The sequence below is a fragment of the Vibrio cincinnatiensis DSM 19608 genome (assembly GCF_900167345.1).
Classification (GTDB): domain Bacteria; phylum Pseudomonadota; class Gammaproteobacteria; order Enterobacterales; family Vibrionaceae; genus Vibrio; species Vibrio cincinnatiensis.
Genome location: NZ_FUXB01000005.1, coordinates 57672 through 115342, shown reverse-complemented (window position 1 = coordinate 115342; position 57671 = coordinate 57672). Strand labels below are relative to the sequence as shown.

The 57671-nt window shown below is 43.8% G+C and carries 50 protein-coding genes, 1 riboswitch and 1 other annotated feature (2 of these 52 cut by a window edge); of the genes, 19 read left to right on the top strand and 31 right to left on the bottom strand.

What is annotated here, in order from left to right; translation table 11 throughout:
* Both dapD and B5D54_RS06085 read left to right on the top strand, forming a co-directional pair.
* On the top strand, positions 1–455 hold the end of the coding sequence (gene dapD / locus B5D54_RS06090) for a 2,3,4,5-tetrahydropyridine-2,6-dicarboxylate N-succinyltransferase (protein ID WP_078925640.1). The gene continues 577 nt to the left of window position 1, outside the view; the window shows 455 of its 1032 coding nt (coding positions 578–1032); its start codon lies beyond the left edge, outside the window; its stop codon occupies positions 453–455.
* Between the two features lie 176 nt (positions 456–631).
* Positions 632–731, top strand: a riboswitch (purine riboswitch).
* Between the two features lie 75 nt (positions 732–806).
* Positions 807–1811, top strand: a complete 1005-nt coding sequence (locus tag B5D54_RS06085) for an adenosine deaminase (RefSeq protein ID WP_078925639.1) — start codon at positions 807–809, stop codon at positions 1809–1811.
* 54 nt (positions 1812–1865) lie between these two features.
* Here B5D54_RS06085 and B5D54_RS06080 read toward each other — a convergent pair whose 3' ends face one another.
* Positions 1866–3050: an NnrS family protein gene (locus B5D54_RS06080; RefSeq protein WP_078925638.1), complete on the bottom strand. Its 1185-nt coding sequence runs from the start codon at positions 3048–3050 to the stop codon at positions 1866–1868.
* A gap of 168 nt (positions 3051–3218) precedes the next feature.
* Positions 3219–4307 (bottom strand): GNAT family N-acetyltransferase/peptidase C39 family protein, encoded by a 1089-nt coding sequence (locus B5D54_RS06075; RefSeq protein WP_078925637.1) that lies wholly within the window; start codon positions 4305–4307, stop codon positions 3219–3221.
* Positions 4308–4388: 81 nt separating this feature from the next.
* On the opposite strand from B5D54_RS06075, the gene B5D54_RS06070 reads away from it, so the two are divergent.
* The 5 genes from B5D54_RS06070 to B5D54_RS06050 all read left to right on the top strand — a co-directional run bounded on the left by B5D54_RS06070 (position 4389) and on the right by B5D54_RS06050 (position 11210).
* Positions 4389–5840, top strand: a complete 1452-nt coding sequence (locus B5D54_RS06070) for a RimK family ATP-grasp domain-containing protein (protein ID WP_078925636.1) — start codon at positions 4389–4391, stop codon at positions 5838–5840.
* A 71-nt stretch (positions 5841–5911) separates the two neighbouring features.
* A complete protein-coding gene (locus B5D54_RS06065) occupies positions 5912–6850 on the top strand; it encodes a zinc transporter ZntB (RefSeq protein WP_078925635.1) in 939 nt (312 codons plus the stop codon).
* Between the two features lie 112 nt (positions 6851–6962).
* A complete protein-coding gene (chrA, locus tag B5D54_RS06060) occupies positions 6963–8108 on the top strand; it encodes a chromate efflux transporter (protein ID WP_078925634.1) in 1146 nt (381 codons plus the stop codon).
* Between the two features lie 125 nt (positions 8109–8233).
* Positions 8234–9382 (top strand): HD domain-containing phosphohydrolase, encoded by a 1149-nt coding sequence (locus B5D54_RS06055; protein ID WP_078925633.1) that lies wholly within the window; start codon positions 8234–8236, stop codon positions 9380–9382.
* A 142-nt stretch (positions 9383–9524) separates the two neighbouring features.
* Complete coding sequence (locus tag B5D54_RS06050; RefSeq protein ID WP_078925632.1) at positions 9525–11210, top strand: AMP-binding protein; 1686 nt, start codon at positions 9525–9527, stop codon at positions 11208–11210.
* Positions 11211–11354: 144 nt separating this feature from the next.
* Here the strand turns inward: B5D54_RS06050 and fusA are convergent, their stop codons facing one another.
* Positions 11355–13442, bottom strand: a complete 2088-nt coding sequence (fusA, locus tag B5D54_RS06045) for an elongation factor G (protein WP_078925631.1) — start codon at positions 13440–13442, stop codon at positions 11355–11357.
* Between the two features lie 219 nt (positions 13443–13661).
* On the bottom strand, positions 13662–15041 hold the full coding sequence (radA, locus tag B5D54_RS06040; protein WP_078925630.1) for a DNA repair protein RadA: 1380 nt from the start codon (positions 15039–15041) through the stop codon (positions 13662–13664).
* Positions 15042–15220: 179 nt separating this feature from the next.
* Here radA and B5D54_RS06035 point away from each other — a divergent pair, with 179 nt between their 5' ends.
* Positions 15221–17566 (top strand): PilZ domain-containing protein, encoded by a 2346-nt coding sequence (locus B5D54_RS06035; protein WP_078925629.1) that lies wholly within the window; start codon positions 15221–15223, stop codon positions 17564–17566.
* Between the two features lie 65 nt (positions 17567–17631).
* On the opposite strand, the gene serB is transcribed toward B5D54_RS06035, so the two are convergent.
* Positions 17632–18612, bottom strand: coding sequence for a phosphoserine phosphatase (gene serB, locus B5D54_RS06030; protein ID WP_078925628.1), 981 nt, complete (start codon positions 18610–18612; stop codon positions 17632–17634).
* 100 nt (positions 18613–18712) lie between these two features.
* Here serB and B5D54_RS06025 point away from each other — a divergent pair, with 100 nt between their 5' ends.
* On the top strand, positions 18713–19324 hold the full coding sequence (locus tag B5D54_RS06025; protein WP_078925627.1) for a YtjB family periplasmic protein: 612 nt from the start codon (positions 18713–18715) through the stop codon (positions 19322–19324).
* 43 nt (positions 19325–19367) lie between these two features.
* On the opposite strand, the gene deoD is transcribed toward B5D54_RS06025, so the two are convergent.
* The 9 genes from deoD to B5D54_RS05985 all read right to left on the bottom strand — a co-directional run bounded on the left by deoD (position 19368) and on the right by B5D54_RS05985 (position 28851).
* Positions 19368–20093 carry a purine-nucleoside phosphorylase gene (gene deoD, locus B5D54_RS06020; RefSeq protein ID WP_078925626.1) on the bottom strand — a complete coding sequence of 242 codons (726 nt, stop codon included), beginning with the start codon at positions 20091–20093 and terminating at the stop codon, positions 19368–19370.
* A gap of 142 nt (positions 20094–20235) precedes the next feature.
* On the bottom strand, positions 20236–21456 hold the full coding sequence (locus tag B5D54_RS06015) for a phosphopentomutase (protein WP_078925625.1): 1221 nt from the start codon (positions 21454–21456) through the stop codon (positions 20236–20238).
* 20 nt (positions 21457–21476) lie between these two features.
* Positions 21477–22820 (bottom strand): thymidine phosphorylase, encoded by a 1344-nt coding sequence (gene deoA, locus B5D54_RS06010; RefSeq protein WP_078925624.1) that lies wholly within the window; start codon positions 22818–22820, stop codon positions 21477–21479.
* 94 nt (positions 22821–22914) lie between these two features.
* Entirely contained in the window at positions 22915–23694 is a 780-nt protein-coding gene (deoC, locus tag B5D54_RS06005) for a deoxyribose-phosphate aldolase (protein ID WP_078925623.1), read from the bottom strand.
* A gap of 427 nt (positions 23695–24121) precedes the next feature.
* Positions 24122–25366, bottom strand: coding sequence for a NupC/NupG family nucleoside CNT transporter (locus B5D54_RS06000; protein ID WP_078925622.1), 1245 nt, complete (start codon positions 25364–25366; stop codon positions 24122–24124).
* 242 nt (positions 25367–25608) lie between these two features.
* Complete coding sequence (locus tag B5D54_RS05995) at positions 25609–26427, bottom strand: TatD family hydrolase (protein ID WP_242004474.1); 819 nt, start codon at positions 26425–26427, stop codon at positions 25609–25611.
* Positions 26396–26539 carry a DUF5363 family protein gene (locus B5D54_RS17210; RefSeq protein ID WP_497012651.1) on the bottom strand — a complete coding sequence of 48 codons (144 nt, stop codon included), beginning with the start codon at positions 26537–26539 and terminating at the stop codon, positions 26396–26398. The genes B5D54_RS05995 and B5D54_RS17210 overlap by 32 nt, the downstream gene beginning before the upstream one ends.
* Positions 26540–26548: 9 nt before the next feature.
* Positions 26549–27322, bottom strand: a complete 774-nt coding sequence (gene yaaA, locus B5D54_RS05990) for a peroxide stress protein YaaA (RefSeq protein ID WP_078925621.1) — start codon at positions 27320–27322, stop codon at positions 26549–26551.
* Between the two features lie 98 nt (positions 27323–27420).
* Positions 27421–28851: an alanine/glycine:cation symporter family protein gene (locus B5D54_RS05985; RefSeq protein ID WP_078925620.1), complete on the bottom strand. Its 1431-nt coding sequence runs from the start codon at positions 28849–28851 to the stop codon at positions 27421–27423.
* A gap of 686 nt (positions 28852–29537) precedes the next feature.
* Here B5D54_RS05985 and B5D54_RS05980 point away from each other — a divergent pair.
* Positions 29538–29717 (top strand): DUF3545 family protein, encoded by a 180-nt coding sequence (locus B5D54_RS05980; RefSeq protein ID WP_078925619.1) that lies wholly within the window; start codon positions 29538–29540, stop codon positions 29715–29717.
* Positions 29718–29775: 58 nt separating this feature from the next.
* Here B5D54_RS05980 and B5D54_RS05975 read toward each other — a convergent pair whose 3' ends face one another.
* The 4 genes from B5D54_RS05975 to nfo form a co-directional block, all read right to left on the bottom strand.
* The gene (locus B5D54_RS05975) at positions 29776–30327 is read right to left on the bottom strand and encodes a hemerythrin domain-containing protein (protein ID WP_078925618.1); all 552 of its coding nucleotides are present in this window, start codon (positions 30325–30327) and stop codon (positions 29776–29778) included.
* A gap of 103 nt (positions 30328–30430) precedes the next feature.
* Positions 30431–31108 (bottom strand): uracil-DNA glycosylase, encoded by a 678-nt coding sequence (gene ung, locus B5D54_RS05970; RefSeq protein ID WP_078925617.1) that lies wholly within the window; start codon positions 31106–31108, stop codon positions 30431–30433.
* A gap of 134 nt (positions 31109–31242) precedes the next feature.
* A complete protein-coding gene (locus B5D54_RS17430) occupies positions 31243–31374 on the bottom strand; it encodes a hypothetical protein (protein ID WP_267490086.1) in 132 nt (43 codons plus the stop codon).
* A gap of 64 nt (positions 31375–31438) precedes the next feature.
* Complete coding sequence (nfo, locus tag B5D54_RS05965) at positions 31439–32326, bottom strand: deoxyribonuclease IV (RefSeq protein ID WP_078925762.1); 888 nt, start codon at positions 32324–32326, stop codon at positions 31439–31441.
* A 324-nt stretch (positions 32327–32650) separates the two neighbouring features.
* Here nfo and grcA point away from each other — a divergent pair, with 324 nt between their 5' ends.
* Complete coding sequence (gene grcA / locus B5D54_RS05960; protein ID WP_078925616.1) at positions 32651–33028, top strand: autonomous glycyl radical cofactor GrcA; 378 nt, start codon at positions 32651–32653, stop codon at positions 33026–33028.
* A 104-nt stretch (positions 33029–33132) separates the two neighbouring features.
* Here grcA and thrC read toward each other — a convergent pair whose 3' ends face one another.
* The 4 genes from thrC to thrL all read right to left on the bottom strand — a co-directional run bounded on the left by thrC (position 33133) and on the right by thrL (position 38007).
* Positions 33133–34413 carry a threonine synthase gene (gene thrC / locus B5D54_RS05955; RefSeq protein ID WP_078925615.1) on the bottom strand — a complete coding sequence of 427 codons (1281 nt, stop codon included), beginning with the start codon at positions 34411–34413 and terminating at the stop codon, positions 33133–33135.
* Positions 34410–35366 (bottom strand): homoserine kinase, encoded by a 957-nt coding sequence (thrB, locus tag B5D54_RS05950; RefSeq protein WP_078925761.1) that lies wholly within the window; start codon positions 35364–35366, stop codon positions 34410–34412. Before thrB ends, thrC begins: the two co-directional genes overlap by 4 nt.
* A gap of 18 nt (positions 35367–35384) precedes the next feature.
* Positions 35385–37844: a bifunctional aspartate kinase/homoserine dehydrogenase I gene (gene thrA / locus B5D54_RS05945; RefSeq protein ID WP_078925760.1), complete on the bottom strand. Its 2460-nt coding sequence runs from the start codon at positions 37842–37844 to the stop codon at positions 35385–35387.
* Positions 37845–37874: 30 nt separating this feature from the next.
* Positions 37875–37995: a sequence feature (Thr leader region), on the bottom strand.
* Positions 37930–38007: a thr operon leader peptide gene (thrL, locus tag B5D54_RS05940; RefSeq protein ID WP_078925759.1), complete on the bottom strand. Its 78-nt coding sequence runs from the start codon at positions 38005–38007 to the stop codon at positions 37930–37932. It overlaps the preceding feature by 66 nt.
* 298 nt (positions 38008–38305) lie before the next feature.
* Here thrL and B5D54_RS05935 point away from each other — a divergent pair, with 298 nt between their 5' ends.
* Complete coding sequence (locus B5D54_RS05935) at positions 38306–38767, top strand: hypothetical protein (protein WP_078925614.1); 462 nt, start codon at positions 38306–38308, stop codon at positions 38765–38767.
* Here the strand turns inward: B5D54_RS05935 and B5D54_RS05930 are convergent.
* Both B5D54_RS05930 and B5D54_RS05925 read right to left on the bottom strand, forming a co-directional pair.
* Entirely contained in the window at positions 38764–39249 is a 486-nt protein-coding gene (locus B5D54_RS05930) for a putative 4-hydroxy-4-methyl-2-oxoglutarate aldolase (RefSeq protein ID WP_078925613.1), read from the bottom strand. The two genes, B5D54_RS05935 and B5D54_RS05930, sit on opposite strands and share 4 nt — an antisense overlap.
* 80 nt (positions 39250–39329) lie before the next feature.
* A complete protein-coding gene (locus B5D54_RS05925) occupies positions 39330–39713 on the bottom strand; it encodes a DUF3293 domain-containing protein (protein WP_078925612.1) in 384 nt (127 codons plus the stop codon).
* 314 nt (positions 39714–40027) lie between these two features.
* Between B5D54_RS05925 and arcA the strand changes: the two genes are divergently transcribed.
* Positions 40028–40744 carry a two-component system response regulator ArcA gene (arcA, locus tag B5D54_RS05920; RefSeq protein WP_078925611.1) on the top strand — a complete coding sequence of 239 codons (717 nt, stop codon included), beginning with the start codon at positions 40028–40030 and terminating at the stop codon, positions 40742–40744.
* A gap of 85 nt (positions 40745–40829) precedes the next feature.
* On the opposite strand, the gene B5D54_RS05915 is transcribed toward arcA, so the two are convergent.
* The 3 genes from B5D54_RS05915 to mnmL all read right to left on the bottom strand — a co-directional run bounded on the left by B5D54_RS05915 (position 40830) and on the right by mnmL (position 44745).
* Complete coding sequence (locus B5D54_RS05915) at positions 40830–41297, bottom strand: hypothetical protein (RefSeq protein ID WP_078925610.1); 468 nt, start codon at positions 41295–41297, stop codon at positions 40830–40832.
* Position 41298: 1 nt separating this feature from the next.
* Entirely contained in the window at positions 41299–43647 is a 2349-nt protein-coding gene (gene arcB, locus B5D54_RS05910) for an aerobic respiration two-component sensor histidine kinase ArcB (protein ID WP_078925609.1), read from the bottom strand.
* Positions 43648–43812: 165 nt separating this feature from the next.
* Positions 43813–44745: a tRNA modification radical SAM protein MnmL/YtqA gene (gene mnmL / locus B5D54_RS05905; RefSeq protein ID WP_078925608.1), complete on the bottom strand. Its 933-nt coding sequence runs from the start codon at positions 44743–44745 to the stop codon at positions 43813–43815.
* 527 nt (positions 44746–45272) lie between these two features.
* Here mnmL and gltB point away from each other — a divergent pair.
* The 6 genes from gltB (at position 45273) to B5D54_RS05875 (ending at position 54781) form a co-directional block, all read left to right on the top strand.
* Positions 45273–49811, top strand: a complete 4539-nt coding sequence (gene gltB, locus B5D54_RS05900; protein ID WP_078925607.1) for a glutamate synthase large subunit — start codon at positions 45273–45275, stop codon at positions 49809–49811.
* On the top strand, positions 49812–51281 hold the full coding sequence (locus B5D54_RS05895; protein WP_078925606.1) for a glutamate synthase subunit beta: 1470 nt from the start codon (positions 49812–49814) through the stop codon (positions 51279–51281).
* 313 nt (positions 51282–51594) lie between these two features.
* Positions 51595–52293: a 5'-methylthioadenosine/S-adenosylhomocysteine nucleosidase gene (gene mtnN / locus B5D54_RS05890; protein WP_078925605.1), complete on the top strand. Its 699-nt coding sequence runs from the start codon at positions 51595–51597 to the stop codon at positions 52291–52293.
* Between the two features lie 10 nt (positions 52294–52303).
* Positions 52304–53257 (top strand): cobalamin biosynthesis family protein, encoded by a 954-nt coding sequence (locus B5D54_RS05885; RefSeq protein WP_078925604.1) that lies wholly within the window; start codon positions 52304–52306, stop codon positions 53255–53257.
* Entirely contained in the window at positions 53258–54076 is an 819-nt protein-coding gene (gene btuF, locus B5D54_RS05880) for a vitamin B12 ABC transporter substrate-binding protein BtuF (RefSeq protein WP_078925603.1), read from the top strand.
* An 84-nt stretch (positions 54077–54160) separates the two neighbouring features.
* Positions 54161–54781: a TRIC cation channel family protein gene (locus B5D54_RS05875; RefSeq protein ID WP_078925602.1), complete on the top strand. Its 621-nt coding sequence runs from the start codon at positions 54161–54163 to the stop codon at positions 54779–54781.
* Between the two features lie 73 nt (positions 54782–54854).
* On the opposite strand, the gene B5D54_RS05870 is transcribed toward B5D54_RS05875, so the two are convergent.
* The 4 genes from B5D54_RS05870 to B5D54_RS05855 all read right to left on the bottom strand — a co-directional run.
* The gene (locus B5D54_RS05870) at positions 54855–55205 is read right to left on the bottom strand and encodes a hypothetical protein (RefSeq protein ID WP_078925601.1); all 351 of its coding nucleotides are present in this window, start codon (positions 55203–55205) and stop codon (positions 54855–54857) included.
* 263 nt (positions 55206–55468) lie between these two features.
* Entirely contained in the window at positions 55469–55822 is a 354-nt protein-coding gene (locus tag B5D54_RS05865; RefSeq protein WP_078925600.1) for a hypothetical protein, read from the bottom strand.
* On the bottom strand, positions 55822–56889 hold the full coding sequence (locus B5D54_RS05860) for a hypothetical protein (RefSeq protein ID WP_078925599.1): 1068 nt from the start codon (positions 56887–56889) through the stop codon (positions 55822–55824). Before B5D54_RS05860 ends, B5D54_RS05865 begins: the two co-directional genes overlap by 1 nt.
* Before the next feature lie 315 nt (positions 56890–57204).
* Positions 57205–57671 carry the 3' portion of a TSUP family transporter gene (locus B5D54_RS05855; protein ID WP_078925598.1) on the bottom strand. The gene runs 313 nt beyond the window's last position, so only the last 467 of its 780 coding nucleotides appear in the window; its start codon lies beyond the right edge, outside the window; its stop codon occupies positions 57205–57207.

Below are 57671 nucleotides of genomic sequence, written 5' to 3'. Positions count from 1 at the left end.
CTCATGTGGGCGAAGGAACAACCGTTATGCACGAAGGCTTTATCAACTTTAATGCCGGCACCACTGGGGTGAGTATGGTCGAAGGGCGCATTTCGGCTGGCGTGATGGTTGGCAATGGCTCAGATATCGGAGGAGGGGCTTCCATTATGGGTACCCTCTCTGGTGGGGGCAAAGTTGTGGTATCTATTGGTGAAAATTCATTGCTTGGTGCTAACGCTGGCCTAGGTTTCCCTCTGGGTGATCGCTGTACCGTTGAGTCCGGCCTTTATGTCACCGCTGGAACCAAAGTCCGTATGCTGGATAAAGAAGGCAACGAAGTAGAAATCATTAAAGCCCGTGAACTGGCTGGTGTTTCTGACTTACTCTTCCGCCGTAATTCACAAACAGGCCAAGTGGAGTGCTTAGCGAACAAATCTGCCGTGGAACTCAATAGCGAGTTACACAGCAATAACTAAGTTATTGCTTCATTTCATTACGACGATAGGCCAGCTTATGCTGGTTTATCGTCGGCGTTAACTCCCACCGCATGAACGCTAATTCCCCTTCCCATCACCCTGAATTATTTTTTGCACGGTAGACTTTTTTCAACTATTCGTTATTATGCGAGGCCATTTTCTGCTTTTGAATCTGAGCAGATAATGACTATTGGCTTCGTATAACCTCACTGATAGGGTGTGAGGGTCTCTACCAGAATCCGTAAAATTCTGATTACGAAGAGTAAAGTGATTGATCGCTTTTCTCTTTGTATGACCGTCATACCTCAGATGAATAGCGCTTAATCGCAACTTTTTGATTAAGAGTGAACCATGAAACCATTTATTCAGCAACTGCCTAAAGTCGAACTCCATCTGCATATCGAAGGCTCATTGGAGCCAGAATTGATGTTTGAACTGGCGCAACGTAACCAAATCGAAATACCTTTCCGATCCCCTCAGCAAGTGCGTGAGGCTTATCAGTTTTCAAACTTACAAGACTTTTTAGATATCTACTATCAAGGGGCGAATGTCTTAATCCACGAGCAAGATTTTTTTGACTTAACGTGGGCTTATCTATTGCGTTGCCAGCAAGACAATGTCATCCACACTGAAATTTTCTTCGATCCTCAAACGCATACCGCCCGAGGTATTGCCTTTGATACCATCATCAATGGCATCAGCCGAGCATTGGAACAAGCCAAACATCAGTTAGGCATTTCCAGCCAACTGATCCTGTGCTTTTTACGCCATCTCAGCGAAGAAGAGGCACTGCTAACTCTAGAACAAGCTTTACCATATCGAGATAAAATTATTGGTGTCGGGCTAGACTCGTCCGAGCAAGGTAACCCACCCGAAAAATTCATGCGCGTGTTTGCCAAAGCTCGTGAGGCGGGGTTTCTCACCGTAGCCCACGCAGGCGAAGAAGGGCCAGCACAAAATATTCGCCATGCGATGGCGTTATTACAGGTTCAACGAGTTGATCACGGAGTGCGCTGCGTCGAAGATGCCACATTAGTAGAACAATTAATTGAGACGCGAATGCCGCTGACCGTTTGTCCATTGTCCAATCTAAAACTCAACGTTTTTCAAGAAATGGCACAACATAATGTGGTGACGTTATTACGCCAAGGGCTCTGCGTGACCATTAATTCAGATGATCCCGCCTACTTTGGTGGCTACATGACAGATAACTTCCTTGCGGTAGCGGATGCCCACCCTATGACTCAAGCAGAATTAGCACAATTTACCCTCAACGCCATAGAAGCCAGCTTTATCAGTGATGAAGAAAAACAGCGTCTAACACAACAAGTGACAGACTTTATGGCTCAATATTAATGGGCTCGTGATTGAGAGATCTCCCCCATTCTGTGGGGGAGATTGTCTTTTCGATTATCCCGGATGACCATCGACGCGAGGCGTAAGTAACATCCCTGCGAATTTAATCACAAACAGAGCAAAAGCCCCCATCCATAAACCAGCGCTGATATTCATCCAGAGCATCATTTGTGCTGGCCAAATGGCAACCCCCAACGCACGTATCCCCGCCGACAACAACAGTGCAATAAAGGCCAATGACATACTAGGCCCTTGGTAAATGGCTCTCCCTGTATGTCCCATGGTGACCCGTGCAATCATCGTTAAAATTAATCCCGCTAGAGCCCCTATCGCAAATAAATGAATAAGGTTATGAGTAATAAATGCGTTATCCAATAAGCCGCGTAGAAGTAAACTTAAAGGAATACAGAAATAGAACAGATGCAACGACCAAACTAAAGGTTCTTGGTAAGTTCGCCATGGTTTCCAACGTAAACTACGTATCAACTGAGCCAAGCCGACAAACACCATAATCGGCTGCCCAAGCTGAGCCATACTCAGTGGAAAAAAACTGAGAATAAACAGTGCTAATAACGGTGCATTCGCCAAAAGATCCAGACATTGATTGGCTTCTGGTTTCGCAAATTGAAAACGACGAGCAGTAAAGAAAGGGATCACTCGCCCTCCCATGACGGAAAGCAAGAGCGTAAACCACCATAACATCGCCTGCCATACCGCAGAAGAAGAAAAAGGAGGCATTCCTTTAATCGTTGCATAGCTGGCAAAATTGGCAGCAATTGCCAGTAAAAAGAGAGGGATAAAGAAAAAATTACGCCATCCCTTCGCTTTTACCACTCGAAGCCCTATTTCATAGGCTGTTAAGGCAAGAAATATCGCCTCAATACTTGATATCAACCATAAAGGAGCAGGAGTCCAAAAGAGAATACGAACGGCGAGCCATAACGCCACCAGCAGAGCTAATCGATATCGCTTTGTTCCGGGAATCCCCGTCCAGTTTTGTACCGCAGTCAATAAAAAGCCCACAACAATGGCCATCCCAAAGCCAAAGAGCATTTCATGCACATGCCACCACAGAGCAGGAACCGCTAACCCTTCCGGCTGCCCCATTTGAAACATCCATACCCATACACCAATAGCAACGATGGCGTATAAGCTTCCTAGTAAAAAGAAAGGGCGAAACCCTAACCTAAGAACGGCAGGAATCTTTTCTTCGATACGTTTATCGACAATATTTAACACAGTGGCTCCTCATGACTCATTCACCGACACTCACAGGTGTCACACTACGCATAAATCACGCCAGCATTAAATACGATTAAAAACATAAGATTAAAATTATTCAATTTCAATAAAGAGTCAAAATGACTAATTAAAAATGTCGTTTTGACTCAATAATATTAAATAAACTCAAACACGACTAATCACCACGCAGGCGATTTGCTTTTGTTTACCAAAACCAATGATCTGCGATAGTGCTTTTTTCCCCACCGGAACATAAGCCGATGCCATGGCATGTTGCTCAGACTCAGCATGTGGATCGTGGAAGAAGAAAAATTTTTCACTCATACCGCTAAGAACAATCCAGTGCGGCTCTTTCTTCCCATCAAAACGATAAGTACTGATCAGCAATAACACACAAGCACCTTGATTTACCCAAGCTTCAAGTTGAAGCTGACTCGGTGGTGCATCAATGATATCAACCGCTTGCTCATTCAATTGCTGGCAAAAATCTTGGTGAACTAACTCAATCACCGTTTTTTTATTCGCATCACGAACACTGTCAATAAAGGGGATTCCTTGCGACTGATTCCATAATTCAACATGAAAGCCACGCTTAGCCGCCGCCAGAGCCAATCCTTGCCCACTGCATCCCCCATGCCCAGCTGCCATAAAAATGGTCGTGGCTTCACGCCACAATTGCAGCTCTTGAGTCCGGCTCGGCTCAAAGCGAGTATCCAAACAAGAAAAACTCATCAATAAGCAAGCCGCTCCGCAAGTAAAGGGCGTGGTTTGTACATAAAGCGGCATGGGCAATAACACTTTCGGCCCATGTGGAGTCAAACGTTTTTGCATTCGACGACCATCACATAAATCATCGTAATAATGGATCAAACACTTCAAGGTTCGATAGCCCATCCTTTCATACAATTTTATTGCTGCTATATTGTCTTCACGGACTTCTAGCCGTAATGTAGTAAAACCTTGATCAAGAGCGGCACGCTCGCATTGCTCAACCAATGTTTGAGCAATCCTCCGGCCTCTGAAATCAGGTTTAACGGCAATCGAATACAACCTTGAGAGCTGTGTACCTTGATGAAATAGTAGCAAAGCATAACCAGCCAGCTCGTCACCGGAGTCGGCAACAAAAATCACCGAATGGCTGGAATGTAAAAAACGCTTCATTTGACGCGGAGAGATTTTGTCTCCATCAAACAGCTGTTGTTCTAACGCATTAAGCGCAGCGAGATCAGCACTTTTCGCAAGACGAAAGTCCATACGACGTCCTTACTGGATGAAAAAGTGGTTGGTAAGATTGTGTTTCAATCATAGACCTATTGATTTAGGAAGAATATAGCGATGGCAAACCTTTTAATCGTGACAGATCAAGCCAGTGATTGGCAGCAATATTTCCCTTCAGAGCAAGTCATCAGTGTTGACCAATATCTAGATGCAGAATGGAAATCGACCCAGCGCAGCGTACAAGTGGTTAATCTCTGTCGTGATTATGATTATATGAGTACAGGTTATTACTGTTCTCTATTAGCTGAAGCTCGAGGGCATCGAGTGATCCCAAGAGTGATGGCAATTAATGATATCAACCAGCCTTTCTTGCTTTCATCAGGGTTGGTTAAACTCAATAAACTGTGTAAGAACATTGATGCGATTCACTGTAAAATCTATTTTGGGCGAACGCCTGAAGTAGGGTTGGAAAAACTGGCTCAGCGTTTATTTGAGCAATTTATGGTGCCCGTCATTGAACTGGAAATGAATAAAATTCACGACCAGTGGCAAATCCATAAGATTGCCCCTTTTCCTTTTCAAGACTTGCAAGATAGCGAACAGGATTTCTTCATTGAATCGCTGGAATTGTTCTCAAGCAAAATTTGGCGCAAGCCCAAACAAGAAAAAAAATACCGTTACGATATCGCCGTACTGGTCGATGACGAAGAGAAGATGCCGCCTTCTGATCCTTCCGCATTAAAGCGTTTTCGCCGAGCTGCCAACCGATTAGGCATGAACTTAGAACTCATCTCTCCGGATGATCTCTCACGCCTTGGTGAGTTTGACGGCTTGTTTATTCGCGCGACGACGAATATCAGCAATTACACCTATCGCTTTGCCAAAACAGCAGAAAAAATGGGGCTTATCGTGATGGATGATTCAGAGTCCATCATGAAATGCACCAACAAGGTTTTTTTAACCGAACTCTTGCAACGCAATAAAGTACCCGCGCCGAAAAGTGTCATTGTGCAAGGTTTTGATGAAAACTGGAAAAGCTACCTAATGGGGCAACTGGAGTTCCCCATGGTATTAAAAATTCCCGATGGAGCCTTCTCTCGGGGCGTCGTCAAAGTGCGCAATGAGCAAGAGTTGGAAAAAGAAGCGACCGTATTATTTAACAAGAGTGCGTTAATTTTAGCACAAGCCTTCATGCCCACCGATTTTGACTGGCGAATTGGTGTCATGAACCGTCAAGCCATCTATGCCTGTAAATACATGATGAGCCGTGGTCACTGGCAGATTTATCAACACCATAGCAGTGGTCGCGTCTCTTCCGGTGGCTTTGAAACGTTGGATTTAAAACAAGTGCCCAAATCGGTCGTGGATGTAGCGGTAAAGGCGGCGAACTTGATCGGCAGTGGCTTATATGGTGTGGATCTTAAAGAAATTGATGGACAAGTGTATGTCATTGAAGTCAACGACAACCCAAGTATCGATCACCACGTGGAAGATGCCTTTCTTGGTGACTTGCTGTATGACCGAATCATGACCGAATTTTTGCGTCGTATTCAGATGCGTGGCTTTTAAAACCGAGTTTGACTCCTACCCAAGTACTCCTTTATAAAAGTACTTGGGTTTCTTTTATCACAAGGGATTATATGGATTATCTTATTGATCACTGGGAATTTTCCGATCAACCCATTTCACACGCACTCGAAACCACCCAAAGAATTGAAGCACACCACTGGTATCATTGCCAACGAGACAAAACTGGCCTGCGAGAGTGGTTAATAGACAATACCATTCCATCTTCTATTGTCGATAGTTTACTAGCAGAAGACACTCGCCCATTATTTGAGCAATATGATGAACAAAATTTTCTGCTTATTTTGCGAGGAGTCAACCTTAATGAACATGCAGATCCTTCTGATATGCTCAGTGTTCGGATTCTCTATTATCAAGGAGCGTTAATCACCAGCAGAAAGATCCCATCAAAAACTATTACGGCAATACGAGACTTATTAACTCAAGACCAAGGCCCCAAAACTCTCTCGGATGTCGTCCTTTCTATTATTGATGGGCTCAATAAAAATATTGATGATTACCTGGATTCAGTAGAAGAGAAGATCACCTTATTTGATGATGAAACGGAACTCAGTGATCCCCTTATTCAAACTCATAAAGCTTTACTCAAAATCAAACGCTTTATCAAACCACAACAATACGCGATCGATGATTATCAATCCTCGGTTAATTTACTCGCGACAAGTAAACAACTGCGTTTACGCCACAGTGTCAATACCATTATTCGCATTAACGAAACGCTAGACTTTTTCTTAAGTGAGCTAGAAATCATTAAAGGAGAACTTCGCCAATATCACGCAGAAAAAATGAACCAAAATACCTATCTTTTTTCTGTCATTGCCGCCATTTTTTTACCAACCAGCTTTTTAACTGGCTTACTGGGCGTCAATGTTGGGGGGATTCCAGGAACTGAATCACCCATCGCTTTTGCTTTATTTTGCGCCAGCTTAGTGGCTATTTTTGCATTAGAATTTTGGATTTTACATCGATTACGCTTTCTGACTAATCAGTAACCGAGCACTGTGTTTTATGTCTATTTGGCGTTATGGAAGCCTTATCCAGCACCTTTTCCCGCCAAATGAGCCAAGCCACGCAGAGATTCTCCCAACACGAAAGGAATGACAGATGTGGGAAATATTTAAGACCTTTTTTATCTTAGGTTGGATTAGTTTTGGCGGCCCCGCTGCTCATATTGGCTATTTTCGCCAAACCTTTGTGGCTCAGCGCCACTGGTTAACCGATGAACAGTACGCTCAACTGGTCGCTCTAAGTCAATTTTTACCCGGCCCTGGATCCAGCCAAGTGGGTTTTGCCATTGGTTATCAGCGTGGTGGATTAACCGGAGCCTGTCTCGCTTTTCTTGGCTTTACGCTTCCCTCCATTCTCTTAATGGTATTATTAGGAACACTTAGCCACCAACTTCTTGGCCAACCCTTTTTTGAACACCTGATCCATGGCTTAAAACTACTCGCCGTATTAGTGGTAGCCGATGCCACTTGGGGAATGTATCAAACCTTTTGCCGAAACAAAGTCAGCCACACCCTTTGCTTATTTAGCGCAACCATCTTATTGCTTTTACCCGGCATGTTATCTCAGATTGGTGTTTTGATATTTGCCGCCATCATTGGTATGTATTGGTTAAAAAAAACGAGGGCCTCTTCCACAGAGATACCACTTCGCCCTGATTGGTGGCCTCTCCTACTCTTTATCGCACTTTTAGTTAGCCTACCTTGGTTAGCGGATGAACGCCCCGCTCTCATGTTATTTGAAACATTTTTCCACACAGGAAGTTTAGTTTTTGGTGGGGGGCATGTGGTGATGCCTTTATTACAAAGCCAACTAGCCGAACAACTCACTACCGATACCTTTTTAACTGGCTATGCGGCAGCTCAAGCCGTCCCCGGCCCTATGTTTACCCTTGCCACCTATTTAGGAATTCACCTTCTCCCAAGTACCCCGATTTTAGGGGCGATTTTGGCAACCACTGCCATTTTTTTACCCGGATTTTTACTCCTGCTGAGCATTTTAAGAAATTGGCAAATCTTAGCCAATATCCCAACCATATCAGGCGCACTCAATGGAGTGAATGCTGCTGTTGTCGGATTATTACTTGCCGCACTCTACCACCCCGTATTTACTAGCTCCGTTTTTACACCGTTAGATGTCGCTTTATTAGTCATTGGGGTTGGATTATTAAAGGTAATGCAGTGGCCAATTATTAGCGTAGTTCTATTCTATCTTCTCTGTGGATTAGGATTCGCATTCCTGTAGTAAAAAAGGCTATTTTATGCGTGATAACTCAGCTCATTTCCTCTTTGTCACCTAAACTAAAGAACGGAGGGCGATTGAGTCACATGAGATAAAAAGCATTAAGACGAAGGAAGAGGGAGGAGCACATGGATAAGAATCAAGAAGAGTACGGCTTATCTTCTATTGCTGGAACGTTAAACACTCAATTATCTCAAATTCATCAGCGAATTCTTGCCCATGATACCACGATAGACCGCCTCTCGTTTGCCTTATACGATCCGAAAAGCGATCAACTGAAAACGTATGCAGACAGTACAGTTCATGGCTTTGAGTTATCACATTACGCCTGTTCACTCGCTGAGTTACCCTCCCTTAAACCGTGCATCGAATCGGGAGAAGCTCGTTATATTGGCGATATCCCCAATGAATTAAGTTCAGACACCCCGCATACTCGCTGGCTAATAGCACAAGGCTTTCACTCCTCTTTAGCTTTGCCGGTCTATCACGCACAAACCTTTATCGGCTTTCTCTTCCTTAATTCTTGTCAAAAACAAGCTTTTACTCCTAAAAATTATTCCAAACTTAAACCTTTCATCGACCTCATTCGTTTTGTGGTAAGTTCAGAATATGATTTATTCCACTCCCTTCTCAATGCGGCAACGAATTTCAATGAAAAATCAACCGAGCATTGGGAGGAGTCAAAAGAACATAAGGAACGGATCAGCCGTTTTGCTCGAGTGATCGCCTTAGAAGTGGCGGCTATTTATCAATTAGATGATGAATTAATTGAGCAAATTAGCCAATTTTCTAGATGTCATGATATCGGAAAACTCTCCATTCCCTGCCACGTTCTGAATAAACCAAGCTCATTCGCTGATGAAGAAAAGGAACTTTTGAATCAGCATGTAGAGAAAGGTATAGAGATCATTAATCATATTATTGATGAGATAGGTTCCCCAAAAAATCCCAGTGTTTCCGTTCTTAAAGAGATAGTGGCTTACCACCATGAGTTTCTTGATGGCAGTGGTTACCCGTATGGATTAACAGAAGAATCTATCCCTGTTTCCGCTCGTATTATTACCGTTGCCAATATTTTCGATGCTTTGACCAATCATCGACCTTATAAACAAGCATGGTCTATTCCTTTTGCGTTATTAGAATTAGAGAAAATGGTGGTGGCCGGTAAACTCGATAGACATTGTGTTAATGCCTTGCGCTATCATCAAGATTATCTAAAACGTGTCATTGAAACGTACCCAGAAACTGATCCCCAAGATAGAATCCCTCATTCATAACTGGTAACGTTTTTTTCTTTAAATCATAAAAAATAACAAATAAATGTGAGTTAACAACCCTAACACTCTCAATCTCCTGTGCTACATTTATAGTTAATTAACATAAATATAACAAACCACAACTCAAGCATGGAGTTCGAGAATGAATCAGCCAAACAAGTTAAGCCAAACGACTTGTGCTCTCCCGCCACCTAATGAAATGATTTTAACTTGGGCACAATCACGTCCTAATGATGTCTATTTGAAACAGATTATTAATCGTCAATTTGTAGAATACACATTTTCGCAAGTCGCCGATCACGCCTTAAGGCTCGTCTCAGCACTCCGAGACTTAGGGGCTGAGCCTGGAGATAAAATTGCCCTAATCTCTAAAAACTGTGCCGAATGGTTTATTTGTGACCTAGCAATGATGCTTGGTGACTACGTTAGCGTACCCATATTCCCAACAGCAGGGGCAGAAACGATTGAATACTGTGCCAGCCACAGTGAAAGTAAGGTATTGATTGTCGGTAAACTTGATGACTCAAAAGCGACATGCCAAGTACTAGAGAAAATGCCTGAGCTCATCACTATCGGGTTATCTTACCCATCAACCCCCAAATGCCAGCATCGATATCAAGCGTTAATTGAGCAATATCCCCCAAGTGAAGAGCGGCCACAACATTACGATGAAAAGCTCATGTCTTTGGTGTATACCTCTGGTACCTCGGGCTTACCCAAAGGAGCCATGCTCACTTATGGTGCTTTTTCTTGGTCAGTACAACAATTAATCAACCAGATTGGTATTGAAAAAGAAGATAGGCTGTTTTCCTATCTGCCTCTTGCTCATATTACTGAACGAGTTTATGTCTTCGGTACTTCTATTCAAGGTGGTGTGGTAACGGCTTTTCCTGAATCACTAGATACCTTCATAGAAGATGTGAAAATGCACAGACCAACCCTCTTTATCTCTGTCCCACGCCTCTGGACTCTCTTTCAACAACGGATTCAAGACAAACTCCCGCAGAAAAAACTCAATATTTTGTTAAAAATCCCACTCGTCAATCGCCTGATTAAACGAAAATTAGCCGATGGGCTTGGTTTAAATAAGGCGCGAGTCTTAGGTTGTGGTTCAGCCCCCGTCTCTCCTGCGTTACTTGAGTGGTACCATAGTGTCGGGCTCAATATTACCGAAGCTTGGGGGATGACTGAATCTTTTGCTTACAGTACCCTCAATTATCCCTTTAGAGCCGACAAAATAGGAACCGTCGGCCATGCTGGGCCCGGTGTTCGTTTAAAAATTACCGATGAAGGGGAGATATTGGTACACAGTAAAGGCGTTTTTTCTGGTTACTACAAAAATGAAACGGCTTCTAAAGAAGCCTTTGACCATGAAGGTTGGTTACATACTGGCGATAGAGGTAACATCGATGCAGACGGTTACCTAACCATCCAAGGGCGAATTAAAGATACGTTTAAAACGGCAAAAGGAAAATTTGTCTCTCCTGTTCCCATTGAAAATAAACTCTTTGAATACAGCCGAGTTGAAATGCTCTGCCTGATAGGATTAGGGTTACCCGCCCCGATTCTACTGGTTGTTCCACATCAATTTCCGCATTTTGATAAAACACGTTATGAGAGAACAACAAAAAGAGTCATCGATAAAATGAATGCTCAACTTGAGTCTCATGAACAGATTAAAGGGGTATTGATGATTAAAGATCCGTGGAGTATTGATAATGGTATTCTGACGCCAACCCTAAAAATCAAACGGCATGTATTAGAGCAAAAATATCATGAGGTAGGGCAAAACTGGCCCAAAGATCAATTGATCGTCTGGGAAGAATAACGTCCAAACGAGAGACGAATAATCTTATTGTTGGCTCGATAATAAAGCAGGAATCTAGGTTTAGCATCGAATAACAAAATCAGCTCCATAAAAAAGCCCCATCAGCTTTACTGATGGGGCTTTTTAAGCATCTAAATTAAAGAATTACTTCTTCTCTTTTTTCGATTTCACGTCAGCAATAACGGCTTCAGCAACGTTAGCTGGACATGCTGAATAGTGTGAGAACTCCATAGAGAACTGACCACGACCAGATGTCATTGTACGCAGTGTACCGATATAACCAAACATTTCAGATAGTGGAACGTCAGCTTTAACACGAACCCCCGTCACACCCGCTTCTTGGTCTTTGATCATACCGCGACGACGGTTCAAGTCACCAATGACATCACCCACGTGATCGTCAGGAGTGAACACGTCAACTTTCATGATAGGCTCAAGAAGTTGTGGGCCCGCTTTAGGCATAGATTGACGGAATGCACCTTTCGCTGCGATTTCAAATGCGATTGCAGATGAGTCCACTGCGTGGAAGCCACCGTCAAATAGTTCAACTTCAACGTCTAAGGTTGGGAAGCCCGCAAGAACACCCTCTTGCATCATGCCTGCAAAACCTTTTTCGATTGCCGGCCAGAATTCCTTAGGAACGTTACCACCGACTACGGTTGATACAAACTTGAAACCAGAGTTTGGCTCGCCTGGTTTGATACGGTAATCAATCTTACCAAATTGACCAGAACCACCAGATTGTTTCTTGTGAGTGTAGCTGTCTTCAACAGCTTTCGTGATCGTTTCACGGTAAGCAACTTGAGGAGCACCCACTTCGAGTTCAACACCATAAGTACGTTTTAAGATATCAACTTTGATATCTAGGTGAAGTTCACCCATACCTTTTAGGATGGTTTCGCCTGAATCTTCATCAGTTTCCACTTGGAATGATGGATCTTCTGCAACCATTTTACCGATCGCAATACCCATTTTCTCTGAACCATTTTTATCTTTAGGCTTAACCGCGATAGAGATAACTGGATCTGGGAAGATCATTGGCTCTAGAGTACATTCATGTTTTGGATCACAAAGAGTGTGACCAGTTTGAACGTTCTTCATACCCACAACAGCGATGATGTCACCGGCTTGAGCTGAATCAATTTCGTTACGTTGATCGGCATGCATCTCAACCATACGGCCGATACGCTCAGTTTTACCTGTTGCACTGTTAAGAATGGTGTCACCTTTCTTCATTCGGCCTGAGTATAGACGAATAAAGGTCAAGGCACCGAAACGGTCATCCATGATCTTAAATGCAAGTGCACGTAGAGGTTCATCCGCAGATACTGTCGCAACTTCACCCGTTGGCTCACCCGTTTCAGGGTTCGTTAGCGGTTGTGCATCCACTTCTGTTGGAGAAGGTAGGTAATCCACTACCGCATCCAAAATAAGCTGCATACCTTTGTTACGGTAAGCTGAACCACAGTAAGTTGGGAAGAATGCAAGATCACGAGTACCTTTACGGATACAACGTTTGATGTCTTCAAGAGAAGGCTCTTCACCTTCCATATAAGCCATCATGAGTTCGTCATCTTGTTCAACAGCCGCTTCAATCAACATTTCACGGTATTCCGCTGCTTTTTCTACCATATCAGCAGGAATATCAGTAATTTCATAATTTTCTGGCAGACCAGATTCGTCCCAGATGTACGCTTTTTGACTTAATACATCTACAACGCCTTTGAAATCATCTTCAATACCGATTGGCAGAGTCATCACAAGCGGTGTTGCACCAAGTACATTCTTCACTTGCTCTACAACACGGTAGAAGTCTGCACCCATACGATCCAGTTTGTTTACGAAGATAATACGTGATACGTGTGAATCATCAGCATAACGCCAGTTGGTTTCTGACTGAGGTTCAACACCACCAGAACCACAGAATACACCGATACCACCGTCAAGAACTTTCAGAGAACGATAAACTTCAATAGTGAAATCTACGTGTCCAGGAGTATCGATGATGTTTAGGCGGTGATCTTTCCAGAAACAAGTAGTCGCAGCCGACTGGATAGTAATACCACGTTCAGCTTCCTGTTCCATAAAGTCAGTGGTGGTCGTACCGTCGTGACTGTCACCCATTTTATGGATTTTACCAGTTAGCTTTAGGATACGCTCAGTAGAGGTAGTTTTACCCGCATCTACGTGAGCAAAAATACCAATGTTTCTGTATTTTGATAAGTCGGTCATTGTCTTACTCTGTTAATAAGGTATAAAGTGCGCGCAGAGTATATCACAATCTGTCAAGACTGATAGCCCTGCTTACGCTTGCTGAAAAAAATAGTTAAGATTGTCTATTGCTGATGAAATATAGGTGATAGCGGTAAAAGACGCGAGTAAAGATAAATAAAATTGACTTCACCATCACACGCTACCATTGGGAAAATCTGACTTCTTGATATCACTACTTTAAAGCTCATCAAAAGCCGTGATCGCCTCCGATAACTTTCTCACTCCATGTATCTGCATACCCGAAATCCCATTTTTAGGCATGTTAGCAATCGGTACAATCGCTTTAGTAAAGCCGTGTTTAAAAGCTTCGTTGAGCCGCTCTTGCCCACTAGGGACAGGGCGAATTTCTCCGGCTAAACCCACTTCGCCAAACACCACGACGTCTTTAGGTAATGGTTTATCTCGGAAGCTAGAAAGCAATGCCATCAATAAAGCAAGATCGGCACTGGTTTCGGTCACTTTCACTCCCCCAACGACATTAACAAACACATCTTGATCGGCCATTTGTAATCCACCGTGTTTGTGCAATACCGCCAGTAATAGGGACAATCGGTTTTGCTCTAAACCCACCGCAACCCGTCTTGGATTGGCTAGCTGTGAGTAGTCCACCAATGCTTGAATTTCAACCAATAGTGGGCGAGTTCCTTCCCAAACCACCATGACGGAACTTCCTGAAGTGGGCTCCTCTCCACGAGATAAGAAAATAGCAGAAGGGTTACTCACTTCTCGCAAACCTTGCCCAGTCATGGCAAAAACACCTAGCTCATTAACTGCGCCAAAACGATTTTTATGACTTCGTAATGTTCGAAAACGATTATCGGCACCGCCATCGAGAAGTACGGAGCAATCGATAATATGCTCAAGCACTTTTGGACCCGCTAAGGTGCCATCTTTGGTGACATGGCCAACAATAAACACCGCGACATTATTTTGTTTCGCATAGCGTGTCAAGGTTGTTGCTGATTCTCGAACCTGAGCCACACTCCCCGGAGATGATTGAACATCGGCCACATGCATCACTTGGATTGAATCAATCACCATAATACGAGGCTGCTCTTTTTCTGCAATCTGACAAATACGATCAACATTGGTTTCAGAGAGCATTTTTAAATGCTCTTTGGGGAGCCCTAGCCGTGAAGCCCGCATCGCTACCTGCTGTAATGACTCTTCTCCTGTCACGTATAACGTTGGCATCTGAGCAGAAAGTAGACACATGGTTTGTAGTAGCAATGTTGACTTACCCGCTCCTGGGTTTCCGCCGATTAAAATCGCCGCCCCAGGGACAACGCCTCCACCTAAAACTCGATCAAACTCTTTAAACCCACTACTAAAACGAGGCACCTCTTGCAGGTTGATTTCTGAAAGTGTCTGAACTTGAGTTTCTGTTGCGCTTCCCGCATACCCCATAAGACGCTCATGACGAGCACCTTGAGGAGAGGCGGCTAAACGCACTTCAGAAATCGTATTCCAAGCGCCACAGGCATTACACTGCCCCTGCCAACGCGGAAAATCGGCACCACACTCGTTGCATACGTAAGCTCGTTTCGCTTTTGCCATGAATCCTCAAAACTTGTCTGAACTGTGAACCAAAAGGTTTAAGAAAAGGTTAAATCACTGCACTATAATACTGATATCGAATTTATCTTACTAATATAAATTACTAAAGATTAAAGAAATCATGCCGATACTACAGCTAGGGACTTACTCAAATCGAGATACACTTTAATAGATAAAGTATGCAGCAATCTGACATTCTCTCTTTCGCTGAACAGCTCATTCCGGTGTATCACTCACCGGATTTCGAGTATCTGCTATCTCAAATAACAGATGCTCAGCCTCCATCTATCAAACTCTTGGTTAAGATGGAACTGAATCGTGTCATGGCTCCATGTTCTAAAATCATCGATTTACGAGGCCGCGTACAGGGGGAATGCCGAGAATACGATTTAGATGGCCGTAAACATTGGCTTGACGACGTGGCTTTCAATGCTTATCACAAAGGCACCAAAAAATTTGGCGGCTACACAGAAGGCGTTTGGGAAAGTCTCTATAATACTCATAATAATTTTCGAGTGATGAAACAGCGAGGTGAGCTGTCGAGCGCCAAACCCCCACCATCTACTCATCGTGCTTTTCAAGTTGAAGCGATTAATCTCGGTTACGATCTTAAGCGCCAAGAAAATCGTTTAAAATTGGCCACACAAGTAAAAATCACACTCAATGATCAACTCTTACATGGTATTAGTGTTGATCTCTCCGCTTCTGGTGGCAAATTTAAAGTTCCAGCCGCATTTAGCTATAAGCTGGGACAAGTCATCCGAGTCCAATTTAGTGAACTAGAAAAAACCTTAACCATTCCGGGTATAAGCGAAGCCGTTGAGTATCGAATTCTTGCCATTGATGATTCTTATGATAATGATGCGGTCAAATTTCTTCGCACCTTAAAACTGACAGAAACCCCATTAATTGAAAACATTATCACTACGGTTTTAGCCAGTAATAGCCAAAAAGCGCGTCATGATAATCAAGATAAAATCATTCGTGCTCGAACCCGGGGATATGAACACACTTATCTCAAACACACCTGTAACCTACCTCTATTCTTTAGTGGTAACGACCTGAAATTGGTACTGCTGACGGAACATAATCAGTCTATATGGCAATACTGGCATGATGAACGCAACCAACAGATGCTCGGCAGTGTTTTCAATCGATCTCGAATGACCTTGCTCACTCAGCCAGGCATTGCTGACAGTGGTAATGTACTTTATTCGTTTAAACATGATCACCAAGATAAAACTCTATTTTTTTCGATGATGATGCCGGAAGCACAGCCTGATCATAGAAAATTATTTTGGCATATCGGTGCACGAAAAAAGAGCTGGAAAGTGTTTCAGCTATCAATGTTTGAACTTTCGGATAAAGAACGTCAGGAACTGGCTTTACACGCCAAAGAGCTGGCTGATCATTCAAGCCAACTCACTCATTGTGGAATATTGCAAGAAATTGCGGATGTTGAGTCATCAAAAGATTATTTGCTCGTTGAAAAACCAACGCTTTCTTCTCAGGAATTGAATGTATTTTGCCACTCTCGGCAAGTGATAGGGCAACCCATGGGGATCTATTTCGATGCACGTTCACGGCGCAAAGAACCCAGATACCGCTTTCGTACTCCTCTGCAATTAAAAAAACAAGAACAGGTGCTTTCAGAAGGGTTCACCGTTGATCTTTCTAAACGAGGGCTCAGCATTATTCTAGACAAGCCCGTCGCTCTGAAGGCGGGAGAGATGGTTCAAGTTAATTACCATGAACTCAAATTGTATGACAAAAAACTGCCGTTAGATGCACTGCCTTATCAAGTTATTCGCATAGGCCCAGAAGGCAGACGTTTACAACTCATGATTGAAGAAAATTCAGTCACAATGAAAAGTATCGCTTTTTTTAATAGCATCATTGAACACAATCAAGACAAGTTACTACCACAAAAAGAACGTCTTCCTAGCCCCGCTTTATTGGAAGGGTTACATAATATCTTGCTCGATAAAATGGTCAGCACCCCTATTTTTGTCGAAAAAGTAGGGGCAAATTTACGCCCCAGTGTGATTGGCGTTAATTATCCGCTACCCGCTTACCTTGTTTTACTCGCCAAATTAGGAGAAGAACACCATTTTTCTCTTGAACCGATTTTTAAAGGTCATACAAATACACTCCTCGCCTCACCGATGCGTCGAATCGATAAAGCAGAACCACATTACAATGAGGTATACATCGCCGTCGTTAAATTTGCTGATCGTATTCAATCGATAGAATCACGTCTTCTTACTGAATTTAAATCCATAAAAGAGCGCATCGAATTTGTTCGGAAGGGAAAACAAATGGGAGAACTTTATGTTCTCCGGATTTGTAGCGCCCCGGTGTTTGATCCGCTGACCACCTTATTGCAGGTCGATCTCAATGAGTTGGCATTGATTAATTTAAATCAAGCCAAAAATTTAGAAAAAGAGATTAGCTCAATTGCTGGTTATGGTGAACTCGCGGATATAACGGAAGAGGTGTTAACCCGTTTAGAAATCACCGAATAACCCTTGCTCTTTCGGTAACGAGGGTAAGAGTACCCTCGTTCTATTGGGAAGATTTGAAGAACCGATTATGGCTTTGTTTGCCAACTGAGTTTTTGCTGTTTCACTAAGCCTGCGGATAAAATACAAAGCACACCACCTAGGTTTGCAGTGCGTATCGCCGTCTGAGCTTGCGCCTCAACTTTTGGTTTAGCGTGGTAAGCAATACCTAACCCAGCCGTTCCCATCATAACCAGATCATTCGCACCATCGCCCACCGCGACGGTATTATGCAATTCAATCGAAAACTGTTGAGCTAACGTCACTAAAATATCAGCTTTTGTTTGAGCCCCAACAATTTGCCCCAACACTTTTCCCGTCAGTTTCCCATCAATAATTTCTAACTGATTTGACTGTGCATAATCAAACCCGAGTTGCTGTTGAAGGTGATCGGAAAAATAGGTAAAACCGCCCGAAGCTATCGCCGTTTTCCAGCCTAACTGCTGTAATGTATGAATCAGTTCGGGCAATTCAGGCATGAGCGGTAACTGTTCCCGCACCGAAGCCAAAATGGTCGCATCAGCACCACGAAGCTTCCCAACCCGTTGACGCAGGCTTTGTTCGAAATCCAACTCTCCTTGCATGGCTCGCTCAGTCACTTCCGCAACCTCATCCCCCACGCCCGCAAGTTTGGCAATTTCATCGATACATTCAATTTGAATGGCGGTAGAGTCCATATCAAATACGATTAAGCCCGGTTTAGAAAGATCCGGCACTTCATCAATTCGTGCATAATCAAGATCTAAATTTTGCAAGATGGTTTCATGCTCACGAGAAAGTTCTCCCGCCATTAAGGCAACGTCATAAGGCCCAACTTTCCAAGTTTCAACAATCGCATTGTATTGCCCTGTGAAAAAATCGATATCTTCAAATTGCTTCGGCGTTAAATATTCGGCAAACACGATCCAGTTTGCTTTAGTTTTATCTAATTGAGTTGAAAAACGAGTTTCAGGAAGACGATTAAGTAGAGTGGTGTGTTTTCTAATTAGCAGCGTTTTTACAGCGTCCATGTCCAAGTTCCTTTATTATGATTACAAGACGTTACCCTATTGCAATTTGAAAACGCAAGTCTCAATATGAAGTCGGTGTAATTTTTCAGGTTAATTGTCTATGGATGGCTCACTTTTTTCCTTTCGTGTCGTGTTACGTGGCCTAACTATGGTGTTATTAGTAGTGATGTTTTTCATCACCATTCAAAACAGTGTGGTGATCAGCAAAGGTAACGAACGAATTCAGGCCAAACAATTAGAGACCCTCACTAAGGTTTTGATCAACCAAGCCTCCCTGTCTGCCAGTACGATGCTGGCAGAACAAGATCAAGAACGCTTGCTCGCACTGACGAATCAATTAGCTCAGGAGCGTTTAGTCTTTGATGCGACGATTTATGATGCTGAAGGGGTAAAACTGGCTGCCAGCGATTCAGCGCTCAGTGTACGCGAAGTTTTGGGATTAGATACTCCACTACAAACAGCGAGTATTGGTCGTCAACAATTGGTTGAGCCAGTATTACACGATGGGAACATTATTGGTTTTGTTCGCCTCACCTTTGAAACGGGTAAAGTGACAGCAATTTCCGATCATCACTACCGAAAAAGTGATCGTTACATGTATCTGATGCTTTTAATGAGTTTTATCAGTGGAGTATTGATAACTTTATTACTTCGCCGCCAATTTAAAACCACACTCCCAAGAGAAAATTGGTTGCTAAAAAATGTGCACTAAAAAGCCCCAGCACTGGCTGAGGCTTTCTCTTTTTAAACAAACATTAGAAGTTGGGTTGATCACTAATAAGAATGGAATCAAGCGCAATTTCTATCATCTCATTAAAGGTGTTCTGGCGTTCTTCTGAGGTGGTTTGTTCACCCGTCTTAATATGGTCTGACACTGTACAGATAGCCAATGCTTTAGCACCGTATTCCGCAGCAACCCCATAAATACCAGCGGCTTCCATCTCAACCCCAACAATGCCATATTTATCCATCACATCAAACATGTCTGGATCAGGAGTATAGAAAAGTTCAGCTGAAAATAAGTTACCGACTTTCACATCAATGCCGCGTGCTTTCGCTGCTTCTTCTGCGGCTTTCACCATTTTGTAATCCGCAATAGCGGCAAAATCGTGATCCTTGAAGCGTATACGATTCACTTTGGAATCAGTACACGCGCCCATACCAATAACAACATCACGGACTTTAATCTCTTCATTCACTGCGCCACAACTACCGACACGGATAATTTTTTTCACCCCAAAGTCTTTAATCAACTCTGTCACATAGATAGAGCAAGATGGGATTCCCATACCATGCCCCATGACAGAGACTTTCCGACCTTTATAGGTTCCTGTATAACCAAACATATTACGGACATCACAGACTTGTACGACATCGTCAAGAAAAGTTTCAGCGATAAATTTTGCCCGTAGTGGATCACCAGGCATAAGTACAACGTCTGCGAAATCACCCAACTGAGCATTGATATGTGGAGTTGCCATGTTTGTATTTCCTATATTGCGTTTATCTCACCATCATTAGCTAAGACTCAGCTAAAAAGATGCGATAAAGGTTTTTAGAGTAACCCAACCCAATCGGTTGGGTTATCCTTTGGTTCATCTTAATTTTATGACGAATGGGCGGCTATAAAAAGTTTTGCCCATAATCCATCGCCGATAGGCCAAAGTAATGTGCAATACTTTGCCCAATATCCGCAAAGGACTTCCGAAGCCCTAACGAACCCGGAATCACATTTGGACCAAAAACAAGCACAGGAATGTATTCACGAGTATGGTCTGTGCCCGGCCAAGTAGGATCACAACCGTGATCAGCCGTGAGTATTAACACATCATTATCTTGCATATGGGCAAGAATTTCTGGTAAGCGTCGATCAAAATATTCCAGTGCGGCAGCATAACCTGCGACATCACGACGATGTCCATAGGCAGAATCAAAATCAACAAAGTTAGTAAAAACGAGGGTGTTATCACCCGCTTGCTGAATTTGCTCAACGGTAGCATCAAACAGGGCAGGAATTCCCGTGGCTTTCACTTTTTTGGTAATACCACAGTGCGCATAAATATCGGCAATTTTACCAATCGAAATCACCTGCCCTTGTTTTTCTTCCACCAATTTCTGTAATACGGTCGCAGAAGGCGGCTCAACAGAGAGATCTCGACGATTCCCTGTTCGTTCAAATTGCCCTTTTCCTGCGCCAATAAACGGGCGAGCAATCACTCGGCCAATATTGTAATCAGCCAGCTCTTCACGAGCTATCTGGCACAGATCCAATAAACGTTCTAAACCAAACGTCTCTTCATGACAGGCAATCTGGAATACGGAATCCGCCGATGTATAAAAAATCGGTTTTCCCGTTTTCATATGCTCTTCACCCAGATCATCCAACACCTGTGTCCCCGAAGCATGGCAATTACCTAGAAAACCATCCAGACCAGCACGCTCCAGAATGCGATCGGTTAAGGCTTTAGGAAAGCTATTTTGTTTATCGCTAAAGTAACCCCACTCAAATAAAACGGGTACACCAGCAATTTCCCAGTGCCCCGATGGGGTATCTTTACCGGAAGAAAGCTCTGCGGCATGCCCATAGGCACCGATAATATCAGCGTGTTGATCCAATCCCGGTGCAAACTGGCCGGTGGCTTCTTTATGCGCCATTGCCAGCCCTAATTTAGAGAGATTGGGTAGCGTTAACGGCCCTTGACGCTCAGCATTATCAGCGTTCCCCAACTGGCATTGCTCGGCGATATGACCTAACGTATCCGCGCCAATGTCACCAAATTTTTCAGCATCGGGCGCAGCACCAATCCCAAACGAATCTAAAACTAAAATAAAGGTTCTTTTCATCACTCTTTCCTTACCCAAACTTACACATCTTCAGAACGGATCTGGCGGTAAACTTCTGGCGTTGCTTGATAATCGCCACCGATGGTGATCGCTTCTTGTACCGCGTGAGCCGCTCTTTCCCATTGCTCTTCATTGCGGGCATGAATCATGGCTAAAGGGGTTTTAGTATCAACACGCTCACCTAGGCGAATAAACTGATCAAAACCAACCGCATAATCAATGAGATCATTAGCCACACGGCGTCCTCCACCCATCTCAACCACAGCCATACCAATCGCACGAGTATCCATGGCTGAAACAAGGCCACTTTGCTTGGCGTAAACAGGGCGAATAATGTCAGCCTGTTCAAGGTAGCGATCGTAATGTTCGACAAAGTCAGTAGGGCCACCAAGACCTGCCACCATCTTTCCAAAACGATCCGCAGCTTGCCCATTATCCAGTACAGCTTGTAGCTTAGTGCGAGCTTGAGTTGTATTCTCAGCCAATTTTGCTAAAACCAACATCTCCGCACACGAAGCCATTGTGACTTCGAATAAGCGAGGATTACGATACTCTCCCGTTAAGAAGCGCACAGCTTCACGAACTTCAACCGCATTCCCCGCCGAAGAAGCCAGAACTTGATTCATATCAGTCAAAATAGCCGTCGTTTTCGTACCCGCCCCATTCGCTACAGCAACAATGGATTTAGCGAGTTCTTCAGAGGCTTGGTAGGTTGGCATGAATGCTCCGCTTCCCACTTTGACATCCATAACTAATGAATCCAGCCCTGCGGCAAGTTTCTTCGATAAAATAGAAGCGGTGATCAAGGAAATATTATCAACCGTCGCAGTCACATCCCGAGTGGCATAAATGCGTTTATCTGCTGGGGCCAAATTGCCAGTTTGACCAATAATGGCGACACCCGCTTGCTTGGTTACCTGACCAAATAACGCATTACTCGGCATAATGTTATAGCCAGGGATAGATTCCAACTTATCCAGCGTTCCACCGGTGTGTCCCAACCCTCGTCCGGAAATCATTGGTACATAACCCCCACAGGCTGCAACCATAGGGCCAAGCATCAGTGAAGTCACATCACCGACCCCACCCGTCGAATGTTTATCAACGACGGGCCCATTGAATGCCATCGGTGTCCAATCGATCACCATTCCAGAATCTCGCATGGCACATGTTAAGGCAATGCGTTCAGACATCGTCATTTCTCGAAAAAAAATAGCCATCGCAAACGCGGCAATTTGCCCTTCTGAAACCGTATTGTTAGCGACCCCCTGAATAAAAAAGTTGATCTCTTCTCGGCTTAACGTTTCGCCATCGCGCTTTCTACGAATGATTTCTTGCGGTAAAAATGCATTAGATGAAGACATAGGTCCCTCCCAAGCTCTCAATAAGAGCCATGGTCTAAATCGTATATAGAGAATTTAGGTGGCGCTGAACGCCACCTATAGACAAGTCTGAGACTTAGTAAGCCGTTGGATCTGCTTTTTGGTCTGAAACTTCCAATGTATTGAGTAGGTTGGTGAGTAGGCTAGATGCCCCAAAGCGATAATGGCGGCTATCGACCCAATGATCCCCTAAGAGTTCATCGGCCATCGCTAAATACAGTGCCGCTTCTTCCGCTGTTCGAACGCCACCGGCAGGTTTAAATCCGACCGTCTCGGATACACCCATATCACGAATTACCTCAAGCATCATTCGTGCATATTCAGGTGTTGCATTAACCGGTACTTTTCCTGTTGAGGTTTTAATAAAATCAGCACCCGCTTCAATACTGATTTGCGAAGCTTTTTTAATAAGGGCTTCTTCTTTTAGCTCCCCAGTTTCAATAATAACTTTTAACAGTGCTTGTTCGCCACAGGCTTCCTTACACGCTTTGACTAAATCAAAACCGACTTGCTCATTACCAGCAATCAGAGCTCGATAAGGGAAAACGACATCTACTTCATCAGCACCATAGGCAACCGCCGCTTTGGTTTCCGCAACAGCAATCTCAATATCATCATTACCATGAGGGAAGTTCGTTACCGTAGCAATACGGATTTCTGGGGTTCCTTGCTCACGAAGGGTCTTCTTAGCAATAGGAATAAAGCGAGGGTAAATACAAATCGCTGCCGTATTACCAACCGAGCTTTTCGCATCATGACAAAGTTGAATGACCTTTGCATCCGTGTCGTCATCATTTAATGTCGTTAAATCCATTAATTTCAGTGCACGTAGGGCTGCCGCTTTTAAATCGCTCATTTCTATCTCCGATCAATATATTCAATGAGTTCACTACTTAGTTTTCCGACTAAATAGCCACAAAATGAACGGACTTGGTTCCTTGAAGACTCGGTGTATGACACCAATTGCTATCCTTGTCACCGCACAGTACCAATTAGATATGGCACAACAATCAACGATTGCGGTGTCTCTCTAGGGCAAATCATTTACCCCTTGCTTAATGCAACAATTCTCATCAAGCATCGACATCAGTGTCGCTTCATTTTCTACATGCTATAGCGGTTACTCATAAAACTATAGCACCATAGAGAGAGCAAACGGTTTGTATCTCAAAATAACCGTGCCCTATCATGTTTCCATGAGCCTAAAAAACAACGATTCCCCCGTAACAAGACGTTGCTACGGGGGAATCGGATTTGGCGTCTATAAACTCAGTTCCTAACAATTAGAAAGAGAGGAAGAAGCCTGCGATGGTCGCCGCCATCAAGTTGGACAGAGTACCAGCGATAACCGCTTTAATCCCCATTCGTGCGATATCACCACGGCGTGAAGGCGCTAAGCTACCCAAGCCTCCCAACAAAATAGCGATAGAGGATAAGTTTGCAAAGCCACACAATGCGAAAGAAATGATGGCTTTGGTTTTCTCCGTCAATACTGCCGGCGCAGCATCACCTAAATAGGGAGCAAACTGTGAGTAAGCCACAAATTCGTTAGCAACGGTTTTTAGCCCGATAAACTCACCCGCCACTTGGGCTTCAGCCCATGGCACACCAAGTAGGAAGGCAAGAGGGGCAAAGATAAGGCCAAGAATCATCTCCAGTGTCAGCTCAGGCATACCAAACCAACCACCAATTCCACCAAGCATACCATTGATAAGTGCAATTAGGCCGATAAAGGCAATCAACATAGCACCAACGTTAAGCGCTAATTGTAAACCTGCCGAAGCACCACCCGCTGCCGCGTCAATGACGTTCGCTGGCTTTTCATTCTCTGCCGCTTCAATCCCTTCGATCTGATCAACGGGCTTGTCGGTTTCTGGCATGATAATTTTTGCAAACAGCAGGCCACCCGGTGCCGCCATGAACGATGCGGCAACCAAGTACTCAATTTTAACGCCCATTGAGGCATAACCAGCCAGTACACCACCAGCGATAGAAGCTAAACCACCACACATAACCGCAAATAACTCTGATTGAGTCATTTTGGGTACAAATGGGCGTACCACTAAAGGAGCTTCTGTTTGCCCAACGAAAATATTCGCGGCCGCTGACATAGATTCCGCACGAGAAGTGCCTAAGGCTTTTTGAAGGCCACCACCTAAAATACGGATGACCCACTGCATCACACCGATGTAATACAGAACAGAGATAAGCGCTGAGAAGAAAATAAGTGTTGGAAGGACTTTAAAGGCAAAAATAAAGCCGAGACCTTCAACGGAAAAGTTCACTAAGTTGCCAAATAAAAATCCAGTACCATCGTTACCATAGTTAATCACGTTTGATACTGCGTCAGAGAAGCCACGTAGTAGCTCTTGACCCCAAGGAACATAAAGAATAAATGCTCCCAATGAAAATTGGATAGCAAAAGCACCACCCACGGTTCTGAGATTGATAGCTTTACGGTTTGATGACAGTAGTACTGCGATAGCAAGTAGTACAGCCATACCGATTAGGCTCATAAACAGGCTCATAGTTTATGACTTCCTTATAAGTTAAATGTTGGCGTGTTACAAAATGGAGCTCAAAAGCGAAGCGATTATACTCAACCCCTAAAAGATAAAGTACTGTCTTCTTCACACTTTATTATAAGAACAACAATACATTCACATATTTATGTGATGAATATCACTAAATTTATCTTTAACAGGAATAAAAGCTACATTTTCTTCCGCTTTCTTTCACAAAGAATAGCTAACAAAGAAGTCAGGTAAAGCTAAAAGGGCAAATTAAATAATCGATGGCTATTTTCCCAAATCATATGAGCGACATCATTGGGAGCTTGCTGTTTAAGACTGGCAAGTTCATCCAGTATCAAAGGTAACTGGCTTGGGGTATTGGTTTGCCCTTGAAATCCACACAGTGGCATATCAGGAGAGTCGGTTTCCAACACGAGATGCTCAAGCGGTAGGGCCGCTACTGCTCGCCGCGTTTTATTGGCTCTCGGATAAGTAATGACGCCGCCAACGCCAAGCATAAATCCTAACGCAATAAACTGTTTCGCCTCTTGTTCACTACCACTGAAAGCGTGAATAACGCCACCTTGAGTAAAACGTGACTGTTTGATGATCTGCAATAAACGGTTGTGCGTTTTTCGGCTATGCAGTACCACGGGAAGTCGAGCACTTTGTGCGATAGCTAACTGCCCTTTCAAAATGGTTTCTTGATGCTGAGCAGAATCACTGATCGTCGCATCTAATCCACACTCTCCAACCGCTATGCAAGCCTTACCAGACTGAGATAAATAAGCTTCTAACAGAGAAAACAGTGAGTGAGGTGCCTGCGAAGGTAAAAAATGAGGATGGATACCTAACGCATAATAAAAGCTATTTACATGCTGTTGAGCTAATCGTTCAACCGTAGCCCAATTTTGTGGGCCCACACTGGGAATGAGAAAACGCTCAACCCCTCGCTTTTGAGCTAACCCCAGTTCACTTTCTAATGTGATCGGAAATGGGGAAAGATCAAGATGGCAGTGTGTATCAAACAGCCGATAAGCAGGTTTACTGAGTCCGAGATGAGACGTCATCATCATGAGAAGGATCTTGTCGGTAAGGGACACAACTGCGTTTTTGTTCAGGAGTCAACCCCAACTGCTGGCACCACGCATCATAACGAGCAATCACATGTAATATCCACGACCACATCATTGCACCTCACTGCTCTTCACGTTTGAATATCAGCTCTGTTGGGGTTGATTCTTGCTCAACAAAATAATAGCCATCAACATCAAACTGAGTGAGTGCTTGTACGGAAGAAATTTGATTTTCTATAATGTAGCGAGCCATCATACCTCGAGCTTTTTTCGCATAAAAACTGATGATTTTATATTGCCCCTTCTTACAATCCTTAAAGATAGGAGTCACAACCTGAGCATCCAGATGGTTAACTTTCACGGCCTTAAAATATTCATTAGAGGCTAGGTTAATTAATACATTATCCCCTTGCGCTTGAATCGCTTCATTCAGCTTATCGGTAATAATCTCTCCCCAAAACTGGTACAAGTTACTACCGCGTGGATTTACCAACTTGGTTCCCATTTCTAACCGATAAGGTTGCATCAAATCTAACGGTTTTAACAAGCCATATAGGCCGGAAAGCATCCGTAAATGCTGCTGTGCAAAAACTAACGCATCCTCATTCAACGTTTCAGCATCGAGCCCGGTATACACATCGCCCTTGAAGGCAAAAATGGCTTGGCGAGCATTTTCCAAGGTAAAGGTTTCACTCCACTGAGCAAAACGAGCGACGTTCAACCCCGCTATTTTATCACTCACCTTCATTAAACCGGCAATGTCCTCGGGCGTTAACTGGCGGCAAACCTCAACTAAGGCTTGCGAATGTTCTATTAACTCGGGTTGCGTGTAGGTTTGAGTGGGTAACGGAGATTCATAATCCAATGTTTTCGCTGGGGAAACCACAATCAGCATCGTTATATCCTATCTTTTTATTATTGAGCAGCTTCTAGCCTACAAAAAAAGCCATGCGTTGTCTGCATGGCTTTCCCTATCTTTCACATCGAGGATCTCTATTGGGATTTATTATTATCCCAAATACCCTCTTCTAGTTGAGATTTTAACTCCGGATAATCATTCGCATCAAAAGTGGGTAGTTTGCCCGCTTTAAGCTGGCGGTTATAGTCTTTCGCCAACTTAACAACAATGCCTGACAACAGCAAAATAGCCACTAAGTTGACAATCGCCATCAGCCCCATCGAAACGTCAGCCATTGACCAGACAACCGGCAAGGTCGCCAGAGATCCAAACATCACCATACCCAGCACAATGATTCGAAAGACCACCAACCCCTTTTTATTATTATGCTCAAGGAAGATCAGATTTGTCTCAGCATAAGAGTAGTTAGCGATAATGGATGTAAAGGCAAAGAAGAATATTGCAAAAGCGACAAAAATACTTCCCCAATCCCCGACTTGTGAGCTTAATGCCCGCTGAGTGAGCTCAATACCCGTAATTTCTCCGTGAGGAACATACTCACCAGACATCAAAATAATGGCCACCGTTGCCGAACAGATAACGATCGTATCGACAAAAACCCCAAGCATTTGAACATAACCTTGAGAAGCGGGATGAGGAGGATAAGGCGTTGCCGAAGCAGCCGCATTTGGAGCGGAACCCATACCCGCTTCATTCGAGAAAAGACCCCGTTTAACGCCATTAATCATTGCTTGAGCAATCGCGTAACCAATTCCTCCCGCAGCCGCCTGTTCTAAACCAAATGCGCTTCTAAAGATCAAGTTAATGGCAGCGGGCAGCTTATCAATATTGATAAACACAACAGCCAACGCAATAACAATATAGGCAAGAGCCATAAAAGGAACAATCAGCTCAGCAGTGCGAGCAATCTTGCGAATACCGCCAAAAATGACAAACGAAGAAAGCAGGACAATCACAATCCCAACATGCAAAGGTTCAAAACCAAATGCCGTATTCATCGCACTAGAGATAGAGTTAGCTTGCACCGCGTTGAAGACAAGCCCAAACGCAATAATAAGGAAAATAGAAAACAATACGCCCATCCAGCGCATTCCTAATCCTTTTTCCATGTAATAAGCAGGCCCACCACGGTAGTTACCATCCTTATCACGAGTTTTATAGAGCTGGGCTAAAGTACTTTCCGCAAATGAAGTAGCCATACCAAGCATCGCTGTCATCCACATCCAGAAAATAGCACCGGGGCCGCCTAGCGTTAAGGCAACGGCCACCCCCGCCATATTTCCGGTTCCGACTCGAGCGGCTAAGCTGGTACACAAAGCCTGAAAAGAAGAGATGCCAGAACTGTCTGATTTACGACTGTTTCTGAGCACGCTGAACATATGCCCAAAGTGGCGAAATTGGATAAAGCCCAATCGAAAGGTGAAATAAATCCCGACTCCCACCAAAAGATAAACAAGAATTGACCCCCAAAGCAGGTCATTCATTAAGTTAATTAAGTCTGTCACAAGAACCTCTCATAGAGTGATGCGCTGATTTTAGTCAAAGCTAACACCGTAAAGATCTATAAATATCCCGAAAAATTATCAGTGTTATGGGATGTCTTTACGGTAATTCAACGCGGATCCAGTTAGTTGAATAATGCAGCGATTTTTTTGACTGGCGGATAATGCAACCTGAACCACCAAAAATCAATATGCAATTATAACCATTTCTTTGTTATTTTTTACTATAAAGTTACCATCCATTAACACAAATCCGACCATTTAAAGAGCAAAAGCAAAACAATATAGACACAAAAAACAAACAATGCAGATTAATAAGCCACCAGAAAAGTACCACGGAACAAGGGCAGGCGCATCGTCTGTCAAGCAAGCGATTCCAAGGAGCTCAACGATAAATTGTCAGGAAAAAGTCATCCTTTTGACTCAAACGTTCAAAAAGACAGCAACAGCTCATTCCAGCCATTTATCATAACAGCCTATTAACAGGAAAAAATCGCCAATAAAAACGTTTGCGTTAATTTTATGGTCGCTTTTTATACAGGAAATGAACGAAAAATGTGAAATGGCGCAGAAAAAAAAGTTAACCATCACAAAAAGATCATAAATGAGAAATAAATCATAGTTAAATTTAAGCCAGTTATGCTATCTAAATAGCTCTCACGGGATGATGACAACAATGAGGCTTGCTTATGGATGACTTGCACTTTGATCAGCTTTTGGACATGGAAATAACCAAAGCCCGAGCACTCCGGACCAAACCGGTAAAACGTATGTGGCGAGAAATCGAGGCCATCCGCGATAAAAAGCGCCTAGAGAAAGAATTACTGGATATGGATATCTGCTTAGAATTAGAAAACATCAAACTGTAGGATTAAGAAAAGCATCGAACAAAAGATGCTTTTCCTTTTTACTTTCTTTATTGAACGGCTAGATACTTTCCGCGTTGCTTTTTCTCACTCGACGGGCCAATTGAGAAAAACGTTCAGCAATCGTCTCTCCGAAAACCGGATCATCTTCATTATTGGTCCATTGAGCTTCGACTTTTTGCCAGTCAGAGATACTAAATGTTTGGTTAATCAACGGGAGTACCGATTTATCCTCTAATTCTAAATGATGGAGCTGGGTTTCAATAAACGCCTCTAATTGATCAATAAAGAGCGCTTGGGGAACAACCGCATCTTGCAAAATCATGTCAATTAAATTGAGAAAGCTTTGGGTTTGCTCCGCTAATTGAAGGTGTTCCTTCTCCAAATTATCAATTGTGGGTTCTTGTGCATAATGCTCAATATAGTAGCGATAAATGATATCTTCTTTGGGATGATGAATGGCTTCAGAGTGACTACCTAAGTAATCAACTATCTCTTTTATTAAGCTATAATTTACTGATTTTTCAACTTTAAGTAACTGTAGCTTGTCACGTAATATAGCGAGTAAACGTGCCATGTATCCATGTTCGCGTTGTATCCTTTCTATCATCATTGTCTTTCTCTCTATATAGCTTTTTCCCCAATTCACTTTAGGGAATGATAGTACAAGTCTATAGGAGGATCAGGATACGCGCTTTGATGCTGGTCGAAAAACATCAATCTAGACTGGGTTGCCAATCAATTACAGGGTTTCCTTGTTGAGTAAGAATATGATTTGTCATCGAAAAATGTTTACAGCCTAAAAAACCTCGGTGAGCAGATAAAGGAGAAGGGTGTGGCGCGGTCAAAACATGATGTCGTTGGCGATTGATCATGGCACCTTTCTTTTGTGCATGGGAACCCCAAAGCAGAAAAACAATACCTTCTCTTTGTTGATTCAATACATCAATCACCCGATCCGTAAACTTTTCCCAGCCACTATTGGCATGAGAGTGCGCTTTACCTTGTTCGACCGTTAGTACCGTATTCAGTAATAGCACCCCCTGCTCAGCCCAGCTTTTTAAATAACCATGGTTCGGAATCTGAAAACCCGGTATATCCTGAGCCAGCTCTTTATAGATATTGACAAGCGAAGGGGGTGTTTTCACTCCCGGAAGCACAGAAAAACAAAGGCCATGTGCTTGGTTCGGCCCGTGGTAAGGATCTTGGCCAAGAATCACCACCTTCACTTGATTAAATTCCGTCAAACGAAAAGCATTAAAGACATCTTTCGCGGGCGGATAAATAATTTTTCCAGCCTGCCTTTCTGCCTCAACAAATTGTAACGTTTGCTGAAAATAGGGTTGTTGTTTCTCGGCACCAATAACATCGTGCCAAACGACTGACTGAGTCATAAACGCTCCTGATCACTTGAAAAAAGAAGTATACCTTGAATCACCTCAAGCGTCAGGAACGGAACCATTTCTTTTCTACTGGGTGTTACTGTCATGCGGATAACCACATTCAATCATTGAGGTAGCCCCTTTTTCTATTTGCTGTGCTTACTGGGTTGTGGCACACGATGATGACCTTGCCCTTTCACATGTCGATTCGGTACCGGCATGCGAGGAGTGGTAGCTTGACTAGCTTGATTAACAGATAAAGACATAAGTGCACGCATGATGGCATCCTTCTAACAACTCTTTAGCGAATCGTAATGAAAAAAGGATGCCAAGTTTGTGAAACTACTCTAAAAATGTGTCACCACGATGAAATCTTTTTAAGGTTTCAATCTCTTTGGGCCATAAATCTGGATCAATCGTCTCAAGAATCAAAGGTATCCCATTAAAACGAGGATCTTTTGCTATGTATTCAAAACACGCCCAACCAATTTCACCTTGCCCTAATGAGTGATGTCGATCCACTCGACTGCCTAGCTTTGATTTTGAGTCATTAATGTGCATTGCTCTTAAATAGTGCATACCAACCATTTTCTCAAACTGTGCAAAGGTCTCCTCACAAGCAACTGGCGTACGTAAATCATAACCAGCCGCAAAGGTATGGCAGGTATCCAAACAGACACCAACTCGTGACTTATCATCGACTTGCTCAATAATTTCAGCCAAGTGTTCAAAGCGCCAACCTAAATTACTTCCCTGTCCTGCGGTATTCTCAATCACGGCAATCACCTCTGGCACCGCTTGGTGTGCCTGATTGATCGATTCCGCTATCGTCGCCAGACACTGGGCTTCCGAGATCTGTTTTAGATGGCTTCCAGGATGAAAATTGAGCAAATGAAGACCAAGCTGCTGACAACGTCGCATTTCTTCAATAAAGGCTTGGCGAGACTTAGCCAATTTGTCTTGCTCCGGAGCGCCTAAATTAATGAGGTAAGAGTCGTGTGGTAAAATATGCTGAGCTGAAAATCCTAGTTGCTGACAATGTAATTTGAAAGCTCGAATCGTTTGTTCATCCAGAGGTTTTCCTCCCCACTGCCGCTGATTTTTGGTAAACAACGCAAAGGCTGTTGCTCCGATCTGCTTGGCGCGAATAGGGGCTTGATCAACGCCACCCGCGGCAGAAACATGTGCACCAAAAAATTTCTCTTCAGACCCGTTCTGATTATTTGTCATTTTATCACTTTCTACTTTCACATTAATTTCCTAACTGACTGATCTGTCGATTTATGCATAATAACCAAGCACTAAAATGTAGTAAAATTACAACAAAAACAGATTAAAAAATTATTTAATAATTCAAATATTTTATTCATCTATTGTTTTTAAAGGATTTATTGATTGAAATCAAATTTATCCCCTTAACAAAAGAATGGTTTTTTGTTGTTTTTTGACCTAAATCAATACTTCACTTAAGGATATTAGGTATATAATACCCAACTCAACAAGTTTTGAAAATTAACACCAATAACACCACATTCAGTGGGCAAGGAGACAGTAATGATCCAAGGTATCCAAATCACCAAAGCAGCAAATGATGACCTACTTAACTCAATTTGGCTAATCGACAACGAAAAAAATGAAGCGCGTTGCATTGCAGCCGTCGCTGGCTATGAAGCCGATCAAGTTGTCGCCATCAGCGAATTTGGTGATTATGAAAGCCGCGAAGTTGCCATTGAAACCGCTCCTCGCATTGAAGGTGGCCAACACCTTAACGTCAATGTCCTGAAACGTGAAACGCTAGAAGATGCGGTGGCGCACCCAGAGAAATACCCACAATTGACCATTCGTGTTTCAGGCTATGCGGTTCGTTTTAACTCTCTAACCCCAGAACAGCAACGCGACGTTATCGCTCGTACTTTTACTGAATCTCTATAATTTTCAGTAAAACCAACACCCAATCCAAATCTGGCGTTGGTTCAAATAACGAAAAGCGGTGCTGATCAGCACCGCTTTTTATATGGAAGAGCAAATGGGTTACGTTATGAGAGCTTTACCAATAAAGCTCTTAAAGCCGTAAAGTCATTCTCTAAGTCAACAGAAAGGAGTTCCATGGCTGCATGTTTTGCTAATGGAGCAGGCAGTTCAATATCGGTATCGAGGATTTCATCCACAACTTCTTTAAACTTAGCCGGATGTGCGGTACATAAGAACAACCCAGTTTCTCCATCTTTTCGTTGCTCATTTAACACTCGATAAGCAATCGCACCATGTGGCTCACAGAGATACCCCAGTTGGTTAAGTTCCTTAACCGATTCTGCACTCTGATCATCCAATACCGCTCCTTTGCCTAAAGTTTCCAACCCCCACTCTTTTAAGCGGCAGAGCTCTTCAATACGAGGCCAGTTATTGGGCTGGCTGACATCCATTGCATTTGACGTTGTTGCAACCGTTGGTTTTGGCTCCCAACGCCCTGTGTCTAAATAACGAGGCACCGTATCATTGGCATTGGTTGCAGCGATAAAGCGTTTGATTGGAAGCCCTAGAGCTTTAGCCAATAAACCAGCGGTTAAGTTCCCGAAGTTACCACTTGGCACACTCACAACGAGATTTTCTCGCTCTTGTTTACTCATTTGAGCCGCAGCTTCAAAGTAGTAACAAATTTGCGCCATTAAACGACTGATATTGATAGAGTTGGCCGAGTTTAGCCCGATTTGCTGACGCAGTTCAGCATCATCAAAGGCTTGTTTAACAAGTGCCTGGCAAGCATCAAAATCACCATTAACCGCAACTGTATGAATATTTTGACCTAAGGTACAAAACAGCTTTTCTTGCAATGGACTAATTTTCCCTTTGGGATATAAAATCACCACATCAATATCAGGCATACCATAAAATGCATGAGCAACCGCAGCCCCCGTATCACCGGATGTTGCGGTTAAAATGGTAATTTTTCCACCGTTAGAAACCGCCGCCAATGACTGAGCCATAAAGCGCCCACCAAAATCTTTAAAAGCCAGTGTTGGGCCATGAAAAAGCTCAAGCGCGTAAACGCCCTCTTTAACGGCTTTAATGGGAGCGGGAAACTGAAACGCATTGTTAACTAATTGCTTTACCTGCTCAGCAGGAAGTTCATCCCCGATCAAAGCGGATAAAATTTTGCTGCTCCGAGAAATAAAATCTTCCTCTAACAGAGCATCAATATCTTCAAGCATCGGTAATTCTGATGGGAAAAATAGGCCTTGATTGCGTCCTAACCCTTGGCGAACCGCTTGTCCAAAGGAAACTTGTTCATCATTTTCTTTTATATTGTACAGCTTCATAGCTCACTTCCTGTCACTTTCGAACCCTGCTTGTCAAGACGACAAATATGCACGAATCCTTCTTCATTTTGTACGTAATGTTGTTCAAGCCACCGAGCAACACGCTCAGCAACCTCTTTTTCTTTGCATACGCTAAACAGCGTTGGTCCACTTCCTGAGATTCCGGTAGCAAGAGCGCCAGCAGAGGCTGCATATTGGCGAGCTTGAGCAAAACCGGGCAATAGTTTCTCACGATAGGGCTCAGCAATCACGTCTTTGATCATTTTTGCAGCTAATTCAGGTTGTTGAGTATGGCAAGCGTGAATAAACCCTGCCAAATAGCGGCCATGAGCGATAATGTCTTGACGACGATACTGAGAAGGCAAAATTGCGCGCGCTTCGGCCGTTGAGACTTTTATCCCCGGATACGCCATCACCCAATACCACTCATCAAATCCCGGTACAGATTGGCTGATGATCCCAAGTTCTTCCAACATTAATTGCAAGCCGCCTAAATAACAGGGAGCCACATTGTCATAGTGAATACCACCGGAGATCTTTCCTTCCATTTCTCCCATTAACGCCAATAACTCTGTCTCATTTAATGGTTGTCCATGAAAACGGTTTAGGGCATCGAGTGCCGCCACGATCGAACAAGCACTAGAACCAAGCCCAGAACCAATCGGCATGTTTTTCTCTAGAGTCATGCTAATAGGCTGTAATGCCACTTGTTTTTTATCTAACTCACGAGCAAAGACACACCAGCAGTCATATACAATATTCTCTTTAGGATCCGTGGGTAATTTACTGACAAAACGCCCCGCCGTTTGTAGTGAAAAAGGGCTATCCCCTTTTTTCACTAATACTCGATCCCCTAACAAGGTGCCATCCATCGGAGAGACCGCAGCCCCTAAAACATCAAATCCAACACTCACGTTACCAATGGAGGCTGGAGCGTAAACGACCACACTCATATCACTTGAATTCATTCATTAAACCCCTAATTTCCAACCTAAAGTGCGCATGACATCCGCAAACACTCCCGCAGCAGTGACTTCAGTGCCCGCACCGTAACCACGCAATACCAGTGGAATAGGCTGATAATAACGGCTGTAAAAGGCCAGCGCATTTTCCCCTTCTTTGACCTTAAACATAGGATCATTTTCATCGACCATAGCAATACGAACTCGACATTCACCATCCGCAATTTCACCCACATAGCGCAAGACTTTACCTTGCTGTGCGGCCTGATTTACTAAGGAAGAAAAATACTCATCTGCTTGAGGCAAACGCAGCATAAACTCCTCAATACTACCAGAGGCATCAAAACTCGGTGGCAATGCTTGCTCAACCTTAACATCCGATAACTCAAGCTTCATGCCCGCTTCACGCGCTAAGATTAACAATTTACGCGCCACATCCATCCCAGAAAGATCATCACGAGGATCAGGTTCAGTAAAGCCTTTTTCTTTGGCAAGCGTTGTGGCTTGGCTAAGCGTTAGTCCTTCATCCAATTTACCAAAAATAAAGGACAATGAACCCGATAAAATACCATTAAACTTCTCTAATTCATCACCCGCCGCAATCAAGTTTTGCAAGTTTTCAATTACTGGTAAGCCAGCTCCCACCGTTGTTTCATACATCAGTTTACGGCGAGAATGTCTGGCCACATCGCGTAGTTGTTGATAATAAGCCATGCTAGCAGTATTGGCTTTCTTATTCGGAGTCACCACATGGAAACCTGCGGCAAGAAAATCAGCATATTGACGAGCGATCTCTTCACTTGAAGTGCAATCGACCAAGACGGGGTTAATGATGTGATTACGTTGTACCAATGCGGTTAAACGCTCCAATGAGAATCCTTCCGTTGCTGCATTCATTCTATCGCGCCAATCGGCTAAAGGTAATCCATTACTGTCGAGCAATAACCCTTGGCTATTTGCCAACCCACAAACCCGAATCACAATGCCTTTTTCAGCCAGTTTCGCTTGTTGTCGATAAATTTGATCAACCAACTCTCCACCCACACCACCAAGCCCGACAACAAACAGATCGAGGAAGTGCTTCGAATTAAATAAATTCTCATGACACGCTTTAATCGCAGAAGAGACTTTATCTTCAGGAATCACGGCTGAAATCGCACGCTCTGAAGAGCCTTGCGCAATAGCCACAATATTGACATGTGCTTCGGTTAGAGAAGAGAAAAACTGCGATGCCACCCCACGAGAAGTGCGCATACCATCCCCAACGAGAGTAATGATCGAAAGATCATTCATAAACTCAACAGGTTCGAGCAGCCCCTCTTTGAGCTCTAATTCAAAAGCTTCAGCTAACGCTTGTTTAGCCAAAGGTTTGTCATCGGCTTCGATACAAAAGCTAATGCTGTATTCAGACGAAGACTGAGTAATTAAGACAATGGAAACCCCCGCCGACGACATGGCACCAAAAATGCGGCTTGCCATGCCGACCATGCCTTTCATTCCGGGGCCAGAGACGTTAACCATCGTCAGGTTATTGAGGGTGGTAATCCCTTTAATCGCTAACTTATCTTCTCCGGTATCTTGACCAATCAAGGTTCCCGCACCTTGCGGGTTAAAGCTGTTTTTGATTAAGCAAGGTATTTGGAATTGAGCAATCGGGGCGATGGTTTTTGGGTGAAGAACTGAAGCGCCAAAATAAGAAAGTTCCATCGCTTCTTGATAGCTCAGAGATTTAAGCAGTCGAGCATCATCAACCAAACGAGGATCACAGTTATAAACCCCATCAACATCGGTCCAGATCTCACAACAATCAGCGCGTAAGCATGCCGCTAATACCGCAGCAGAATAATCAGAACCATTACGCCCTAAACAAACCAGCTCACCTTTCTTATTGCCTGCAGTAAACCCCGGCATAATGTGTACTTGCTTTTCAGGGAGAGGGAACTGTTTAAAGTTTTGAGTGGATTTCTCAACATCCACCATCGCTTCCAGATAGTCGCCTTTGGCAACTAAGTAATCAACGGGGTTAATTAAATTAGCCGATAATCCTTTGGCTTGAATAACGGCTTTCATCAATTGAATTGAAATACGTTCGCCTTTACTAATAATACGCGCATTAACATTATCTGGGCACATTCCCAATAAGCGAATGCCATGTACAAACTGACGCAATTGAGCCATTGAACTCGCTACTTGTTCAGCATAGGCCGCCCCGTCAATATGAGCTAATTTTGCCTTAATATCATTGAATAAGATTTGAAAGGACTCTTCTAATTCAATGATTTGGCGTTCAGCATCTCCGTTACGCAACGCCGTATCGATCACAGCAATTAATTTATTGGTCGTTTTCCCTGGGGCAGATAGCACCACCGCAACCTCTTCCTGCTGAGCATTATTCGCAATAATGTCCGCCACTCTTAATAAACGATCAGCGTCCGCTAACGATGAACCACCAAACTTTAATACTCGCATCCCTTCCTCCAAACTCATAAAAAATAGGTATAAAAAAAGGCCTGTACCGGTTGGGATACAGGCCTTTTTTTGTGAATTTTTACGCTCAGCAGCCTGCCCCAACATGCGTAGTGTCGGTAATAATAATGGTGGTGGTCATTACTACTAAGCTGCGGTTATTCATAAATATTCAAAAACTCGTGTATTTGTCTGCCTCTACGTTTACCCCATTTAGGATTCATGAGTCAATGAAAAAATGCTTTTTTTTTATTTTCATCTAGCGAATCGTCTAAAAGTCGACGTTGATTACCTATAAGTCACCACTCATCCCTCTCCTCTCTCCCTGTTCAAAATGATAACTTTATAGCTATTTCGTATTTTTTATCAGCAATCCAATGGATTTTATGCTTAAATTATACTCTGCAAGCCAATGAATGGATGGCTTGATCTAGCTAAAAATAAAGTAGAGAAAGGAGGAAAGAATGAATCCGCGATTTGCGCTATTTTTCCTGTGTCTCACAACTGGCACGGCAGCCGCTTCTTTGCCTCCATTCCCTTCAGAACAAAACGATTCTCTGCACTCTTTGTTTATTTACACGGAGCCAAATAGCCAAGCCTTTGATAGCTGGGTCATCAACAGTGGATATGCATATAATATTTTTCGCAATGTTGATTTATATGTCGGTACAAGAATTAACTCTTCTATCAATGGCGGCAGTAATGGTTTTCTCAGTGGCGTTAGCTATAAAGTGAATGAACGAATTTTATTCAAAAGTACCCTCTATTCATCAACGAAAATGGATGATGATAATCGTCGTCATGACAGTTTATCAGCAGAATTATCTAGCCGTTTACGTTTATCTGAGAACATGGATTTTCATGCCACCCTTGACTATCAAGAGTGGCAACAAGGTATCGGAGTGGGTATCGGGTTTCGCTTCTAATTGATCTCTAATGCCTGTTTAGAACATAAGATGCCATTCCAATCTGCATAGAGATAATCCCCGGGTAAAATCATTTGATTCTGGATAGTTAACGTCACATTCACTTCTCCCGCCCCCTTTTTTTCTGGACGAAAAGGAGAGGTGCCCAAAGCTTTTACCCCTAAATCCATTTGAGACATCTCAACAACATCACGCACGGCACCATAAATCACCACGCCTTCCCAGCCATTTTCAATGGCCATAATAGAGACTTGATCTCCCATAAGGGCTTTCTGGCAAGAACCATGGCCGTCCACCACCAAGACTTTTCCATGGCCAGGTTGACCGAGCACCTCCTTAATTTTTGCATTATCATGATAACAACGTACGGTAACAATTTGCCCCCAAAACGCGTGACGCATTCCAAAATTCTGCAATGGGAGATCCAGTAAGGTAACCTGTGATTCATATTTATCGCATAGATCGGGTGTTATATCTTTCATCATTCCTCCATGATTCTTATTGGGCTTCATCCAAGTAACCTCACCACCGTCAAATGTCCGCTCTCGTGGATAGGTGTCATTTATTTTCTTTTTTCTGATAACGAGCCTAAATGCAAGCGTTGCTCACCCACACAAGCGTGCAGGGTTAGCTCATCATTAATGACATAGTAAATCGCATTCTGGTCAAATTTCATCGCCAGCTTTTTAGCTTCAATCAGTGGCATACACACTGCGAAACTCTCTTCATACCAGCAAAAATCTTCACCTCCGACAAGAAATTCAACCCAATCATAGCCGATCAGGTATTGCTGTAAATGCTGATTCTTCTGTCGATTCTCATTATCTGACAAGCGTAAGCTTCTCGGGTTCCACGCCGTGATGACAGCAAATTCCGCTTTCAATGGCAGGGCTGAAAAATGAAACCGTATCTGGGCGTAGGCTCGCCAGAGCTTCTTATCAATCATTATACTTTACAACTCGTTATTAAAATTCATATCTGTTACATTGCAACTCTTGATATAAATCAACAAAGTGATTGGAATTAACATTTGAGCGTTGTTAGCATGCTGTTAACATTATAGAATTCGCCCACAGCCTAGTAGAGTCCCCAAAAGTGATGGCGCTTAATGGTTAGTGATATCCAAGGATGGCGGGCATCCAAAGTAATGATTTTTAAAAAAGCTTTGGGTTATTATCAACATAAAATTACTCATATTTAATGTTTTTGCCTAGAATGAATTCTATTAGCACATTTTTTTCACAAGTTTAGGTACCGCCAATGCAAACCCCGCAGATTCTTATCGTTGAAGACGAGCAAGTGACTCGTAACACTCTAAAGAGTATTTTTGAAGCAGAGGGATACGCTGTTTTTGAAGCCAGTAACGGTGAAGAGATGCACCATGTACTGTCTGATAATCCAATTAACTTGGTGATCATGGATATCAATTTACCAGGTAAGAATGGTCTACTTCTCGCTCGTGAACTTCGTGAGCAAGCGGATGTAGCTTTAATGTTTTTAACTGGCCGAGACAACGAAGTCGACAAGATTTTAGGGCTAGAGATTGGTGCAGATGATTATATCACTAAGCCTTTTAACCCTCGTGAATTAACCATTCGTGCTCGTAACTTACTCAGCCGTTCAATGAATACCAATTCAACTCATGAAGAGAAACGCTCCGTTGAATCTTACCAATTCAATGGTTGGGTGTTGGATATTAATAGCCGCTCACTGGTGAGTCCAAGTGGTGACAGCTATAAGCTTCCTCGCTCTGAGTTCCGAGCTCTACTCCATTTTTGTGAGAACCCCGGTAAAATCCAAACTCGTGCCGATCTATTAAAGAAAATGACGGGGCGTGAATTAAAACCACACGATCGTACCGTGGATGTCACGATTCGTCGTATTCGTAAACACTTTGAATCCGTCTCTGGTACACCAGAGATTATTGCGACGATTCATGGTGAAGGTTATCGTTTCTGTGGTGATATCACAGAATAATAAGCTTGGAATAAATAAAAGCCTCGATATGTAATATCGAGGCTTTTTGTTTCTTTTTAGAACCACGCTTTACTTATCGTTCCGTTCAGTACACTTTATCAATCACCACTTGATGTTCAACCAGCCAAGTTTCACCCTCGCTGTCACTCACCCCAAGAGCAACACTGACCAATCGTTCAATATCCAATTCTGCTGTACTTTTAAATACCACTTCCCAAATATCATCACTGGGGGTACGCAGTTCTAGCTCCGAAGCAGGGATGGACCACATATCATTCCCTTGCTTAATCACTAGCATAAGCAGGGTTAAATCCGCAGGTAACTGCCCTGACGTTTCCAGTACTAAAGTACCATTTACATTATCAGTGGCCTTAGGTTCAGCCACATTATCATCGCCAGCAACCTTAGGCATCTGATCCGTCCAAAGGTGACTTTTTAGCTGGATAGCCGTTTGTGAAAAAATACCAGTACTGCTGTGCTGCCAGTTAACATCGGGGGAGGATGAACAGGCCGAAAGTAAAAAAGTAAGGAAAAGTAAGCTATTTTTGTTCATATTATTTCCTTTGCGCTAACCACTGTTTAAGTAACTGAATATCATTGAGATACTCATTTTTTATTTCATCCACCCAATCGGTAATGTTTTCCCACCAAGCAGGTGCTTCCGGCGATTGTGCTTTTTGTGCCACACTCTGAATTCGTTTAAGACCAATAGAGCCAGCAGAACCTTTGATCTTATGTGCTTCAGACACGATACCCGCTTGATCTTTTGCCACCATATTCGAGTCCAAAACCTCTAAATAGCCGGGCATCATGTCTTCTAACATTTGAATGCTTTCTAACATAGGTGTAGGACCGACAATATCGATGTATGACTCTAACATACTGAGATCCAATAAGCGGTTATACAGTTCTTGATTCGCCAATGAGGGAGGATCTATCACTGGCGAGGAGGTATTCTCAACCAATGGCTGTTGTGCCAATACTTTTGCCAGCACTTCTTGTACCGCTTGAACGGAAAGCGGTTTGCTCAACGCCTCATCCATGCCTTGTCGTATATACTCTTTTTTATCTTTTAAGACATTTGCAGTCAAAGCTACAAGGGGGGGAAGATGAGAATACGTTTGGCGATAATAATGGGCGATATCAAATCCGCTCATGTCCGGTAACTGAATATCCAGAAAAACCAAGTCAAATTGTTCAGGTTTAAACATGACTTTGGCTTCTTCTCCAGTCATTGCCACCGTCACACTGTGTCCAAGGCTTTCTAATAGAGAGCGAGCCACCGTGACATTAAGTTCGATATCTTCCACCATAAAGATATTAAGCTTACGCATCTGCTCTGGTTGAGGAAGGCTGCAAACGGGAGGAGTAGCCAGTGGGACCCGAATCGTGACGGTGAAGGTGCTACCAAACCCTTCTTCACTACTTACACTAATATCGCCATCCATTAGATTAATGAGCTGACGGGATACGGCTAAACCAATCCCAGTTCCCACAGCATGAAGGTTATCTTTCCCGGACTTCACTTGATAGTACATGGCAAAAATTTTATCGAGCTCCTTTTCAGGAATACCAATGCCCGTATCTTCAATTTCCATGGTGATGTTAGCATGCTCAGCCTCCAGCTCAGCACTGACATTCATGATAACCCCCCCCTCTTTAGTAAACTTCATCGCATTACTCATCAGGTTCCAGAGAACCTGACGTAAGCGAGTGGCATCGACTTCAACCCAAGCGGGGAGCTCTGTCATGCGTTCTAAATCAAAACGCAATCCTTTTTGCTCAGCCATCAATGCTGATAAACTTTCCATCTCGGCGACAAACTCTTCAAAGTTAAGAGGCGCAGGAAATAGCTCTAGTTTACGACGATCAAATTTATCCATATCGATAATATCATTGAAGATATTACCTAATGTAATGGCACTGACATGGATGGTTTGCATATGTTTACGTTGTTCTTCCCTCAGCGGCGTATCCAATAGCATTCGGCTTAATCCGACAATGCCATTCAGCGGTGTCCTCAGTTCATGACTAATGGTTGAGATAAACGTCGTTTTATCGCGGCTGGCTTTCTCTAGTGACTCTTCATGTCGTTTACGTTCTGTGATATCACGGCCAAATCCCACTAAACCTAAATGGCGGCCATCTTTACTGTAAAAAGGCACTTTCCGAAGTTCAAAATAACTCTTACGTCCATCTGGGTATTCCAGCCACTGCTCATAAGTAATCGCTCGATTATTCTTAAACACTTGCTGATCGGTTTCTACAATCGATTGTGCTATCTCCTTACGGTAAACATCCCAAGGTGTTAAGCCTACGAGTTCACTTTCACGCTTACCCGTCAACTCTTCCATCGCTCGGTTACACCCAGAAAACTCACATTGAGCATTACGATAGTAGATAAGATCAGGAGAAGCATCGATGAAGGAGCGCAATAATGCGGTACGCTCAGCCAGTTCTAACTGCGTTTTTTCTCTTTGATAGACTTCATTTTCCAGATCAACCATCGCTTCTTCGCGCGCTTCTTCCGCTTTGATCCGCTCTTCGATTTCCTGATTGAGTTTGACAATGTTTTGTTGAAGCTGCTGGTTTAGCTCTTGATCTCGAGATCGCATATCTTTCAATTTAGACACCAGCTTAGAGAGCCGCTGACGTGACTCTTCTAACTGGTCCACCACTACCGATAAAAAGTAAACGGCCCAGGGTGTGATCAACAAGCCAAAGAAGACAGAACGAACAATATCGATATCATCAACAAAGCCTTTCAGTACTAAGGTGATCCCAACTTGAACCACGACGGCTAACGCAACCAATGCTAAAGCTAATAAAATGGAGAAACGTAAAATGCCCAGTTTAACGAGTAGATCGACATAATATTGGGCTAAATTCTTAATCTGTTTCATTGCAGGTCCCGCGACAAAGATTGGCGTTAGTCTAACGTGTTTCTCAAGGCGATATCCATCAAGTAACGGATAGGATCATAGGCTCTCGCACAGAGTGTGAAAATACTGGCCTATTCGTACTAGGAAGAATGAAAAGATAACAGCTTATTGGATGTGAATCTGCAACTATTCACGAGGAAGGTAGTGGAAAGGCTGTCCAAGTAATGAACCTTGAGCACCATCACGATCCAACGCTCGACCTATTTCTGTCATGGCTAACCAACGATTTTCACACCACAGAGGCGAAAGAAGAGTTGGACGACGTGCAGCCGAGGAAACTCGATGATAAACCACCTCTGGCGGTGTTAAACGAATCAGTTCACTCGCAATGGCGACATACTCCTCTAAACTGGGCGCTTCCAATTTCCCGGCACGCCAAGCTTTTGCCATGGTACTGCCTTCGACGATATGTAGACCATGCAGCTTTATACCGTCAGTCCCAACATCAATAACTTGTTTTAGGGTAGCAATATTGTCAGATCGCGTCTCTTTAGGGAGCCCAACAATCAAATGCGTACAAACTTTAATACCCAGCGCTCTCGCGCGCTGAGTGATCTCGGCATAGCAAGCAAAATCATGCCCACGATTAATTCGCTTCAGTGTCTGATCGTTCGCGGTTTGTAACCCCAGCTCGAGCCAAATCTCAAACCCTTGCTGCACATAATCCTGCAATAACTCAAGCACAGCATCGGGAACACAATCTGGACGAGTTCCTACACATAAACCCACGATCTCTGCCGCTTTTAACGCTTGTTGATACATCTGCTTCAACACCTGAACTTCAGCATAAGTACTCGTGTAGGCTTGAAAATAAGCCAAGTACTTTTTCGCTCGTCGAATTTCTCCAGCGCGCTCTTTTAACTGAGCTTCAATGCTCTGTGCTTGAGCTTGTTCATCGGCAAACGAAGCCACATTACAAAAAGTGCACCCACCTCGCCCAATCGTGCCATCTCGGTTGGGACAGCTAAAACCGCCATGCAGGGTCAGCTTATGCACTTTCTCGCCATAGCGACGCTGAAGATCTTGCCCAAGAGTATTGACCAACTCATGTAGTTGCATAAAAACACCCTAGTTAAACCACTTGAAATACTCATTTCTGCGCTTAGTGTAATTTAATTACGCAAATAAATGAAAAATGATAAAGGTATGAAACAGATAGAACGCTAATCAAAATCAATAAATATCGATTAATCCAATATTTAGCTTTAAATGTAAAAAAATTATTAAAACAAACTCTATTTATGGAATAAAAAAGAGCAAAAAAGACCGAATTTTTCGTTGCATTCACGTGCAACAAAATTGTAGGATACTTACAGTTTCTCAATGATTTTTGTTTGTTTTATTACAAATAACATTAGGAAACTTCGGTGATATTCTACTCCTACCTATATAAACCACTATAAAAGTGGCCAGATAAAAGGAATATCACTAAGGATTGTTTTTCTCACAAAATAATTCCTGTGAGAGACGGAAAGGAAGCGAATTAACCACATAGGTTGATTTAAATTGATAACAATAAGGATTGGATGCAATGCTGGGGCTTGCCTTGGCTTATCTGTGTCCGCTTGAACTGGAAGGATGTATCTATGGATAGAGAACAAAGTTCGCAAGGTCTTTATACGCCTGAATTAGAGCATGACGCTTGCGGTATCGGTTTTGTTGCTCACCTAAAGAACCGAAAATCACACCACGTCGTCACCCAAGCTCTGGACATGCTAGCGAGAATGGAACACCGAGGTGGCCAAGGCTGTGACCCATGTAGTGGAGACGGTGCGGGTATTTTGCTGCAAAAACCCCATGAGTTTTTATTAGAGGAAGCGGTGAAGCTTGGTATCAAACTTCCCTCCTTTGAAAAATATGGTGTAGGTGTAGTGCTATTTCCCAAAGATGAGCACAAGCGTGCTCAATGTCGGGATATTCTTGAGCGTAATGCTAAACGCCTTGATCTCGATGTTTTGGGTTACCGTGTCCTACCTACCGATAATTCAATGTTAGGTGCTGACCCATTAAGTACCGAGCCTCAATTTGAACATGTCTTTATTTCAGCAGGCCCAGGTAGCACACCGGAAGAGTTAGAACGTAAACTTTACGTCCTGCGTAATTATACCGTTCGCGTGTGTTTAGAAAGTGTCTCAAATATTGGTGATGATTTTTACATCAACTCACTTTCCTATAAGACACTGGTCTATAAAGGTCAGTTAACCACAGAGCAAGTCCCTCAATACTTTCTCGATTTACAAAACCCAACCATGGTGACCGCACTCGCTTTGGTTCACTCGCGCTTTTCTACCAATACTTTTCCAAGATGGCGTCTTGCACAACCTTTCCGCTATATAGCTCATAACGGTGAAATCAATACCGTTCGCGGAAACTTAAACTGGATGAAAGCACGAGAAGCGATTCTTCAATCGAATCTCTTCACTCAAGCCGAAATCGATATGTTGCTACCTATTTGTCAGGAAGGAGCCTCCGATTCCGCGAACTTTGATATGGTTTTAGAATTGTTAGTCCTGTCAGGGCGCAGTTTGCCACATGTACTGATGATGATGATCCCTGAAGCGTGGCAAGAAAATAAAACCATGGACCCGAAACGCCGTGCGTTTTATCAATACCATGCCAATATCATGGAACCATGGGATGGCCCTGCTTCTGTCTGCTTTACTGATGGTGTACAAGTAGGGGCAACGCTTGATAGAAATGGCCTACGCCCTTCACGTTATACCGTGACCAAAGATGATTTCTTGATCATGGCTTCTGAAACAGGTGTCGTCAACATTGACCCTGCCAATGTTGAATATCGTGGACGTTTGCAACCAGGACGTATTTTTGTCGCCGATCTTGAGCAAGGCCGCATCATCTCTGACGAAGAAGTAAAAGATGGCATTGCCAATGCTCAGCCTTATGAAAAATGGGTAGAAGATAACTTACTCAGCCTGAAAAAACTCCCTGAAGCGGATAACGTTCATAGCCAACCTTCTCCAGAGCGTCTATTACACCGCCAACAAGCCTTCGGAGTCAGCAGCGAAGAAGCAAATGACATCATATGCACACTGGCTGAAACAGGGTATGAACCATTAGGTTCGATGGGAGCTGACTGGCCAGTTGCCGTGCTTTCTCATCAATCGCAACACCTTGCCAATTACTTTAAGCAGTTGTTTGCTCAGGTAACTAACCCACCGATTGATCCTATTCGTGAACGAATGGTGATGTCGCTCAACACCTATATCGGCCGCGATCAAAACTTGCTGGCAGAGTCACCGGCTCACTGTCGTAAAGTGGAGCTGGAATCTCCCGTGATCTCCAATGCCGAATTAGAGAAACTGCGGGCAATTGATAATGAACACCTGCAAGCTAAAACGCTGGATATTGTTTTCCAAGCTAGCGAAGAGCCAGGCAAGCTAGAACGAGCGCTAAAGCGCATCTGTCAATATGCTGAAGATGCGGTCATTGATGGTTACTCGATCATTTTGCTGACAGACCGTGCCGTCAACTCAAACCATGCGGCTATTCCAGCCATGCTGGCAGTCGGTGCTGTCCATCACCACTTAATCCGTAAAGGGTTACGCTCGAAATGTGGCATCGTGGTAGAAACCGGAGATGCACGTGAAACCCATCACTTCGCTACTTTAGTTGGTTATGGTGCCAATGCGGTCAACCCTTACTTAGTTGTTGAAACTATTGTTGATCTTCAGCGTCGTAACAAACTGGATACTGAAGTATCGGTTGAAAAATACTTCGAAAACTATCGTAAAGGTATCAACGCTGGTCTATTGAAGATTTTCTCTAAAATGGGCATTTCAACCCTACAGTCTTACCATGGCGCTCAGATTTTTGAAGCCTTGGGGATCAGTAAAGCCGTCGTCGATAAGTATTTCACTGGCACGATTACTCGTATTCAAGGTTTGACTCTCGATGACATCGCAAAAGAAGTCGTGGTTCGTCATCGTATTGGTTACCCAATTCGTGAAATCCCGCTCCAAATGCTGGATGTGGGCGGTGTTTATCAATGGAAGCAACGAGGTGAAAAACACCTGTTCAACCCTGAAACGATCCATCTACTCCAACATTCAACCCGCAATAAAGACTACCAGCAATTTAAACAGTATGCGGCAGCAGTAGATAGCCAAGGCGATAAAGCCGTCACGCTACGTAGCCAACTGGATTTTGTTAAAAATCCGGCAGGTTCTATTCCCATTGATGAAGTCGAACCGATTGAAAGCATTGTAAAACGTTTTGCAACCGGAGCGATGTCATTTGGTTCAATCTCTCACGAGGCTCACTCAACCCTAGCCGTTGCGATGAACCGCTTAGGTGCAAAATCGAACTCCGGTGAAGGCGGTGAAGATCCAGCACGCTTTATCCGCAAAGAAAACGGTGACTGGGAACGTTCTGCGATCAAACAGGTCGCTTCTGGTCGCTTTGGTGTGACTTCTTACTATCTAACCAATGCTGATGAAATTCAGATAAAAATGGCACAAGGAGCGAAACCAGGTGAAGGGGGTCAACTTCCAGGAGATAAAGTCGATGATTGGATCGGAGCGACTCGTCACTCCACACCCGGTGTCGGTCTCATCTCTCCACCACCACACCATGACATTTATTCTATTGAAGATTTAGCTCAATTGATCTTTGACTTGAAAAATGCCAACCGTAAGGGTCGCGTTAACGTCAAACTGGTATCAGAGGCTGGAGTTGGAACCATTGCTTCTGGCGTTGCAAAAGCGAAAGCGGATGTCGTGCTCATTGCTGGTCATGATGGAGGGACAGGTGCTTCCCCGATTTCATCGATTCGCCATACCGGGCTTCCTTGGGAATTGGGCTTAGCAGAAACGCATCAAACGCTACTGAAAAACGGCTTACGTAACCGTATCGTGGTACAAGCCGATGGACAGATGAAAACGCCACGCGACATTGCTATCGCCACATTACTTGGTGCCGAGGAATGGGGAGTCGCTACCGCCGCACTTGTCGTTGAAGGGTGTATCATGATGCGTAAGTGTCATAAAAACACCTGCCCGGTCGGGATTGCTACGCAAAACAAAACACTTCGTGAACGTTTTGATGGTCGAGTAGAAGATGTTGTGACCTTCTTCCAATACATGGTGCAAGGCTTACGCGAAATCATGGCTGAACTTGGGTTCCGCACCATTGATGAAATGGTCGGTCAAGTGCAAAAACTGAAAGTTCGTGAGGATATTGGCCACTGGAAATACAAAAATCTCGATCTCTCAACCTTATTGTACGTTGAACCCCCTCGTGAGGCTGACGGCATCTACTGTCAAACCACACAAAACCATAACTTGGAAAACATTCTCGATCGTCAATTAATCGAAATTGCTCAACCAGCACTTGAGAAAGGTCTACCGATTAACGCTGAATTGCCTATCATTAACACTGATCGCAGTACAGGCACCATGCTGTCTAATGAAATTTCGAAAGTGTATAAAGATCAAGGCTTACCTCAGCCTATGCACGTGAAGTTTAATGGCAGTGCAGGTCAATCTTTTGGGGCCTTCTTGACTAAAGGTGTCCATTTTGAAGTGGAAGGGGATGCAAACGACTATTGGGGTAAAGGGCTCTCTGGTGGTACTTTGGTTCTCTATCCAAACCGTCATTCAACCTTAGTTGCTGAAGACAATATTGTGGTTGGTAACGTCTGCTTCTATGGTGCAACCTCTGGTGAATCTTTCATCCGTGGCTTAGCGGGTGAACGTTTCTGTGTTCGTAACTCTGGCGCCACAGTTGTGGTTGAAGGTGTAGGCGATCACGGTTGTGAATACATGACGGGGGGGGTTGCGATTATCTTGGGTTCAACTGGCCGTAACTTTGCCGCAGGAATGAGTGGTGGAATCGCTTATGTCTGGGACAAAGCTGGCGACTTTAACCAAAAACTCAACCCTGAATTGGTGGATCTCGATCCGATTGAACAAGAAGATAAAGCACTCTTAAAAGAAATGCTCACCAAACATGTCCAATTCACAGGGAGTGAAGTGGCAAAAACTTTCCTTAACGATTTTGAACATCACTTAGCTTCGATGGTAAAAGTCATGCCACGAGACTACAAAGCAGTACTTCAAAAACGTCAGGAAGCCGCAGCGGCAATGGAAAAAGCGGAGGCAGTGTAAATGGGTAAAGCAACGGGATTTTTAGAGTTTGGTCGTGAACTACCAAAAAAAATCGACCCAGCAGAACGGATCAAGAACAATCATGAATTTGTTCTTAATCAAGAGTTTGGGAGTAAGATTAATCAACAAGCCGCACGTTGTATGGACTGTGGGGTACCATTTTGTCATAGCGGATGCCCGATTGGTAACATCATTCCTGAGTTTAACGATGCGGTTTATCGAGATAGCTGGGAAGAAGCTTGGCAGATCTTAAGTTCAACCAATAACTTCCCCGAGTTTACGGGGCGAGTTTGCCCAGCACCTTGTGAAACGGCATGTGTGCTTGGCATTAACCAAGATCCGATCACCATCTGTAATATCGAAAAGACCATCGTTGAACGCGCTTATTTAGAAGGCTACGCTAAACCGAAAACGCCTCGTTCACGAACAGGTAAAAAAGTGGCGATCATTGGTTCAGGCCCTGCTGGGCTTGCCGCTGCTGAGCAACTCAATAGTGCAGGCCATGAAGTGACTGTCTTTGAACGAGATGAGAAAGTCGGTGGGTTACTGCGTTTTGGTATTCCTGACTTTAAATTGAGTATGGCTGTCATTGATCGCAAAATTGACCTTATGGCAAAAGCCGGTGTTCAATTTGTGGTCAATGCTCATGTTGGTGTCGATATTAACGCGCAACAATTACGCCAAGAGTTTGATGCCATTCTACTGACAGGTGGCTCGACCGTTCCTCGTGATCTCCCTATTCCAGGGCGTGAACTCAAGGGCGTTTATTTTGCGATGCAGTTCCTTGGTCAGAATAATCGCCGGGCAAACAATATGGATCTTAAAGGTGAAGAAATTCATGCTAAAGGCAAACATGTTGTCGTGATTGGTGGTGGTGATACTGGTTCCGACTGTGTGGGAACCTCCAATCGTCACGGGGCTGCAAGTATAACTCAGGTTGAAATTATGCCGATGCCCCCTGAAAAACGCCCAGCCAATATGCCTTGGCCGCAATATCCGATGATCCTTCGTACTTCCACCTCGCATGAGGAAGGATGTGAACGCCACTGGAATATTCTCACAAAAGCGTTTATTGGTAACGACAATGGTGAAGTGACTGGACTGCGTATTGCTGATATTGTTTGGAAAGAAGCTGCGCCGGGTCAACGTCCTGAATTTAGTGAAGTGGCGGGTAGTGAGCGAGTTATTGCTTGTGATATGGCTTTCCTTGCAATGGGCTTTCTTCATCCTGAGCCACATGGCGTACTTGCTCAACTGGACATCAAGCTGGATGAGCGTGGAAACGTCGCAACTCAAAACTTTGCGACCAACCAAAAAGGGGTATTTGCGGCTGGAGATATGCGAACAGGACAATCATTAGTCGTTCGTTGTATTAATGAAGGTCGAGAGTCCGCAAGAGCCGTTGATGCTTTTCTGATGGGAAATACCCACCTTGAAGCAAAAGCTGACTCATTAATGCTTTCTGCCTAACCGACTCCCCCACCTCACTTATCGTGGTGGGGGAATGGTTTTCTGTCCATTTCCTTTTCATCCTTTCCAACTTGGCTAACGTTAACGTTAGCCTTTTTTGCTCTCTTCTCACCGTTCGATCATTCCCCTTTTAAACCGAAGAGTGCATAAACCAGAGAAAAGTAGAACCGCTAAGAGAGAAATTAAACAAGCAGGAATGTGACGATAAGCACTCATTAAGCCAAATACACGTTATCTATCGAACCTATCTCGATCAAACCAAAGACAACATGGTAAACTGCAGCCGTTTTATTTATTGATAAAGAGAAATTGCATGAAAATTGGCATCATCGGTGCGATGCAACAAGAAGTCGCTATTTTAAAAGACGCCCTAGAACATGGCCAAGAAGTCAGTAAAGCGGGTTGTACCTATTACACAGGTCAACTCCATGGTGCAGATGTCATTGTTCTTCAATCAGGGATCGGCAAAGTTTCTGCCGCTATTGGCACAGCGTTATTACTTAACGACTATCAACCCGATGTGGTTATCAACACAGGCTCTGCTGGTGGATTTGAGTCAACACTGACCATGGGAGATGTAGTAATTTCCAGCGAAGTCCGTCATCATGATGCCGACGTGACCGCTTTTGGTTATGAAATCGGTCAAATGGCAGGGCAACCCGCCGCATTCAAAGCCGATGAAAAATTAATCACTGTTGCTGAACAAGCATTAGCTTCAATGCAAGATAAACATGCAGTTCGAGGGTTGATCTGCACTGGTGATGCCTTTGTTTGCACTGAAGAACGTCAAAACTATATCCGCCAACATTTCCCATCCGTCGTTGCGGTCGAAATGGAGGCCTCCGCAATCGCTCAAACCTGTCATCAATTTCAGGTTCCTTTTGTCGTGGTACGTGCTATTTCAGATGTTGCCGACAAAGCTTCACCGATGTCATTTGATGAGTTTTTACCGCTTGCTGCACAAAGCTCATCAGAAATGGTGGTAAAAATGGTTGAGTTGTTGAATAAGTAACCTAACGCTCATGGACGAACTTTCCTCTCTTTTTTATGCAAATAGCGCTCTACTGGTTATGTGGGGCGCACTGTTGTTTCACTGGGTATTGCCCATTCCACATTCAGCTCACCCCGTAACCTTATGGCATAAATTTGCAGAGCTACTTGCACAAAAGGTCAATACCCCCAATAGCTACCAACAGAGCCTTATTTCAGGGACACTAGCTTGGTTGCTCATGATCATTCCTACCGTTGCGGTCTGTATCGCCTTAAAAGCCTTGGTCTGGCAGCCTCAACTGTTTGAACTCGCTTTGCTGCTTTTAGCGCTTGATTGGCGTAGCTCTGAAAAACTCACCAAGTGCATGAGCCAAGCTCTTGAGAAAGAAGATAAAAAACTCGCCCGACGATTATTAGTCCCTTTCGTTAATCGAGAAACAGACACGCTGTCTCCATTGGGCCTTGGTAAAGCTGGCGTTGAAACCTTAACCATGGGGTTAGGGCGCAATCTTATTGGGGTACTCTTCTGGTACGCCATTTTGGGAGGCATTGGTGCTTTTCTTTATCGATTAATGGTGGAACTGGCCCGCTGCTGGTCCCCCTCAAGAGCACTATTCCACCCCTTTGGATTACCCATTATTCGAATGGTAGCAATACTGGATTTCATTCCATTACGAGGTTTCGCATTGTTGATTATACTTGGCAGCAATGTACGACAAATGCTGTCATTAACCATAGAACAAAGCCGCTCTTGGCCCTTGCCTGGCCCCGGTTGGTTACTGTGCGCAGTTGGTAACAAGTTGCAATTATCACTCGGTGGCCCAGCCATTTATGGTCAGCAAAAAGCCATTAGAAGTAAGATTGGCGGCCGGATTGCTCCAGCGAGCCTTCACCTGCAGCAAGCCTATCGCCTACTCACCCGCCGAGCATGGATCTGGATTGGGCTACAAAGCCTCTTACTCTTTATTATTCATCAAGGCTTGTAAATGAAGCGAATCTTACTGCTTAGCTTACTATTACTAAATCCATCTGCCATCACCTCAGCAGCAGAACGTATTATCAGCTTATCGCCTCATGCAACCGAGTTAGCCTTTGCCGCTGGGCTTGGTGATAAACTCATTGCCGTCAGTGAATTCAGCGATTATCCCGAACAAGCAAAAACTCGCCCAACAGTTGCTAATTTCCAAGGGATCAACATTGAACGGATCATGAGTTTACAGCCTGATTTAGTCATCGCTTGGCCCGAAGGTAACGCTATTCGAGAACTGGAGAAACTGAAAAGTCTGAGTATTCCGCTCTTTTATTCTCAACCTAAACAATTACTTGATATTGCCGACGAAATAGAACAGCTTAGCCACTATGCAGAAAACCCCTCTATAGGCCTAAAAGCGGCTAAAGACTTTCGAGAGCAGTTGACTCAACTGAAACAACGTTATGCTCACCTAGCCCCAACTCGCTATTTTTACCAACTGAGTGAAAAACCCATCATTACCTTGGCGCAAAATAGCTGGCCAAGTGAAATTTTTCAGTTTTGTGGTGGAGAAAACGTCTTTCAACATAGTCCATCGGCTTATCCACAAGTCAGCATAGAGCAGGTATTACTCGCACAACCCGAGGTCATTTTCACCGCCGAATATGCTATTGGTCATGACTCAATGTGGAGTCAATGGAGTGAACAACTCATCGCAGTCAAACGCTCGCACCTCTGGGACCTCAACTCAGATTGGCTTAACCGCCCAACACCAAGGACACTCATGGCCATTGAACAGGTTTGTGGATATTTTGAACAGCAACAGACACCTTGATATCGCCAAAGTATTTGCTACACTCGGCAACCGATTCACCTCACCCGATAAATAAACAGGGAATGTTAAGCGAGCGATTATACATTGGATACCTCACTGCTCTACCTTATTGATATGTTTGGCACCGCAGTGTTTGCCGTTTCTGGCGTACTACTGGCAGGACGACTCAAGATGGACCCATTTGGTGTCGTCGTTCTAGCCAGCGTGACAGCTATTGGCGGTGGCACCATACGAGATATGGCCTTAGGGGCAACCCCCGTCTTTTGGATTACCGATACGACGTATTTGTGGGTCGTCTTCATTACTTGTTTATTGACGATGCTGCTCGTTCGCCGCCCTAAACGCTTACCTTGGTGGATCCTTCCTGTCTGTGATGCAATAGGATTAGCAGTATTTGTCGGTATTGGTGTTGAAAAAGCATTGATTTATCAGGAATCAGCGCTGATCGCCATCATTATGGGTGTCGTCACTGGCTGTGGGGGCGGGATTATTCGAGATGTGCTTGCTCGAGAAATACCGATGGTGCTAAGAAGTGAAGTTTACGCTACCGCCTGTATTATCGGAGGAGTGGTTCACACCAGTGCATTAAGCTTGAACTACGACAGCTCAACGGCCTTTCTCTTCGGTGTTGCGTCCACATTGTTTATCCGTTTAGGCGCGATTCGTTGGCATCTTTCCTTACCCACTTTTGCATTAACCAAATAGTGAGCATTCAACAATACAGGGGTGGATGCATTACAATCGCTTTTAGATATTTCCCTTGGTTTGATGGCCATCACTAAATCAGTTCAGATAAGAGCATCATCAAGCCCATTAATACCACTGATAATATATGAATCCGGCAAATCCAACGTTGTAGTGGTGTCGCCACTTCTTGCTGACGGTCGCAATTAAAGCTCAGAAAGTCGCCTGGTCTTTGCAAAAAACCGATAGGGTTTCCAATATTATGAAGATAGACCAAGGTTCTAAACGGCCACTTGACCACCTGACTGACTTCATCTTCCCCCGTTGCCCGTAGTTTACGGTCTATACTTGGCGTGACCCAAAATACCCCTAATAGCCAAGTCAGAAAAGCAAGAAGCAAAAAGAAAAGACCTAAAGTACCAATCCACATCGGTTGCTCTTCCATTAAAAAGCCCCTTTTATTATGTCATATCTTTTACCTGACCAATCTTTGGCTGTTTTATCTGCCCACTCTGAAGTTTGATAAGATACATAGGCGGTAACCGCGAGTGAGCCAATCAACACCCCCCACCCTACTGGGCAAGCTAGTAGGTTAATCCCCAAAAACCAGCAGTCTGGGCCATAGTGCTTTACTCTACGGGGAATAAAAAAGTCGCCTCTATCTGACCGCTTTAGCTATCCCATCACAACACTTAACTTGCCAAGCCATTACCAAATCAAATTAGCTAACAGCATCGTCAACATCATTAATACTACTGATAATATATAAATCCGGCAGATCCAACGTTGTAGTGGTGTCGCCACCTCTTGCTGACGGTCGCAATTAAAGCAAAGCACAATCCCAGGGGAGTTCAACATACCCATAGGCATTCCTATATTATAAAGATAGACCATGGTTCTAAACGGCCATTTGACCACCTGACTGACTTCATCTTCCCCCGTTGCCCGTAGTTTACGGTCTATACTTGGCGTGACCAAAAATACCCCCAATAGCCACATCAACATAGCAAGCAGCCCAAAGAAACCGACGACAAATGAATACCATAATGGAGCATTTTCCATTACATCCTCCTTGATAGAGCATCATAAATATCGCCAGACAATGCTTTCGCTTCCTTATCCGCCCACTCTGAAGCTTGGTAAGATACATAGGCGGTAGCCGCGAGTGAGCCAATCAACACCACCCACCCCACTGGGCCAGCTAATAGGTTAATCCCCAAAAAACCAGCAGCAGTAGCACGAGCCGCCCCTTGTAAGGCAAATGTCATCGTTGTTCGTGCTGAAACTCCTCCAATAGCTGTACCAAATCCCAATCCGGCACCTTCAGTAACCAAAACCCGAGCGTAATCTTCATTATTTTTACGTGCATCGTTGACTTTATTAAGTCGAGACGCCCCATCTAAAACCAGTAGACCTCGCCCTGCAACGTGTATGTTGCGACTTAGCGAGTGCAAGCTTTGGATATGTCCACTATTAGATACATTCAGGGTTTGATGAGTACGGCGCGATCCAGGTGTATTACCTTGATGATTCCGGCCATCTTTCGCCACATTGATCCCTCGTTCAACATTATGTAGTGGAGAGGAAGCCGCATTTTTACCTAGCCGAGTACGATAAATTTCCAACTCAGTGGAAAAACTGGTCTGAAGGTTGCTATAAGCCATCCGAGCGTGAATTTCTTTGGCGGCGATCAAACCACGCTGATGATGAAAGTTACGCATACGAGCTTGCTTAGCTTGATGTAAATCAATCAACGCCTGCTCATAGCGTTTTAAATGGGTTTGAAATAAATTAGAACGAGAGCCAACCGCAGTTAAGGCCGCCCCCGTATAACCATTCAAATTCAATACGGGATCAATTAAATCCTGTTTAATTTGAGCAACAGGTAATAAATAGTCGCCAAGAAAATGATTAGCCTGGTTAAGTTTCTCTAGCTCTCCTGTTGAAAAGCGGCGAAACTGCATAAGTAACCGTTCTGCCTCAACATCACAAGTTAAAGCATAGGGTTGATTGGGAAGTAAGATCGACTGTTGTGGATGTTGCTGTCTAAATTTCGCCAGTACATCGGGTTGACCCGCAAAAAAGTTGTCCGCATTCTGAGCAGACAGAGGGAGGTAATAAGAGTGCATTGGTGATGTCTACAGTTAGCCATAAGAAATGCCGAGATCCTAAATAACTGGCTAAACCAGCTCAACAATAAGTTGCATAATAAAAAAGAAATTGTCGCACAGCTCACTAAATGTAATGCGGAATAATCATAATTTATTATTATTAATACAGTTGCAAAGAACGATAAGAGCCCTGTTTACTACCAACAAAGGTGTACCTTCGCCTTTTCCAGCGTTCCTAACTTTAGAGTTGTGAACTGTTACGCGCCTAGCATAGCGGCTCACTATTTAACTAGACCTAGCATAACTCTCTGTTAAAAAACAATGATTCAATATTTAAAAAATAGATTGTAACCATGAGGAATGCTGTTCCCAAAGCAACTTCACTGCCATTAACATCGACATAGTAATCACCAAAGGGCGGATCCAACGCTGACCTTTCGTGACCACCACTTTGGCCCCGATACGGGCACCAATAAACCCACCGACAGCCATGGTTAAACCTATCTGCCAAATCGGCAACCCCGCAAGTAAGAAAAAGAGTAACGCGGCAATATTAGAGGTAAAGTTCAACACTTTAGTGCGGGCAGTCGCTTCAACTAAACCTAAATGGCCTAAAACCACAAAACAGACCGTAAAGATCGATCCCGTGCCAGGGCCAAAAAAGCCATCGTAAAATCCGACACCAAAACCAACCGTGAAAGCAAAAGTGCTTTCAGATAAAGGAGCTGGGCCAGTCTCTATTTTTGTCGCTGGTGCAAGCAGAAAATAGAGCGAAATAGCAATCAGAAGTGCAGGAATTA

Coding starts and splice junctions, on each gene's coding strand:
- thrB (WP_078925761.1), bottom strand. CDS start 35,366: ATGAGTGTGGTCGTTTACGCTCCAGCCTCCATTGGTAACGTGAGTGTT.
- B5D54_RS05975 (WP_078925618.1), bottom strand. CDS start 30,327: ATGATGATAGAAAGGATACAACGCGAACATGGATACATGGCACGTTTA.
- deoC (WP_078925623.1), bottom strand. CDS start 23,694: ATGAGCGATTTAAAAGCGGCAGCCCTACGTGCACTGAAATTAATGGAT.
- B5D54_RS05930 (WP_078925613.1), bottom strand. CDS start 39,249: ATGAAAGATATAACACCCGATCTATGCGATAAATATGAATCACAGGTT.
- B5D54_RS06035 (WP_078925629.1), top strand. CDS start 15,221: ATGCAGCAATCTGACATTCTCTCTTTCGCTGAACAGCTCATTCCGGTG.
- B5D54_RS05980 (WP_078925619.1), top strand. CDS start 29,538: ATGGATGACTTGCACTTTGATCAGCTTTTGGACATGGAAATAACCAAA.
- serB (WP_078925628.1), bottom strand. CDS start 18,612: ATGGACGCTGTAAAAACGCTGCTAATTAGAAAACACACCACTCTACTT.
- deoA (WP_078925624.1), bottom strand. CDS start 22,820: ATGTCTTCATCTAATGCATTTTTACCGCAAGAAATCATTCGTAGAAAG.
- B5D54_RS05915 (WP_078925610.1), bottom strand. CDS start 41,297: ATGAACAAAAATAGCTTACTTTTCCTTACTTTTTTACTTTCGGCCTGT.
- yaaA (WP_078925621.1), bottom strand. CDS start 27,322: ATGCTGATTGTGGTTTCCCCAGCGAAAACATTGGATTATGAATCTCCG.
- thrL (WP_078925759.1), bottom strand. CDS start 38,007: ATGAATAACCGCAGCTTAGTAGTAATGACCACCACCATTATTATTACC.
- B5D54_RS06015 (WP_078925625.1), bottom strand. CDS start 21,456: ATGAAAAGAACCTTTATTTTAGTTTTAGATTCGTTTGGGATTGGTGCT.
- thrA (WP_078925760.1), bottom strand. CDS start 37,844: ATGCGAGTATTAAAGTTTGGTGGTTCATCGTTAGCGGACGCTGATCGT.
- B5D54_RS06000 (WP_078925622.1), bottom strand. CDS start 25,366: ATGAGCCTGTTTATGAGCCTAATCGGTATGGCTGTACTACTTGCTATC.
- arcA (WP_078925611.1), top strand. CDS start 40,028: ATGCAAACCCCGCAGATTCTTATCGTTGAAGACGAGCAAGTGACTCGT.
- B5D54_RS05935 (WP_078925614.1), top strand. CDS start 38,306: ATGAATCCGCGATTTGCGCTATTTTTCCTGTGTCTCACAACTGGCACG.
- B5D54_RS06055 (WP_078925633.1), top strand. CDS start 8,234: ATGGATAAGAATCAAGAAGAGTACGGCTTATCTTCTATTGCTGGAACG.
- B5D54_RS05925 (WP_078925612.1), bottom strand. CDS start 39,713: ATGATTGATAAGAAGCTCTGGCGAGCCTACGCCCAGATACGGTTTCAT.
- radA (WP_078925630.1), bottom strand. CDS start 15,041: ATGGCAAAAGCGAAACGAGCTTACGTATGCAACGAGTGTGGTGCCGAT.
- deoD (WP_078925626.1), bottom strand. CDS start 20,093: ATGGCAACTCCACATATCAATGCTCAGTTGGGTGATTTCGCAGACGTT.
- B5D54_RS05895 (WP_078925606.1), top strand. CDS start 49,812: ATGGGTAAAGCAACGGGATTTTTAGAGTTTGGTCGTGAACTACCAAAA.
- chrA (WP_078925634.1), top strand. CDS start 6,963: ATGTGGGAAATATTTAAGACCTTTTTTATCTTAGGTTGGATTAGTTTT.
- fusA (WP_078925631.1), bottom strand. CDS start 13,442: ATGACCGACTTATCAAAATACAGAAACATTGGTATTTTTGCTCACGTA.
- B5D54_RS05865 (WP_078925600.1), bottom strand. CDS start 55,822: ATGGAAAATGCTCCATTATGGTATTCATTTGTCGTCGGTTTCTTTGGG.
- ung (WP_078925617.1), bottom strand. CDS start 31,108: ATGACTCAGTCAGTCGTTTGGCACGATGTTATTGGTGCCGAGAAACAA.
- B5D54_RS06075 (WP_078925637.1), bottom strand. CDS start 4,307: ATGGACTTTCGTCTTGCGAAAAGTGCTGATCTCGCTGCGCTTAATGCG.
- B5D54_RS06065 (WP_078925635.1), top strand. CDS start 5,912: ATGGATTATCTTATTGATCACTGGGAATTTTCCGATCAACCCATTTCA.
- gltB (WP_078925607.1), top strand. CDS start 45,273: ATGGATAGAGAACAAAGTTCGCAAGGTCTTTATACGCCTGAATTAGAG.
- B5D54_RS05860 (WP_078925599.1), bottom strand. CDS start 56,889: ATGCACTCTTATTACCTCCCTCTGTCTGCTCAGAATGCGGACAACTTT.
- B5D54_RS17210 (WP_497012651.1), bottom strand. CDS start 26,539: ATGTGGTCGTGGATATTACATGTGATTGCTCGTTATGATGCGTGGTGC.
- B5D54_RS05885 (WP_078925604.1), top strand. CDS start 52,304: ATGGACGAACTTTCCTCTCTTTTTTATGCAAATAGCGCTCTACTGGTT.
- mnmL (WP_078925608.1), bottom strand. CDS start 44,745: ATGCAACTACATGAGTTGGTCAATACTCTTGGGCAAGATCTTCAGCGT.
- B5D54_RS06050 (WP_078925632.1), top strand. CDS start 9,525: ATGAATCAGCCAAACAAGTTAAGCCAAACGACTTGTGCTCTCCCGCCA.
- mtnN (WP_078925605.1), top strand. CDS start 51,595: ATGAAAATTGGCATCATCGGTGCGATGCAACAAGAAGTCGCTATTTTA.
- B5D54_RS17430 (WP_267490086.1), bottom strand. CDS start 31,374: ATGCGTGCACTTATGTCTTTATCTGTTAATCAAGCTAGTCAAGCTACC.
- B5D54_RS06070 (WP_078925636.1), top strand. CDS start 4,389: ATGGCAAACCTTTTAATCGTGACAGATCAAGCCAGTGATTGGCAGCAA.
- B5D54_RS05870 (WP_078925601.1), bottom strand. CDS start 55,205: ATGGAAGAGCAACCGATGTGGATTGGTACTTTAGGTCTTTTCTTTTTG.
- B5D54_RS05995 (WP_242004474.1), bottom strand. CDS start 26,427: ATGATGATGACGTCTCATCTCGGACTCAGTAAACCTGCTTATCGGCTG.
- B5D54_RS06025 (WP_078925627.1), top strand. CDS start 18,713: ATGGATGGCTCACTTTTTTCCTTTCGTGTCGTGTTACGTGGCCTAACT.
- grcA (WP_078925616.1), top strand. CDS start 32,651: ATGATCCAAGGTATCCAAATCACCAAAGCAGCAAATGATGACCTACTT.
- B5D54_RS06085 (WP_078925639.1), top strand. CDS start 807: ATGAAACCATTTATTCAGCAACTGCCTAAAGTCGAACTCCATCTGCAT.
- arcB (WP_078925609.1), bottom strand. CDS start 43,647: ATGAAACAGATTAAGAATTTAGCCCAATATTATGTCGATCTACTCGTT.
- btuF (WP_078925603.1), top strand. CDS start 53,258: ATGAAGCGAATCTTACTGCTTAGCTTACTATTACTAAATCCATCTGCC.
- nfo (WP_078925762.1), bottom strand. CDS start 32,326: ATGACAAATAATCAGAACGGGTCTGAAGAGAAATTTTTTGGTGCACAT.
- thrC (WP_078925615.1), bottom strand. CDS start 34,413: ATGAAGCTGTACAATATAAAAGAAAATGATGAACAAGTTTCCTTTGGA.